The sequence below is a fragment of the Pantoea sp. GW821-FHT03E06 genome, assembly GCF_059420725.1.
Window position 1 is genome coordinate 4,015,681 of the sequence record NZ_JBWKUG010000001.1, and the last position, 57,671, is coordinate 4,073,351.

Sequence of the window (57,671 nt, forward strand, 5' to 3'; positions counted from 1 at the left end):
AAACCACATGCTCCACCGCTTGTGCGGGCCCCCGTCAATTCATTTGAGTTTTAACCTTGCGGCCGTACTCCCCAGGCGGTCGACTTAACGCGTTAGCTCCGGAAGCCACTCCTCAAGGGAACAACCTCCAAGTCGACATCGTTTACGGCGTGGACTACCAGGGTATCTAATCCTGTTTGCTCCCCACGCTTTCGCACCTGAGCGTCAGTCTTTGTCCAGGGGGCCGCCTTCGCCACCGGTATTCCTCCAGATCTCTACGCATTTCACCGCTACACCTGGAATTCTACCCCCCTCTACAAGACTCTAGCCTGCCAGTTTCGAATGCAGTTCCCAGGTTAAGCCCGGGGATTTCACATCCGACTTGACAGACCGCCTGCGTGCGCTTTACGCCCAGTAATTCCGATTAACGCTTGCACCCTCCGTATTACCGCGGCTGCTGGCACGGAGTTAGCCGGTGCTTCTTCTGCGGGTAACGTCAATCGGTGAGGTTATTAACCTCACCGCCTTCCTCCCCGCTGAAAGTACTTTACAACCCGAAGGCCTTCTTCATACACGCGGCATGGCTGCATCAGGCTTGCGCCCATTGTGCAATATTCCCCACTGCTGCCTCCCGTAGGAGTCTGGACCGTGTCTCAGTTCCAGTGTGGCTGGTCATCCTCTCAGACCAGCTAGGGATCGTCGCCTAGGTGAGCCATTACCCCACCTACTAGCTAATCCCATCTGGGCACATCCGATGGTGTGAGGCCCGAAGGTCCCCCACTTTGGTCTTGCGACGTTATGCGGTATTAGCTACCGTTTCCAGTAGTTATCCCCCTCCATCGGGCAGTTTCCCAGACATTACTCACCCGTCCGCCACTCGTCACCCGAGAGCAAGCTCTCTGTGCTACCGTCCGACTTGCATGTGTTAGGCCTGCCGCCAGCGTTCAATCTGAGCCATGATCAAACTCTTCAATTTAAGTTTGATTTGCTGCAACAAGTGCAGCGATGCTCATCTGTAAAACGTCATAATGAATTTCATTATGTGTTCACTCGTGAGACTTGATATTTTGTTGCGTCCGGAGACGCTGATATCAATCCTGCGAGTGCCCACACAGATTGTCTGATAAATTGTTAAAGAGCAGTGCCGCTATTTCTCTAGCGGCGCGGGATGCGTATATTACGCTTTCCGCATTTTCAGTCAAGCATTTATTTTTGCTTTTCTGAAGGTTGCCTTGAAGACCACCTCCTGAACACTTCGCTTCGTAAGCCGTTGTTCCGTGTCAGTGGAGGCGCAGTATAGGGATTTCTTCAGAGCTGACAAGCGCTAATTTCAAATTAATTTCCGAGTGCTGATTTTTTCGGCGAAACGCGATTAAACTGCTAATTTTTCCAGCAACGGGAAGCCATAACGCTGCAGAATTGGTGATAATTTCGTCACTTCCGCATCCATACGCGTGCAGAACGCTAAATTCTGCCCGGATGAAACGGCATGCGGCGCTTCATGCTCTAATAACCAGACGGTACGACGCGCAATGGCGGCCCCCGAATCCACTAGCCGCGTTCCTTCTGGAAGCACCAATTGCAGCTCATCACGCAATAAAGGGAAATGCGTACATCCCAACACCACGGTATCCGGCGGCTCTTTCATACGTAGCCAGGGTTGCACAGCGCGGCGTACATCAGCGAGCTCAACATCTTCGCCATGCAGCTTCGCTTCTGCTAATTCCACCAGCTCAGCAGAACCGAGCATTTCAATTTTGCAATCGCGGGCAAACTGCGTCACTAACTCATGCGTATAAGGACGCTTTACCGTGCCACGCGTGGCCAGCAATCCCACCACGCCGTTACGCGTCAGACGTGCTGCCGGTTTGATCGCAGGCACCACGCCCACAACCGGAAATTCGAAGCGTTCACGCAGAGCCGGCAAAGAAATGGTGCTGGCAGAGTTACAGGCAATGATCACCAGCGCTAACGGAAAACGCTGCGTAATAGCCGTCACCACAGCCACCACACGCTCGACAATAAAGTCTTCGGATTTTTCGCCGTACGGAAAACCTTCATTATCGAAGGCGTAGAGATAGTGAAGATCCGGCAGTAGATGCCGGACCTCATCATAAACGGAAAGCCCACCCACGCCGGAGTCAAACACCAGCACAGTGGGGCGGAGATCAGAAGCTGTAGCTGGCGCTGAGGTAGTACTCCGTTCCTGGAGTTGGATAGCCATACACTGTCTCGTAGTTTTTATCGAACAGGTTGGCAATTCTACCACGAACGGTGAGCTGTGATGTGACCGGATACGAAACTGCCAGATCCCATAAACTTACACCGCCCAATTTAACGCGCTGCGCAGTATAGGAGTGGTTGTAGTCGGTATCGTAACGATCGCCGAGATAGTGATAAGTCACAGACCAGTCAAAATTATAGAGCGTCCAGTCGAGCTGATATTTAACCTGCTGCTTAGCACGGCGCGCCAGCTGCTGGTTGGTTTCGGCATCACGCGCATCAACATAATCATATGAAAGCTGATGACTCAGCGGACCCGTATCAAATGAAGCCGTTGCCTCAACACCTTTAATACGCGCTTTATTAATATTGTAATAAACGTAGGTACTGGGATCGCTATCAATCAGATTATCGATATCGTTGCGGTAACCCGATACGCGCCAGTTCACTGGGCCGGTTAGACCTTCAAAGCCACCTTCCCACTGTTTGCTCTCTTCCGGCTTAAGATCGCTGTTGCCATAAGATCCATACAACTGGCCAAGACGCGGTGCTTTGTAGGCTGTGGCATAGTTAGCAAAGACACTGTAGCCCTCAACAAACTCCCAGGAAGCGCCACTCTGCCAGGTGCTGTGCCAGCCAAACTGACTATTATCATCACCACGTACCGCGCCTTCTACAGTGACGCTGCCAAACTGCTGCTGAGCCGTCGCATAAATGCCCGTATCGCGCTGTTCAGTGCTGTTGGTGACATACGCCGTTCCCGGCTCAGTCGTCTGTTTCTGCCAATCCACCCCACCGCTGACCGTACCTGTGCCAACCTGGAAGGTGTTGCCCCATTGCAGGTTGTACTGCTTGCTGTCATCAAGTGTGGTCGCCGGGCCATAGCGGCCGGAACGCGGGTCGTAGTTAAAATCTTTAGTTCGGCTATAGCTGGCAATCAGCTGAGTTGAATAGATGTCATGGTTGTAACGCAGGCCGGTGTCCCAGGTCTGGCTATAGAGCTGGCGGGTATCATCCAGTCCCAGGATATTGAAGCTGCTGTCATAGCTATAAGTACCGTCGTAAGCCGTGCGATTATCAAAACCGTAGCCGCGCACGAAACCGCTCAACTCATCGCTAAACTGGTGCTCCAGTGAGCCATAGAGCGATTTACTCATAAAGCCATCGCGATCTTTCTGCGCGGGATCGCCATACACGTCAGGCAGGTTAGCCACCACATCGTAGCCTCTGGTATAGGTATAATTACCCGCCATTGTCAGCTTAGTGGCATCACCGATCTGCTGCTGCGTCGAACCTTCATAACTCTGATAGCCTTTAGAGCCTACGCCCGCGGTCAGGGTGGTACCGGGTTTTGCGCGGCCGGTAATAATGTTAACCACTCCGCCAATCGCATCCGAGCCATATACCGCCGAGCGCGCACCGCGCACATACTCAATGCGCTGCACCAGCGAAAGAGGAATTTGACTGAGATCGGATGAACCCGAAACACCAGCCTGATTAAGACGAATACCGTCAATCAGCACCAGCACATGGCTTGAGTTAGTTCCGCGAATAAACAGAGAGCTGGATTGGCCCAGCCCACCGTTCTGCGCAATATCCACGCCCGGCAAACGGCGCATCACATCGGTGAGACTTTTTGACTGCCAGCGATCGATATCTTCGCGGGTAACAACGGTGGTGGGCGCCAGCACCGAAGAGACCGGCTGCGCGAAGCGGTTGGCGGTAACGATTTGCGTATCATCATTCTGCTGGGCGTAGCCAAATTGGGCCCAGAGAGACAACGCCGTTGCACTAAAGGCAAACAGCGAAGCGGGTGTTTTTTTCATTGTTATAGCATCCAAAAGACGAAGCAGGATGCCGCATGACTACAACCAATAGCACGCGATGGTCGTATGTATTGCGACGTCACACCGGCAGGTCTTCGGGCTGAGAATCATAAATGGTGAAAAACTTCCCATCCGGCAGGACAGTGTTTGTAAGTGCCATCACCACGACATTCTTTACCGCTGCGCGTCAGCTCCAGATTCACACTGGATTCCCTTTTAACTCAAGGAGGCCGGCAGGCGCAGTCTAAGGCCAGGAAGGCCGGAAATCCAGACTTCCAGCCATCGTGTGTTGCGCAGGGCTGGACATCATCAGTTGAATGCCTACAATCGCCCGGCAAGCCAGCTTATTACCAGGATTAAAGATGACACCCGAACAGCTTCCGATTGAACAATACGACGCGCAACTGGCGGAAAAAGTCAGCCGCTTACAGGCGATGATGGTGCCCTTTGCCGCGCCCGACGTGGAGGTGTTCCGCTCACCGGTCAGCCACTATCGTATGCGCGCCGAATTCCGCATCTGGCATGACGGGGACGATCTCTACCACATCATCTTTGATCAGGAGACCAAACAACGTATCCGCGTCGATCGCTTCCCGGCCGCCAGTGAATTGATCAACCAGCTAATGCCGAGATTGATGGATGCGATCCGCGATAACCGCGCGCTGCGTTTTAAGCTGTTCCAGATCGATTACCTCTCGACCATGAGCAACCAAATCGTTATCTCACTGCTCTATCACCGCAAGCTGGAAGAAGAGTGGACGCTCGCCGCCAGCGCCCTGCGCGATAGCCTGCGTGCCGAAGGTTTTGATGTGCAGCTGATTGGCCGCGCCACCAAAACTAAAATCTGTCTCGATCGCGATTTCGTCGATGAACGCTTGCCGGTAGCGGGCAAAGAGATGATTTATCGTCAGGTGGAAAACAGCTTCACCCAGCCTAACGCAGCGATGAATATTCAGATGCTGGAGTGGGCGCTGGACGTGACGCAGAATTCGCGCGGCGATCTGCTGGAACTTTATTGCGGTAATGGCAACTTCTCGCTGGCGCTGGCGCGTAACTTCCGCCGCGTACTGGCTACGGAGATTGCCAAGCCGTCAGTAGTGTCCGCGCAATACAACATTGCCGCCAACCAGATTGATAACGTGCAAATTATTCGCATGGCAGCGGAAGAGTTCACTCAGGCGATGAACGGCGTGCGCAGTTTCAATCGTTTAGAAGGCATCGATCTGAAGAGTTATCAGTGTGAAACCATCTTCGTCGATCCACCACGCAGCGGGCTGGATGCGGAAACCGTGAAGATGGTGCAGGCGTATCCGCGCATCCTTTATATCTCCTGCAATCCACAAACGCTATGCGATAACCTTGCGGTGCTGGCAGAAACCCATGATGTCACGCGCCTCGCGCTGTTCGATCAGTTCCCGTATACCCATCACATGGAGTGCGGCGTGCTGCTGACGCTGAAAGCCTGATTGGCAAATAAAGAGTGGGTCGCCATGAACGGCGCCCCTACAAAACCGGTGCGCCATGCGTCAGTTTTGTAGGGTGCGCATTCATGCGTACCGAAAGGCTTAGTTTCTGTTTTTGCGGCGAAAACGCATGGCAATCCAGAACACCAGCGCCACCATCAGAATGGTCGGGATAAAGTTGGAGCCGATATCCGGATATTCAGCCCGCACCAGCGCGCTATACACCAGAATACCTAACAGGAAGAATGCCGCCGCCAGCGAAGGCATGCCTTCTGGCATATTGCGGTTGAGATAACGTTGATGCAGACACCAGGCGGCAAGGCCAAGCGCGATCAACGGAAAAATCGAAAAGGGAACAAACGTACTGAACAGCACCGAAAAGGAGCCGTTGATAGCTAAACCGGTGATAAAAGCCAACAAAAGCGTCCCTTTATCGCGAGGGTTTTGCTCAATCATTTCTTTATCCTTATCACATTACTCTTCGGGTTTTTCCAGGGTAACCGACAGGCGCTCTTGCTCCCGGCGATACCAGTAATACGCACCTTTGGCGATCATACGCAGCTGCAGCACCAGGCGATCTTCAAGCTTGCGTCGCAGCTCAATATCGACATCTAACGCTTCAGCACCCGCACTAAACACAATCGTCACCATGGCTTCAGCCTGCGCCTCGGTGAAACTGCGCGGCATACGATTTTCCAGCTCAAGATAATCGGCCAGTTCGGCGATAAAGTGTTGAATCTCACGCGCCACCGCAGCACGAAACGCCGCCGAGGTTCCGGAGCGCTCGCGTAGTAAGAGCCGAAAAGCGTTGGGATTGTTCCCGATGAACTCCATAAAAGTTGCCACCGACGTTTTAATGATGCTGCCGCCTTTGGCAATGCGCTGGCGCGCCTGCCGCATGAGCTGACGCAGCATCAAGCCGCTTTCGTCCACCATGGTCAAGCCAAGTTCATCCACATCGCGGAAGTGGCGATAAAACGAGGTCGGCGCGATCCCGGCTTCACGTGCAACTTCACGCAAACTCAGGCTGGCAAAACTCCTTTCTGCACTTAACTGACTGAAGGCAGCTTCAATCAGTGAACGTCGTGTACGTTCTTTTTGTTGCGCTCTGACGCCCATTTTCCCGGCCTTGTCGATGATTTGGCAGGCACTATAACAAACTTTTCAGCGTACAGCGGTGCAAACTTTGTGAATGGCTGTGAACCTCACGCTTTGTCAAACTTCAGCAATTTACGCTGTTAGAATTCAGATGTGCGCGGCGAGATGTTAGAATCTCGTTGTAAAAATGTGATAAAAAAATAGGACGTACTGGTATGCAAAAGTCTTACGATTACGATGCCATTGTGATTGGCTCCGGTCCGGGCGGCGAAGGTGCGGCGATGGGGCTGGTGAAGCAGGGAGCGCGTATTGCAGTGATCGAACGCTACCACAACATCGGCGGCGGTTGTACTCACTGGGGAACCATCCCTTCCAAAGCCTTGCGCCACGCTGTTAGCCGTATTATCGAGTTCAATCAAAACCCTCTTTACAGCGATCACACTCGACTCCTGCGCTCCTCATTCGCCGACATTCTGAACCACACCGAGAACGTTATCAGCCAGCAAACCGCAATGCGTCAGGGTTTTTATGAGCGCAACCGCTGTGAACTGTATCAGGGCGATGCGCGTTTTGTTGATGCCAACACCATCGAAGTGGAACAGCCAGACGGCACGCGCGAGCGCCTAACCGCAGAGAAATTTGTGATTGCCTGTGGTTCTCGCCCGTATCATCCAACGGATGTCGATTTTACCCACCCGCGCGTTTACGATTCCGATTCCATCCTCAACCTGCACCATGAACCTGGCCACGTCATCATCTACGGCGCCGGCGTGATTGGTTGTGAATATGCGTCGATTTTCCGCGGCCTGAACGTCAAGGTTGACCTGATCAACACCCGCGATCGCCTGCTGGCGTTCCTCGATCAGGAGATGTCCGATTCGCTCTCCTATCACTTCTGGAACAGCGGCGTGGTGATTCGTCACAACGAAGAGTTCGAGAAAATTGAAGGCGTTGATGATGGCGTGATCATTCACCTGAAATCAGGCAAGAAAGTGAAAGCGGATTGCCTGCTGTATGCCAACGGCCGAACGGGTAACACTGATTCACTGGCGCTGGAAAACGTAGGACTGGAAGCGGATGGTCGTGGCCTGCTGAAAGTAAATAGCATGTACCAAACCGCGCAGCCGCACATCTATGCGGTCGGCGACGTGATTGGCTATCCAAGCCTGGCATCCGCCGCATACGATCAGGGCCGCATTGCCGCACAGGCGATCATCAAAGGTGAAGCCACCGCACATCTGATCGAGGATATTCCAACCGGGATTTATACCATTCCGGAGATCAGCTCAGTGGGTAAAACCGAACAGCAGCTTACTGCGATGAAAGTGCCGTATGAAGTGGGTCGTGCGCAGTTTAAACATCTGGCGCGTGCGCAAATTGTTGGCATGCACGTCGGCAGCCTGAAGATTTTGTTCCACCGCGAAACCAAAGAGATTTTAGGCATTCACTGCTTTGGTGAGCGTGCTGCGGAGATCATCCACATTGGTCAGGCCATCATGGAACAGAAGAACGGTGGCAATACGATTGAGTACTTCGTGAATACCACCTTCAACTATCCCACCATGGCCGAAGCCTATCGCGTGGCGGCGTTAAACGGCTTAAACCGCCTGTTTTAACGTGGCATCCAGGTAACCCTGCATGTGGGTTTTAATTGCTTCTGCCAACTGCTCATAGCGGTTGCGCAGAGGCGATCCCGGACGGTAAACCAACGCGATAGTGCGCTGCGGCACCGGCTTATAACACGGCAGATAGCAAACACCATCACGCACGCGCTCATTCGGCACGGCCAGCGAAGGCAGCAAGGTGATGCCGCTTCCAGCCGCAACCATATTACGCAGCGTTTCCAGACTGGTGGCGCGGAAATGCGTATCTTCATCCGCTCCAGCTTCAAAGCAGAAACCCATCGCCTGGTCGCGCAAGCAGTGGCCATCTTCCAGCATCAGCAATTTTTCACCGGCCAGATCCGACATCGGCACGCGATCGCGATCGCGCCATGGATGATCGGCGTAAACCGCCAGCGTCATAGGCTCATCAAACAGCGGCACCTCAATAAAGGCCTCGCTCTCTTTCACCAGCGCCAGAATGGCACAATCCAGCTTGCCGCTGTCGAGCTGTGCCAGCAGTTGCTGCGTCTGCGCTTCGTGCAGATACATTTCGAGTTTAGGGAAGGTCTGATGCAGCATCGGAATGATGTGCGGCAGCAGATAGGGCCCGGTGGTTGGGATCAAACCAATGTGCAGTGGTCCAGACATCGCTTCGCCCTGCTGGCTCGCCATCTCTTTAAGCACTTTGACTTCACGCAGCACGGTTCGCGCCTGATCCACCAGCAGCAGACCCGCCTGGGTAAATAACACCTTACGACTGGTACGCTCCAGTAGCATCACACCAAGTTCATCTTCAAGCTTACGAATCTGTCCACTTAAGGTGGGTTGGCTGACATGACAAGCATCAGCTGCACGCCGGAAATGGCGATGCTCCGCAAGTGAAACCAGATATTCAAGATCACGAATATTCATGCAAATCCTCCAAACCACGATAGCCCGTGGCGATAGATAGAATAGCAATGAACGATTAGCCCTATCAAGCCGCGAGCGGGAATAATACGCCCCATAGAATTAAGACCATTGAATAGTGAGGAGAAGATATGTTCGCAAGCCAGGAAGGCAAAGCCGTACCGCAGGTTATCTTTCATACGCGTCAGCATGATCGTTGGGTTGATCTCACGACTGACGCGTTGTTCAAAGACAAAACCGTTATCGTGTTCTCGCTGCCGGGGGCGTTTACACCAACCTGTTCATCGAGCCACCTGCCACGCTACAACGAGCTGTTCAGCACCTTTGCGCAGCACGGGGTCGACAGCATTCTGTGCGTGTCCGTTAACGATACCTTTGTCATGAATGCGTGGAAGGCCGATCAGCGCGCTGAACATATCACCTTTATTCCGGACGGCAACGGCGACTTCACCCGCGGTATGAATATGCTGGTAGAAAAAGCCGACGTGGGTTTTGGTCCGCGCTCGTGGCGTTATTCCATGCTGGTGCGCAACGGCATCATTGAGAAGATGTTTGTCGAGCCGAACAAGCCGGGCGATCCGTTTGAAGTGTCGGATGCCGATACGCTGCTGCGCTATCTGGCGCCTGAATATAAGGTGCAGGAATCCGTGTCGGTGTTTACCAAACCCGGCTGTCCATTCTGCACCAAAGCGAAACAGCTGCTGATTGATCGCAGCATTGCGTTTGAAGAAATCGTCCTGGGGCAAGATGCCACAACCGTGAGTCTACGTGCCGTATCAGGCCGCGCCACGGTGCCTCAGGTATTTATCGGTGGTCGTCATATTGGCGGCAGCGACGATCTGGAGCAGTACCTGCTATCTGCTTAAAACCAATCACTGTGCCGGCTGGGAGTGGCCTGCCCTTGATGATGTGCCTATAAAAAAAGATGTAATTCCGAAGCTAGAGGTTGGCGGGCTACCGAAACGGTGCCCGCTTTTTTTTGCTCTGAATTTGCCCGGTCGCCATGAATGGCGCCCCTACAATGTAGGGTGCGCATTTATGCGCACCGATTTACTCACTTAGGCGTTTCTGGGCTTCACCGATGGCAAATGCGACCTGCTGAGGCGACACGCCACCCTGCGCATTACGCTTATCAAGGCAAGATTGCAGCGACAGAATCGGATAGACATCATCCTCAATTACCGCGCTGAACTGCTTGAGTTGCGCCAAACTGAGCGCTTCCAGCGCCACGCCTTGCCTGATTGCTTCGACCACCGTTTCACCGACAATATGGTGCGCTTCACGGAACGGTACGCCTTTTGCCACCAGATAATCGGCCAGCTCGGTGGAGTTAGCGTAGCCCTGTTCAGCGGCTTCCTGGCAACGTGGACGTTTCACCTGAATGCCGTCCAGCACCAGCACCGACATATGCAGGCAATCGAGCCAGGTGTCGAGTGCATCGAACAGCCCTTCTTTGTCTTCTTGCATATCTTTGTTATACGCCAGCGGTAAGCCTTTCAGCGTCATCATCATGCCGGTTAGCGCACCTTGTACACGGCCACATTTGCCACGGATCAGCTCCAGCGCATCCGGGTTTTTCTTCTGCGGCATCAGCGACGAACCGGAAGTCACTTTATCCGACAGCTCCAGGAATCCCGCTTCGCCGGTGTTGAAGAAGATCAGGTCTTCCGCAAAGCGCGACAGATGCACCATGCCAATTGAGGCATCTGACAGCAACTCCAGCACATGGTCGCGATCGGAAACGGTATCAAGGCTGTTACGCGTGGCAGACGCAAACCCTAACCAGCCCGCCAGCTGCTGACGATCGATCTCATACGCGGTACCGGCCAGCGCGCCGCAACCCAGCGGGCTGACGTCCATACGCTTCAGCGCATCCTGTAAACGGCTCTCATCACGCGCCAGCATCTCAACGTACGCCAGGCACCAGTGCGCGAAGGTCACTGGCTGCGCACGTTGCAGGTGCGTGTAACCCGGCATCACCGCATCCTGATTGGCTGCTGCGGTGGTAACCAGCGCGGATTGCAGTTCACGCGTCGCCTCCAGCAGCACGGCAACCTGCTCTTTGCACCACAGTTTCAGATCGGTCGCGACCTGATCGTTACGGCTACGGCCGGTGTGCAATTTCTTGCCCAGCGCGCCGACTTTATCGATCAGCTTGCCTTCCACCCAACTGTGAATATCTTCGGCATCGCTTTGCAGAATCTGTTCAGGATTGGCGCGTACCTCGGCCAGCAGTTCCTGCAGCGCGCTTTCCAGCTGTTGCTGCTCGTCATGGGTCAGCACGTTGACCGTGACCAGCGCTTTTGACCAGGCAATCGAGCCGGTAATGTCCTGCTCGGCCAGGCGATAATCAAAACGCAGCGAATCATTGAACTGTTTGAACCGTTGGTCTGCTGCCTGCGAAAAACGTCCGCCCCAAAGTGCCATCTGAATTACTCCTGAATCCGTTATAGAAAAGGCGGCCCGAAGCCGCCCTTGCAAAATGTGTCGCTTGCCGCGGTATTACTTCTTCTGCTCGTTCAGCGCGCGAATGCGTGAAGAGAGCGAGAACAGACGGATAAAGCCGCCCGCGTGACGGTGATCGTAAACTTCGTCTTCGCCAAAGGTGGCAAACTCTTCTGAGTACAAGCTGTTAGCAGAGGTTTTCTGAATCGCCGTGGCCTGGCCTTTGTACAGCTGCAGCACCACTTCACCGTTCACCTCTTCTGCCAGTGATTCGGCAGCGGCCTGGATAGATTTACGCAGCGGCGCGAACCAGCGGCCATCGTAAACCACGTAAGACATTTCGTGGCCCAGCTGCTCACGCCATTTGAAGCTATCGCGATCCAGCACCAGCTGTTCAACCGCACGCAGCGCGTTCACCATGATGGTGCCGCCCGGAGTTTCATAGCAGCCACGCGACTTAATGCCCACCAGACGGTTTTCCACGATGTCGATACGACCCACGCCGTGTTTCGCGCCCAGCACGTTAAGTTTTTCCAGGCACTGGAACGGGCTCAGCTTCTCGCCGTTCACTGCAACGACGCGGCCTTTCTCGACGGTAACCGTGACGTTTTCTGGCTGATCGGGCGCTTCCAGCGGATCAACGGTCCACACCCAGCAATCTTTATTCGGTGCATTAGCCGGGCTTTCCAGCACGCCACCTTCCGTGGAGATGTGCCATGCGTTCTCATCACGGCTGTAGATTTTTTCCAGCGACGCGGTGGTCGGGATGTTGCGCTCTTTCAGATAATCCAGCAGCGCTTCACGTGAACGCAGGTTCCACTCACGCCATGGCGCAACCACTTTCAGCTGTGGCGCCAGCGCGGTGTAGGTGGTTTCGAAACGCACTTGGTCGTTACCTTTGCCGGTTGCGCCGTGGCACAGCGCATCAGCGCCCACTTTCAATGCCAGCTCAACCTGTGCTTTAGCGATGATGGGACGCGCCATCGACGTTCCCAGCAGGTAAGTGCCTTCGTACAGTGCGCCGGTCTGCAGCACTGGATAAACATATTCGCTGATGAACTCTTCGCGCAGATCCACCACGTGGCACTCAGAAGCGCCGGACTGCAGCGCTTTCTTCTCAACGCCTTCCAGATCGCTACGTTCCTGACCGATATCCGCCACAAACGCCACCACTTCACAGCCGCCATAGTTCTCTTTCAACCACGGAATGATGGCTGAAGTATCGAGGCCGCCTGAATAAGCCAGTACGATTTTTTTGATGTTTTGCGTGCTCATGTCTTAATCCTTGATTATGCGAGAATCCGGGTGCCAATCGACACGCCGTTGAAAAGGGTTGGCAGTTGTTCAGCATGACGCCAGCTGGCGATATCCACCGGGCGACCGAGCGTGCGCGCCGCATCGAGCGCTGCGTTCACTTTCACGATCATGCCATCGGTGATGATGCCCTGGGCGATCAGCTGTTCCGCTTTCGCTGCAGTCATCTCTTCGATGCGCTGACCTTTGCCGTCGAGAATACCGCTGACATCGGATAACAGCACTAAATCGGCACCGAGCGTTGCGGCCAGCGCGGTCGCGGCCTGGTCGGCATTGACGTTCATCAACTCGCCGCCGTCGGTGATACCAATCGAGCTGATCACCGGCATGTAGCCTGCCGCCAGCAAGGTGTTCACCAGCGCCGGATTACCCGGCGTGGCGTTACCAACATGGCCGAGCTCTTCATCGAACTGCGCCACATTGACCAAACCGGCATCGCCTAGGCACAAACCCACGGCGCCGATGCCATATTTCTTCGCCCACGCCAGCAGCGTTTTGTTGGCGGTACCGGCTAACGCACCGGTAATAATGTCAATCTGATCGGCTGGCGTCACGCGCAAACCGTTCTTCTTTTTCACCGGCAGCGCGAGCTTCTTCATCAGCTCGTCCACCACGCAACCGCCGCCGTGCACAATGATCAGCGGACGCTGATGTTCATTGCGATACGCCAGCAGGGCATCAAACAGACGGGCCAGCGCTTCTTCGCTATCCAGCAGCACGCCACCCAGTTTAATGATTAAAGGATTCATTGCGTTATCCGTTGGTTAAATCAGAGACAGCGTTTCGGGGAAGCCGAAACGAATGTTCAAACACTGAACCGCCTGCGATGAGGCGCCTTTCAGCAGGTTATCTTCAGCGGCGACCACAATCAGGTGCTCGCCTTGCATGGCGAAGCCGATATCGCAGAACGGCAAACCGACCACCGCTTTCAGCGCCGGAACGCCTTTGTCATACACGCGCACCAGCGGTTTGTCGTGGTAAGCATGATGGAAGGCCTCGGCCACATCCTGCTGCGTCACGCCCGCTTTCAGGCGGCAGGTGGTGGTCGACAAGATTCCGCGCGGGAAACTGCCCAGATGTGGCGTGAAGATCACTGGCGTGCCGAGATGCGCGACGATTTCCGGATGATGACGATGATTAAACAGGCCGTACGGCTGCAAACTCACTTCACAGAAGCTGGTGGCAACATTAGCTTTGCGCCCTGCACCGCTCACGCCGCTGGTAGCATTAATCACCGGCCACTGTGCATCGTTAAGCAGACCCGCCTCGATGAGTGGTTTCAGCGAAAGCTGTGCTGCGGTTGGGTAGCAACCCGGCACCGCAACCAGCTGCGCGTCTTTGATTTGGTCGTGCTGCCATTCGGCAAGACCGTAAACCGCTTTATCCAGCCAATCCTGATGCTGATGGCTGAAACCGTAATATTGCGTATAGAAAGCGTCGTCGTTGACGCGGAACGCGCCGGAGAGATCGAAGACCACGCAACCTGCTTTGAGGAATTCGGGTGCCAGATCGTGGCTGACTTCGTGGGCAGTCGCGAGGAACACCACATCCACTTTATCGGCCCATTCTGCGGCGTCGCTCAGCGGGTGCAGCGGCAAATCGACAATGCCTTTGAGCTGCGGATGCAAATCCGACAATAACTTTCCAGCATCCGGGCTTTGCGCTGAAACCGCCAAAGCGGTTATGTTCATATGCGGATGGCGATTCAGGTAGGTGGCAAGCTCTACGCCAGCGTAACCACTGGCACCAACGATCAGCGTATTCAACATCAGGCTGTATACCTTATTACAGTCACACGTATCGGGTCGCGGCCTTGCCCCGTTGCCCAGGATGCCGTTTGCAGAAGATTTGATGCTTCACATGCAAGCGACGTTATTGTATTTTTATTCACTATTAATGCATGAATATTGATACATCCTAACCCAAGGACCGTCAACAGTGAAGACAAAATTACCACCTTTTATCGAACTCTACCGCCAGTTGATTGCCACGCCATCAATCAGCGCAACCGACAGCGCACTGGATCAGAGTAATGAAACTTTAATCAATTTGCTGGCCGGCTGGTTCCGCGATATTGGCTTCAGCGTCGAAGTGCAGCCGGTGCCTGGCACGCGGCATAAATTTAATATGTTGGCGCGCAGCGGATTGGGCGCGGGCGGCCTGTTGCTGGCCGGTCATACCGATACTGTACCGTACGATGATGGCCGCTGGACGCGCGATCCCTTCACGCTGACCGAACATGACAACAAGCTTTATGGCTTGGGCACCGCCGATATGAAAGGCTTCTTCGCGTTTATTCTGGATGCGCTGCGTGACGTTGACGTGACCAAACTCAGCAAGCCGCTCTACATCCTCGCAACCGCCGATGAAGAGACCACCATGGCGGGTGCGAAGTATTTCTCTGAATCGACCCAGCTGCGTCCGGATTGCGCCATTATCGGCGAGCCAACGTCGCTCAAACCGGTGCGCGCGCACAAAGGTCATCTATCGAATGTGATCCGTATTCAGGGGCAATCGGGCCACTCCAGCGATCCGTCGCGCGGCGTGAACGCCATCGAACTGATGCATGAATCCATCACTCAACTGATGCAGCTGCGTAACACCTTGAAAGAACGCTACAACCACGACGGCTTTGCTATTCCATATCCAACCATGAACTTTGGCCATATTCATGGCGGCGACGCGGCTAACCGCATCTGCGCCTGCTGTGAATTGCACATGGATATTCGTCCGCTGCCAGGCTTAACTCTGAGCGATTTGGATGGTCTGCTGAACGACGCGTTGGCGCCGGTCAGCGCGCGCTGGCCGGGACGTTTAACCGTGGGCGAGCTGCATCCGCCTATTCCAGGCTACGAATGCCCTGCCGATCATGAGCTGGTGCAAGTGGTGGAGAAACTATTGGGTGTGCCGACTGAAGTGGTGAACTATTGCACTGAAGCGCCATTTATCCAGCAATTGTGCCCAACGCTGGTGTTAGGCCCGGGATCTATCAATCAAGCCCATCAGCCGGATGAGTTTATTGATACCGCATTTATCAAGCCGACTCATGCGCTTATCACCCAGGTTGTGCAGCATTTTTGTCATTGATGAACAACAGATGGGGCATTTCACTGTTAAATCAGCAAATTGCCCCGTCATTGTTCGGGATTTGATAATAAGAATAACTTATCTCGCTTCGCTGCAAGCAAATTCTTTGAATTTCCGCTATTTAGCCGCACATTCATGCGGATTTAAGTCAATTGACGTACAAGAAGATACGTGGCTAGATAAAAGACGATGTTATGCCCGTGGATAATTCCCGTGGGGATATTTAAAAAGATGATGAGGGTGTCAGGGTCCAATGAACGAACAATATTCCGCAATGCGAAGTAATGTCAGTATGCTCGGCAAACTGCTCGGGGATACGATTAAGGATGCACTAGGAGAGAACATCCTCGACCAGGTGGAGACCATCCGTAAACTCTCTAAGTCATCCCGCGCGGGAAATGACACCCATCGTCAGGAACTACTGAACACGCTGCAAAATCTGTCAAATGACGAGCTGCTGCCGGTTGCGCGTGCGTTTAGCCAGTTCCTTAATCTCACCAACGTCGCTGAGCAGTATCAAACCATTTCCCGCAGCGGCGATGGCGCGAATCATCCTGAGCTGCTGAAGAAGACCTTCGAGCGTCTGAAACAGCAAGGTGATATCAGCGAAGCCGCTATCCGCCAGTCGATTGAAGAGCTGTCGCTGGAGCTGGTGCTGACGGCACACCCCACCGAAATTACCCGCCGCACGCTGATCCATATGCTCGGCGAAGTGAACAGCTGTTTACAGCAACTCGATCACAGCGATATCTCTGACTACGAGCGTACGCAGGTGATGCGCCGTCTGCGTCAGCTGGTGGCACAAGCGTGGCATACCGATGAGATCCGCAAATATCGTCCAACGCCCATCGATGAAGCCAAATGGGGCTTTGCCGTGGTGGAAAACAGCCTGTGGCAAGGCGTGCCTGCCTTCCTGCGCGAGCTGAATGAACAGGTGGAAGAGACCTTTGGCATTAAGCTGCCAGTCGATTTCGTGCCGATCAAATTTACCTCGTGGATGGGCGGCGACCGTGACGGCAACCCAAACGTTACCGCACCGATTACCCGCCACGCGATGCAGCTGAGCCGCTGGAAAGCCGCGGACCTGTTCCTGCGTGATATCGGCGTGCTGGTTTCTGAGCTGTCGATGTCCGAATGCAGCGACGAAGTGCGCGAGCTGTGCGGCGATCCGGAAGCGCTGGAGCCGTATCGTATGGTGCTGAAACGCCTGCGCAGCCAGCTGATGACGACACAAGCTTATTTGGAACGTCGTCTGAAAGGCGAGCGCCTGCCGCGTCCGACCGATCTGCTGGTTTCTAACGATCAGCTGTGGGAACCGCTGTTCGCTATCTATCAGTCTTTACAACAGTGCGGCATGGGCATCATCGCCAATGGCCAGCTGCTGGATACGCTGCGCCGCGTGAAGTGCTTCGGCGTGCCGCTGGTGCGTATCGATATCCGTCAGGAGAGCACCCGCCATACCCAGGCGATTGCTGAAGTGACGCGCTATCTCGGCCTCGGTGATTACGAAAGCTGGTCAGAAGCGGACAAACAGGCCTTCCTGATCCGTGAACTGAATTCTAAGCGTCCGCTGTTGCCGCATCAGTGGGAACCTGGCGATGAAACGCGTGAAGTGCTCGATACCTGCAAAGTGGTGGCCGAAGCGCCGCAGGGCTCAATTGCCTCTTACGTGATTTCGATGGCGAAAACGCCGTCAGACGTGTTGGCGGTACATCTGCTGCTGAAAGAAGCCGGTATTCCTTACGCCATGCCGGTGGCGCCGCTGTTCGAAACCCTTGATGACCTCAACAACGCCAATGACGTGATGACGCAGCTGCTGAGCATCGACTGGTATCGCGGCTTTATCAACGGCAAGCAGATGGTGATGATTGGCTATTCCGACTCGGCGAAAGATGCCGGCGTGATGGCCGCCAGCTGGGCGCAATATCAGGCACAGGACGCGCTAATCAAAACCTGTGAGAGCGCCGGCATCACGCTGACGCTGTTCCACGGACGCGGTGGCTCAATTGGCCGTGGCGGCGCACCGGCACACGCCGCGCTGTTGTCACAACCGCCGGGCAGCCTAAAAGGCGGTCTGCGCGTGACCGAACAAGGCGAGATGATTCGCTTCAAATACGGTTTGCCTGAAGTCACTATCGCCAGCCTATCGCTGTATACCGGTGCGATTCTGGAAGCTAACCTGCTGCCACCACCGGAACCGAAGCGCGAATGGCAGGAGATCATGAACGGCCTTTCGGCGCACTCCTGTGCCATGTATCGCGGCTATGTGCGTGAGAATCCCGACTTCGTACCGTACTTCCGTTCGGCAACGCCGGAGCAAGAGCTGGGTAAATTGCCGCTGGGCTCACGTCCGGCAAAACGTCGCCCAACCGGCGGTGTGGAATCGCTGCGCGCCATTCCGTGGATCTTTGCCTGGACGCAAAACCGCCTGATGTTGCCGGCCTGGCTGGGTGCAGGCGCCGCGCTGCAGAAAGCGATGGATGAAGGTCATCAGGATGAGCTGGAAACCATGTGCCGCGATTGGCCGTTCTTCTCGACGCGTCTTGGCATGCTGGAGATGGTGTTCTCGAAAGCCGATCTGTGGCTGGCGGAATACTACGATCAGCGTCTGGTGGATAAGTCGCTGTGGCCGCTCGGCAAGCAGCTACGCGATCAGCTGGATGCGGATATTAAAGCGGTGCTGACCATCGCCAATGATGCGCACCTGATGGCTGACCAACCGTGGATTGCCGAATCCATCGCGCTGCGTAACGTGTATACCGATCCGCTGAACGTATTGCAGGCTGAACTGCTGCATCGTTCACGTGCGCAGGAAGAGCGCGGTGATGCGCCGGATGCGCGCGTTGAGCAAGCGCTAATGGTGACGATTGCCGGTGTTGCAGCGGGTATGCGAAATACCGGTTAACAAAGAGGCATGATGTGAAAAAGGAGCCAGCTGGCTCCTTTTTTTATGGGTTCTGCACCCTGGTGTCAGGTGCGCATGAATGCACCCCCTACAGCATCAGCACTGGCAAATTGTAGGGGCGCCATTCATGGCGACCACCGCATCACCTTAGGCGCTAATCCCCGGGCGCACGCCCAGCGTGTGGCAAATGGCGTAACTCATCTCGGCGCGGTTCAGCGTATAGAAGTGGAAATCCTTCACCCCTTCGCGCGACAGGATTTTCACCATGTCCATGGCAACGTTAGCGCCGACCATTTTGCGCGTTTCCGGATCGTTATCGAGGCCTTCAAACATCGCGCTCATCCAGCCTGGCACGCGGACATTGGTCATGGTGGCGAAGCGCTGCAGCTGCTTAAAGTTGGATACCGGCAGAATGCCCGGCACGATTTCAACGTCGATGCTGGCCGCGACGCAGCGATCGCGGAAACGCAGGTAACTTTCAACGTCAAAGAAAAATTGGGTAATGGCGCGGTTCGCACCGGCATCAATTTTGCGCTTTAAGTTGATGAGATCGGCCTGCGCGCTTTTCGCTTCCGGATGTACTTCCGGATAAGCCGCCACAGAAATATCAAAATCGCCAACGTCTTTCAGCAACGCTACCAGGTCCGAACCGTACATTTCTGGTTTGCCGCCGCCCGGTGGTAAATCACCGCGCAGTGCCACGATATGACGAATGCCGCTGTCCCAGTAATCACGGGCGATGCCACGCAGTTCATCACGCGTGGCGTCGATACAGGTCAGATGCGGCGCCGCTTCTAAACCGGTGCGATCTTTGATGCCTTTAATAATGCTGTGCGTGCGATCGCGCTCGCCCGAGTTGGCGCCGTAGGTCACGGAGACGAATTTCGGTTTCAGGCTGCTCAGCCGATCGATTGAGCTCCACAGGGTTTCTTCCATTTCGCTGGTACGTGGCGGGAAAAACTCAAAAGAGACATTAATTTGCCCATTCAGCTCAGCCAGGCTCTGGTTCAACGCTTCGCGTTGATTGGCGTGAAAGAAACTCATCCTAATTACCTCATCATCACACAGCGATTATTTTTCGGCCCGCGAACATCCATACGTTTAGACGTCCAGATGCACAAAATGAACCATTACCGCGTTAGCGTCAACTTAAAATTAATCAGCAGGCGTGACAAATCTTCAAACAACGTGAAAGCGTTTCATGATGGGAGGGATAAAGTGAAAAAGGCAGACGGGCGGAGCCGTCTGCCTATTGTGGAAGGTTACAGCAGCTGTGCGAGGCGATTGATGTCAGATTGCAGTGCACCCGCCGTCACATCACGACCTGCGCCAGGACCGCGAATCACCAGCGGATTATCACGATACCAGCGGCTTTCGATGGCAAACACGTTATCACACGGCAGCAGCGCGGCCAGCGGATGCTCAGGGCGTACCGCTTCCACGCCGACGCGCGCTTTGCCATTGGCATCGAAACGCGCCACGTAACGCAGCACCAGACCCAGTTCCTGCGCCGCTTCCAGACGCTGTAGCATCTGCTCATTGAGCTCATCAGCATTTTCGAAGAAATGATCAATCGACTCACCGTCGCAAATCGACGGCACCAGCGATTCCACCCGCACCTGATCCGGCTCGATGTCGTAGCCCGCTTCGCGCGCCAGAATCACCAGCTTGCGCATCACATCCTGCCCAGACAGATCAACGCGTGGATCGGGTTCAGTCAGGCCTTGCTGCCAGGCCTGGTCGACCAGCTCGCTGAATGGAACCGTGCCGTCAAACTGCAGGAACAACCAGGAAAGTGTGCCAGAGAAAATGCCGCTGATCGCCAGAATGCTATCACCGCTTTCTCGCAAATCACGCACCGTGTGATTGACCGGCAAACCGGCGCCCACGGTCGCGTTATAGAGCCAGTGACGCCCGGTTTTGGCGAAGGCATCACGCACCTGACGCCAGCTCTGGCCGCTGGATGCACCGGCGACCTTATTGGCGCTGATCACGTGGAAACCGTGGCTGGCGAAATCATGATACTGCTGCGCCAGCTGCTCGCTCGCCGTGACGTCCAGCACCACCAAATCATCGAACGGGTGCGCGCGCATCCACAGGAACAGCGACTCTTCATCGCGCTCAACCGCTTCGTCATCGAAAAACGCCAGCGCGCGGCTGGCTTCCAGACCGTCGTAGCTCAGCAAACTGCGGCTGCTGTCCGCCACGCCCGCCAGCACATATTCAAATCCGGTACGCGCCGACAGCGTTTCCTGCTCGCGCGCAAACAGCTCCAGCCAGCGGGATCCAATATTGCCTTTGCCGAAAAGTATCAGGCCAATGCGCTTTTCCGCGCGGAACAGCGACTGATGCAAGCCCTGAATCAGGTGCTGCGTTGGCCCAACGCGCAGTACAGCAACAATGCTGATGTGATCTTCAGACTGCCAGACAAATTCCACCGGCTGATCTTTGATCTGCTGCCAGAAGCGATGGCTATGCAGCGGATTACGCGTTACGCCTGCTCCCACTAGCGCCACCAGCGCTAAGCCGTCGCGCAGCTGCAGATGACCCGGCAACGCGGCATCCTGCAGCAGATTAAAGGCGCTGTTCACCACTTCAGAGGTGTAACACAGCTGCAGCAGGCGGCGATCGGGATGAATCCCCATCGCCAGCGGCCGTAGCTGCGCGCGCTTCAGCAGCAGATCGATCTCTTTCTGCTGCGTTTTGAAATCGTGATTAGCCGGGATCTCAATCTCAACCAGACACACATCATCGTGGCTGGTGACAATCCGCGCACCGGTACCAGAAGCCAGCACGCGCTCGATGCGCGTCGAGCCCTGCTCCGGTTGGTAGCTGCAACGCAGCTGCAAATCGATATCGCTATTAGAAACCGGCTGCAAGGTGCGAGTGTGCAATACCGGCGCCGCCAGACGCGCCAGCTCGCTGGCTTCATCCAGACGCAGCAGCGGCAGCAGGCAGGCATCAGAGACTTTGCGTGGATCGGCGCTATACACGCCCGCCACATCGCTCCAGATGGTCACGCGACCCACACCCGCCAGCGCACCAATCTGCGTGGCCGAGTAGTCCGAGCCGTTACGGCCTAGCAAGACCGTTTCACCGGCATCGCTGCGGCTGATAAATCCGGTTACCACCAAACGCTTATGCGGATGCTGGGTCAACAGCTCCTGCAGCAGCGGCCAGGATTTTCCTTCATCCACCTGCGGCTGTGCGGCACGTTCGGCACGCAGGAAGTCACGCGCATCAAGCCAGGCCGCTTCAATTTCGCGCTGGCTTAATACTGCAGCCATTAAGCGCGCCGACCAGATTTCGCCGTGGCCGACCACTTCGGCATAAACCGCGTCGGTGATGGTGCCGTCGAGCAGTGCCGCCAACCGTTCCAGATCGCGTATAAAGGTAGAGGTCAGGGTTTCGGCATATTCAGCAGGCAGCAGCGCAGCAATAAGCTCGCTGTGAAAGCGGCGTAAAGCCTGTTGCACCTGATGGGCAGATAAGCGATCGCTCTGGCTTAATTTCAGCCAGCTAATCAACTGGTTGGTGGTGCTGCCTGCGGCAGAGACCACCATTAAGTCGCCTGGCTGGCTGTAATCCGCCATGATGCTGGCTACGCGTTGATAGCAACGTGCGTCGGCCAGGCTACTGCCACCAAATTTATGCAACTGCTTGATCGGCGTTCCCGCGCCTGCTGAAATCGTCATGGTTACCCCTCGGCTGCGATCCTGAATGCATTATCCAGATCGGCGATTAAATCTTCGTGATCTTCAATTCCCACTGAAATACGCAGCAGTGTTTCAGAAATTCCCGCTGCCGCGCGCGCTTCTGCAGACATGCCCGCATGCGTCATGGTCGCGGTATGCGAAATCAAACTCTCTACACCGCCCAGTGATTCAGCCAGCGTAAACAGCTGCAGTGCTTTCAGGAAGCGGCGCAGGCGCGCTTCATCAGCATCAATTTCGAAACTCAACATGGCGCCAAAGCCACGCTGCTGACGTACCGCAAACTCATGACCGGCGTTTTCCGGCAGAGACGGATGATACAGTTTTTTCACCAGCGGTTGTTGCTTCAGGTAATCAACAATTGCCAATGCGTTGCGTTGTGCAGCGGCGATACGCGGCGACAGCGTGCGTAAACCGCGTAGCAGCAGGTAGCTATCAAACGCAGCGCCAGTGACACCAATATTATTCGCCCACCAGGCAAGATCGGTCGCCATCGCCGGATCTTTAGAGATGACTGCGCCTGCAACCACATCGGAGTGGCCGTTCAGGTATTTGGTACAGGAGTGAACCACCAGATCGGCACCCAGCGCCAGCGGGTTTTGCAGCGCCGGGCTAAGGAAGGTGTTATCCACCACGCTAATCGCGCCGGCTTCGCGCGCGGCGGCACAAATGCTGGCAATATCAACCACGCGCAATAGCGGATTGCTTGGGCTCTCGACCAGCACCAGCTTTGGCTTCTCAGCTAATGCAGCAGCCAGCGCGGCTTTATCGCCCTGATCAACAAACTTCACGCGATAGGCACCGCGCTTACTCAGGCTATCGAACAGACGATAGCTGCCGCCGTAGCAGTCATGAGGCGCGACCAGTAAATCGCCCGGCTTCAGGAACACGGTGGTCACCAGATGAATCGCTGACATGCCGGTATTGGTTAAGACCGCACCTGCGCCCCCCTCCAGCTCCGCCAGCGCACGCTGAACCACATCGCGCGTCGGATTACCGCGGCGTGAATAGTCATGCGCGCGCGGCTCATTGAAGTCGAGGAAGTTATAAGTACTGGAGAGATGAATCGGTGGGACAACGCAGCCATATTGCTCGTCATCATTCAAACCGCTGCGTACTGCGATGGTTGCCTGTTTGCGCGTCATGGTGCCTACTGTTCCTGAAGAAAAAGAAGAGCAACAGAATAACATTCAGCGCATAGACGTCAATACATCTGGACATCTAAATGTCTTTGCGTATAGATTGAGCAAATCATCAATAACCGCTAAAATTGTCCGTCATCGCCTGGTGTTCAGCGCGCTTTCCTTTTCAAAAGCGATGCTCAAGCATAAAACCTGCGGTTTAAGGGGTCAGGTATCGAAAAATCGGGCATAATCAACGGATTTCCCCATATTCAACTTTTATTGATTAAGGTAACCCATGGCTGAATGGAACGGCGAATATATCAGCCCTTACGCTGAACATGGTAAGAAGAGCGAGCAGGTTAAGAAAATCACAGTTTCTATCCCGCTGAAAGTGCTGAAGATTTTAACGGATGAGCGTACACGCCGTCAGGTGAATAACCTGCGTCACGCTACCAACAGCGAACTGCTGTGTGAAGCCTTTTTGCATGCTTTCACCGGGCAGCCTCTGCCGAACGATGTCGATCTGCGCAAAGAACGCAGTGATGAAATTCCGGAAGAAGCAAAACAGATTATGCGTGAGATGGGCATCGATCCCGATAGTTGGGAATACTGACGCCAGAAATAAAAAAACCCAGCCGAAGCTGGGTTTTTTCTTGCTTCCGAATCGTGATGATTCGACGGCAAATAATCTTATTTCTTGCTTGCTGGCACGCTGAAACGCTTGTTGAAGCGATCTACACGGCCACCGGTGTCAGCAACACGCTGCTTACCAGTATAGAACGGGTGGCATTTGCCGCACACGTCCAGGTTCAGACCAGAAGCCATGGTTGAACGGGTGTTGATCACGTTACCGCAAGAGCAAGTCATGGTTACTGCTTCGTACTTAGGGTGAATACCTTGTTTCATGGGAGAACCTCATAAAAGGCCGTGTCGCTCTCCGCGCCAGGCTCTCAGCCTGCACAGCACCACACGCGATTGAACATTAAGTGTATGCTCCGACGAGCAATCTCATCGAAGGCGGCATAGTATACAGAAATTAACCAGTTTTAGCAAATCACTACTCTAGATACCCGCTCAGTGTATCAGCGTGTACACTACTTCTCCTTAATTCAGAACCGGATAGAGATTCACATGCCCGTTGTTCAGGTTGCCCTGCCCGTTCCGCTACCTCGTCTGTTTGATTACTTGCTGCCTGCCGATGCGCCGCAGCCGGTGGCAGGCGCACGCGTGAATGTGCCGTTCGGCAATCGCAAAATGATCGGCATTGTGGTTGGTACGCGCGAAACCAGCGATCTCCCGTTAACGCAGCTCAAGCAGATTGAGAGCGTGCTCGACGATGAAAGTCTGTTCTCGCCCGCGCTGTGGCGCATCCTGCATTGGGCGGCTCATTATTATCACTCACCGCTCGGTGAAGTGCTGAGCCATGCGCTGCCGGTGCTGCTGCGCCAGGGCAAACCGGCTCAGGAAGCACCGCTGTGGCAATGGGTGATCAATGATGCTGGACGAGAAGTGGCGATGGAGAGCCTGAAGCGCGCGCCGAAACAGCAGCAGGCGCTGGCGATGCTGCGTCAGCAGCCGTTGTATCGTCATCAGGTCAGCGAACACGATTTTACCGATGCCGCCCTGCAAGCGTTGCGCGCGAAAGGCTTGTGCGATCTGCGTGAACACGCGCCGCAAATGCACGACTGGCGCAGCAGCTTCGCCGTAAAAGGCGAACGCCTGCGCCTGAATACCGATCAGGCGATGGCGGTGGGCGCGATGCGCAGCGAAGACGACCACTACGCACCCTGGCTACTGGCGGGAATTACCGGTTCGGGTAAAACCGAAGTGTATCTTAGCGTGCTGGAGAATGTGCTGGCACGCGGCAAACAGGCGCTGGTGCTGGTGCCGGAGATCGGCCTGACGCCACAAACAATCGCCCGCTTCCGCGAACGTTTTGATGCGCCGATTGATGTGTTGCACTCGGCGCTCAACGATAGTGAACGCCTTGCGGTTTGGCTGCGCGCGCGCAGCGGCGAAACCGCGATTGTTATCGGAACGCGTTCAGCACTGTTCACGCCGCTGGCGCGTCCGGGTGTGATCATTATTGATGAAGAGCACGATAGCTCGTACAAACAGCAGGAAGGCTGGCGCTATCAGGCGCGCGATCTGGCAGTATTTCGCGCCCATGAAGAAGACATCCCGATTGTGATGGGATCGGCCACGCCCGCGCTGGAAACCTTGCACAACGTACGCGTTGGCAAATATCGCCAGCTCAATCTCACCAAACGCGCGGGCAATGCCAAACCGGCGTTACAGCAGTTGATTGATCTGAAAGGTCAGCAGCTGAAAGGAGGATTGGCACCCGCGCTGCTCGGCAAAATGCGCCAGCATCTGCAGGCTGATAATCAGGTGCTGCTGTTTCTCAACCGCCGCGGTTTCTCACCGGCGCTGATGTGTCATGATTGCGGCTGGCTGGCAGAGTGCCAGCGCTGCGACAGCTACTACACGCTGCATCAGAATCATCGCCAGTTGCGCTGCCATCATTGCGATAGCCAGCGCCCGCTACCTAATCAGTGTCCGGGCTGCGGCTCAACGCATTTGATGCCGGTCGGCGTAGGCACCGAACAGCTGGAACAGCAGCTCGGTACGTTATTCCCTGGCGTACCGGTGTCGCGCATCGATCGCGATACCACCAGCCGCAAAGGTGCGCTGGAGCAGCATCTGGCCGATGTGCATCGCGGCGGTGCGCGCATTCTGGTCGGCACACAAATGCTGGCGAAAGGTCACCATTTCCCGGATGTCACGCTGGTGTCGCTGCTGGATGTTGATGGCGCGCTGTTTTCCGCCGATTTCCGCGCCGCCGAGCGTTTCGCTCAGCTCTATACCCAGGTTGCTGGCCGCGCTGGTCGCGCTGGGAAACAGGGCGAAGTGTTGCTGCAAACCCACCATCCAGAACATCCACTGCTGCAAACCCTGTTGCATCGCGGCTATTTTGCCTTTGCCGATCAAACGCTGCTAGAGCGTCAATCAGTTCAGCTGCCGCCGTGGACCAGCCACGCCCTGTTCCGCGCCGAAGATATGGATAACCAGCAGGCAGCGGAATTTCTTACGCAACTGCGCAATTTACTGGAAGCCAGTCCAATGAAAGATGAGTCGATGTGGCTGATGGGGCCCGTTCCTGCACTGGCGCCTAAACGCAGCGGGCGCTGGCGCTGGCAGTTACTGGTGCAACATCCGTCACGTAAACGTTTGCAACAGTTGCTGAGCGGATCGCTGCCATTGATCGCTACTTTGCCCGCCGCGCGCAAAGTGAAATGGACGTTAGATATCGATCCCACCGAGAGTTAAGCCACGCTACAACTGCGAGCCAGATCGAAAAAAGTCGCACAAGTCACAATTTTTATGCAAATTAAGTAACAACCCGGCGCGACCTTGGGTTAACAATAGTGCCGACCCGGTTGAAGCCCGGCATTCTCTGTAAATCAATGCGCTGTACCGCGTCAGGAGTTATACGTTGGACCAGAAGCAATCCTCAACCGCCGCCACCATGAAAGATGTGGCTGAGAAAGCCGGTGTTTCTACCGCCACGGTTTCACGTGCGTTGATGAATCCAGAAAAAGTCTCTGCCGCTACCCGGCTCAAAGTCGAAAAAGCGGTGCTTGCCGTGGGCTACGCGCCGCACGGTTTGGCGCGCAACGCCAAACGCGGTGAAACGCAAACTATTCTGGTGATTGTGCCGGACATCTGCGATCCCTTTTTCAGTGAGATTATCCGCGGCGTAGAAGTGACCGCCGCGCAGGAAGGTTATCTGGTCCTGATTGGAGATTGTGCCCATCAAAATCAGCAGGAAAAAACCTTCCTGAATTTAATGCTGACGCGGCAAATTGACGGCATGGTGCTGCTGGGTTCACAGCTGCCGTTTGATGCAGGCATTGAAGATCAGCGCAATCTGCCGCCGATGGTGATGGGAAATGAATTTGCCCCAGAAATGGCGCTGCCAACGGTGCACATTGATAACCTGACGGCGGCATTTGAAGCCGTTAATCATCTCTTGCAGCTTGGTCATCGTCAAATCGCCTGCATCACCGGACCAGAACACGTTCCGCTCAGCCAGTATCGTTTGCAGGGCTACATTCAGGCGCTGCGCCGCAGCAGCATCGCCATCGATCCCACCATGATTGTGCACGGTGATTTCACCTTTGAAGCAGGCGCCAGCGCGCTGAAGCAGTTAATGAGCTTGCCGCAACCGCCAAAAGCCATCTTCTGCCATAGCGATTTGATGGCGCTGGGTGCCATGAACCAGGCGCGCAAACTTGGCATGCGCATTCCACAGGATTTGTCTGTGGTGGGTTTCGATGATATCGAGCTCGCACAATATTACGATCCACCCTTGACCACCGTCGCGCAGCCGCGCTTTGCTATTGGCCGCGAAGCGATGCTGCTATTACTCGATGAGCTGCAAGGGAAACGCGTGAATAACGGATCACGTCTGCTGGATGCGGAGCTGCGCGTACGCGGTAGTACCGCACCGGCGGCAAAACGCGAAAAATAGCGTAACGACCCCAGAATTTTCAGCCGATTCTGAAGGCAGACTGTGCTGGTCAAAGTTCCAGCCCTTGCGTAACATGGCGCATTCGTTGCCGGGCGATTAATCGCAATTTTTCACGCCCATTGGCATTTTTTTGAAGGGTATCAGAACGAAAGTGGCACAGAAAGATTATGTAGGCCGCGGGCGTTCAACAGGGACGCGTCGCAAAAAACCCGCCAGCCGCAGCAAGAAAAGCAAAGGCGGCTCCGGCACTTCAAAAATCATGATGATACTGGCTGTGGCCGTGCTGGTCACCTTTGCCGGTGGTTTATGGTTCATCTCGCACCATAAGAAAGAAGAGATTGAGGTTATTCCGAATCATAAAGCCAATGGTAACGGCCTGCCGCCGAAGCCGGAAGAGCGCTGGAAGTACATCAAAGAGCTGGAAAATCGTCAGATTACCGTTCCATCACCGACTGAGCCTTCGGCGGGTGGCGTACAATCACAAACTCAGCTAACCGATGAACAGCGCCAGCTACTGGATCAAATGCAGGCCGATATGCGCCAGCAGCCTACGCAGCTGAATGAAGTACCGTGGAATGAACAAACCCCGGCGCAGCGCCAGCAAACGCTGCAGCGTCAACAGGTACAGCAACAACAGCAGCAGGTGCAACAACGCCAGCAGCAACAGTTACAGCAGCAGCAGCGCCAACAGCAGTTGCAGCAGCAACAGGCCGCGCGTCAGCAGCAGCAACCTGCGCCGATCACGCGCGAGCCAACGCAGCAGAGCAAGCCGCAGGAAACCGCCAGGGCGAAACCTGAAGAGAAAACCTCTTCGCAACGCTGGATGGTGCAGTGTGGTTCGTTCAAAGGCACCGATCAGGCGGAATCCGTGCGCGCCGGTCTGGCATTTGAAGGATTTGAGAGCCGTATTACGACCGGCGGTGGCTGGAATCGCGTGGTGATCGGACCGTTTAAAGATCGCAGCAGCGCGGACAGCACGGTCAAACGCTTACACAGCTCCGGCCACAGCAGTTGTATTCCCCTCGCTTTACCTTAAATTCTTTAGGGGTTGAAACTCCCCAATCCTGCCCCATATCTGGTTGCATGATACTCCGCGCCGAGTGCGCGGAGTTCCTTTTCTACTGCAACAAGGGGTCTGCCCGTGACAACAATAGTAAGTGTACGACGCAACGGCCAGGTAGTGATTGGCGGTGATGGCCAGGCTACGCTCGGCAATACCGTAATGAAAGGCAATGTTAAAAAAGTCCGTCGTCTTTACAACGATAAAGTGATCGCTGGCTTTGCTGGCGGTACCGCAGATGCCTTCACCCTGTTTGAACTGTTTGAGCGCAAGCTGGAGATGCACCAGGGTCATTTGGTGAAAGCGGCGGTCGAACTGGCGAAAGATTGGCGTACCGATCGCATGCTGCGCCGCCTTGAAGCGCTGCTGGCGGTCGCTGACGAAAACGCCTCACTGATCATCAGCGGCAACGGCGACGTTATTCAGCCGGAAAATGACCTGATTGCGATTGGTTCTGGCGGGCCTTACGCTCAGGCAGCAGCACGCGCACTGCTGGAGAACACGGACATTGGTGCACAAGATATTGTGGAGAAGGCGCTGAACATCGCCGGCGATATCTGTATCTACACCAACCACAACATCAACATCGAAGCATTGCCGTCTAAGGCGTAAGGATCAAAATCATGTCCGAGATGACTCCACGCGAGATTGTCAGCGAGCTTAACCGCTTTATTATCGGCCAGGACGGCGCAAAAAAGGCGGTCGCCATCGCCCTGCGTAACCGCTGGCGCCGCATGCAGCTCGACGAAGAGCTGCGCCACGAAGTCACGCCGAAAAATATTCTGATGATTGGTCCTACTGGTGTGGGTAAAACCGAGATAGCGCGTCGCCTGGCTAAACTGGCTAACGCACCGTTTATTAAAGTAGAAGCGACCAAATTCACTGAAGTCGGTTATGTCGGTAAAGAAGTCGACTCTATTATTCGCGATCTGACCGACTCTGCCATCAAAATGGTGCGCAGCCAGGCGATTGAGAAGAACAAATACCGCGCCGAAGAGATGGCAGAAGAGCGCATCCTTGATGTGCTGATCCCACCGGCGAAAAATAACTGGGGCCAGGCTGAGCAAGCGGCTGAGCCCTCGGCAGCGCGTCAGTCTTTCCGCAAGAAATTGCGCGAAGGCCAGCTGGACGACAAAGAGATTGAAATCGATCTGGCCGCTTCCTCAGCCGGCGTTGAAATCATGGCGCCTCCTGGCATGGAAGAGATGACCAGCCAGCTGCAATCGATGTTCCAGAATCTCGGTGGCCAGAAGCAGAAACCGCGTAAGCTGAAAATCAAAGAAGCTATGAAGCTGTTGATTGAAGAAGAAGCGGCCAAGCTGGTGAATCCGGAAGAGCTGAAGCAGGATGCCATTGATGCGGTTGAGCAGCACGGCATCGTGTTTATCGACGAAATCGATAAAATCTGTAAGCGCGGCGGTCAGAATGCCGGTGGTCCAGACGTTTCACGTGAAGGTGTGCAGCGCGATCTGCTGCCGCTGGTTGAAGGCTGCACCGTATCCACCAAGCACGGCATGGTGAAAACCGACCACATTCTGTTTATCGCATCCGGTGCGTTCCAGGTTGCCAGCCCTTCCGATCTGATTCCAGAGCTGCAGGGCCGTCTGCCGATCCGCGTTGAGCTGCAGGCGCTGACCGTCAACGACTTCGAACGTATCCTGACCGAACCGAACGCCTCGGTGACCGTACAGTACAAAGCGCTGATGGGTACTGAAGGGGTTAACATCGACTTTACCGATGATGCGGTGCGTCGTATTGCCGAAGCAGCGTGGCAGGTGAACGAAACCACTGAGAACATCGGTGCGCGTCGTCTGCATACCGTGCTGGAGCGTTTGATGGAAGATATCTCCTATGACGCCAGCGATCGTAACGGCGAGTCGATTACCATCGATGCCGAGTACGTTGGTAAGCATCTGGATGAGCTGGTAGCCGACGAAGATCTCAGCCGCTTCATTCTGTAAGCGTCGTCCCCGCTATTCCCGCCCGGCCACTGCGCCGGGCTTTTTATTACGCAGGATATTGATGCAGCGCTTTTTTTGGCGGTTGATGATTTTGCCAACAATCGCCAGATAGCGATATACTTAGCGCTCCTGTGGCAAACAGACGAAAACCCTCATGAAATACGATACATCTGAACTCTGTGACATCTACCACGAAGCTGTGAACGTTGTTGAACCGCTTTTTTCTAACTTTGGTGGGCGCAGCTCATTCGGTGGTCAAATCACCACAGTGAAATGTTTCGAAGACAACGGCTTACTCTACGATTTGCTGGAAGAGAATGGTCGGGGTCGCGTATTGCTGGTGGATGGCGGCGGCTCGGTACGTCGCGCACTGGTCGATGCTCAGCTGGCGACTTTGGCAGCGCAAAATGAGTGGGAAGGCATTGTGATTTACGGTTCGGTGCGTCAGGTTGATGACCTGGAAGAGCTGGAAATCGGCATTCAGGCGATTGCGGCAATTCCGGTGGGAGCCGCGGGTGAAGGCATTGGCGAGAGTGACGTACGCGTTAACTTTGGCGGCGTAACCTTCTTCTCTGGCGATCATCTGTATGCCGACAATACCGGCATTATCCTGTCTGAAGACGCGCTCGACATCGAGTAAGCCGCAACAAAAACGGGTGCCGCGGCACCCGTTGGTTTAAGCGATAACGCTTAAACTTCTTCCATTTTTCCCAGCAGTGCTCGCAGACGATCCTGCCAGACGTGCTGCTCTTCTTTTAGATGCTGGTTTTCACGTACCAGCGCATCCTGGTTGCCTGAAGCCTGGCTGACTTCGTTTTTCAGGTTATTGTTTTGCTCTTTCAGCTCTTCAATTTCCATCTGCAGCAGAGTGATGGTATCAATCGCCTGCTGTACTTTCGCTTCCAGTTTCTCGAATACTTCAAATGACATCTTTCTGACCTCTCCTAAATCTTGCAAGGCGTTGATGGGGCTGGTGCATGCCTTATTATGGTGCGCTCAGCCACGATGACTCGATTGTATGTAGCCAAACCCAGCAAGTCCAGCGGCACAAGGCCTGCGAGGGCAGTCTGTAACACTTTTCAGTCAATGCCTAAAAAAATGCGCATCTTCGCGCATTTGTGTGGGCGATCACCTAAAGATCTTCCCGCCAGATAGGGTGAATGGGCCTTAAAGAAACGCAAAAGACGCGAAAACGCGCATTTTTATGACGCAGTACACAATTTTCAATTTCGCTATTTCTCGTTTATGCTCGTTAACGATAAATTCACATCAACCCTACATTAAAAGCTGGGCGACTCATGGATGAGAACAAAAACTGATAAAATTTAACCTCGCTTCAGGAATGCCATTATGAGTCAAACAACTAACACACTAACAGGTCAGTGCATCGCCGAATTTATTGGCACCGGTTTGATCATCTTTTTTGGTGCAGGCTGCGTTGCCGCACTGAAATTGGCCGGTGCTGCGTTCGGTCAGTGGGAAATTTGTATTATCTGGGGCTTAGCAGTATCCATGGCGGTCTATCTGAGCGCCGGTGTCTCAGGCGGGCATCTTAACCCAGCCGTCACCATCGCGCTGTGCCTGTTCGCAAACTTTGAAGGTCGTAAAGTTGTCCCGTACATCCTGGCGCAGGTTGCCGGCGCCTTCTGCGCTGCCGCGTTGGTTTACGGTCTTTACTACAATTTGTTCGTGGATTTTGAAACCAGCCACCAGATGGTACGCGGTAGCGTCGAAAGCCTCGATTTGGCCGGTATCTTCTCTACCTATCCGAACCCGCACATCAGTGTTGGTCAGGCGTTCCTGGTTGAGATGGTGATTACTGCAGTACTGATGGGCGTGATTATGGCGCTCACCGATGACGGCAACGGTGTTCCACGTGGTCCGCTGGCCCCACTGTTGATTGGTCTGCTGGTGGCCATTATCGGTGGTGCTATGGGTCCACTGACCGGCTTCGCACTGAATCCAGCGCGTGACTTCGGTCCGAAACTGTTCGCCTTCTTCGCCGGCTGGGGCAACGTCGCGTTCACCGGTGGCAAAGATATTCCTTACTTCCTGGTTCCGATTTTTGGCCCGCTGATCGGTGCCTGCCTCGGAGCCTTCGGTTATCGCTCACTGATTGGTCGTCACCTGCCAGTTAACGTTGCGGAAGCCAGCACAGCAGAAAAACCGGTTGCACGCGCTCAGCAGCGTAAAGCCTAAGTTTCATTGATACATCATCAGGAAAGCACAATGACTACTGATAAAAAATATATCGTTGCACTCGATCAGGGCACAACCAGCTCACGCGCCGTGGTGCTCGATCATGATGCCAACATCGTTGCGGTTTCCCAGCGCGAATTTACTCAGATCTACCCGAAGGCGGGTTGGGTTGAACATGATCCAATGGATATCTGGGCGTCACAAAGTTCAACGCTGGTGGAAGTGCTGGCCCATGCGGACATTAACTCTGACCAGATCGCGGCAATCGGTATCACCAACCAGCGTGAAACCGCCATCGTGTGGGATAAAGAGAGCGGCAAACCTGTCTACAACGCCATCGTTTGGCAGGATCCACGCACCGCCGATTACTGTAACAAGCTGAAGAAAGAGGGCCTGGAAGAGTACATCCAGCACACCACCGGTTTGGTGATCAACCCTTACTTCTCTGGCACCAAAGTGAAGTGGATTCTCGATAACGTTGAAGGCGCACGTGAGCGTGCTAAACGCGGCGAGCTACTGTTTGGTACCGTTGATACCTGGCTTATCTGGAAAATGACGCAAGGACGCGTGCACGTTACCGATCACACTAACGCCTCGCGTACCATGATGTACAACATCCACAAGCTGGAGTGGGATGAGCGCATGCTGGAGATCCTCGATATCCCGCGTGAAATGCTGCCAGAAGTGAAAGGTTCTTCAGAAGTGTACGGCCAGACCAACATTGGTGGTAAGGGTGGTACGCGTATTCCTATCGCCGGTATCGCCGGTGACCAGCAGGCGGCGCTGTATGGCCAGCTGTGTGTACAACCGGGTATGGCGAAAAATACCTACGGCACCGGTTGCTTCATGTTGATGAACACCGGTACTGAAGCGGTAACGTCAACACACGGTCTGCTGACCACCATCGCCTGCGGTCCGCGCGGTGAAGTGAACTATGCGCTGGAAGGTGCGGTGTTTATTGGTGGTGCGTCAATTCAGTGGCTGCGTGATGAAATGAAGCTGATCAGCGATTCGACGGACTCTGAATACTTTGCGCTGAAAGTGAAGGACACCAACGGTGTTTACATGGTGCCCGCCTTCACCGGTTTGGGTGCGCCTTATTGGGACCCGTATGCACGCGGTGCAATCTTCGGTCTGACGCGCGGTGCCAACGCCAACCACATCATTCGCGCCACGCTGGAATCGATTGCTTACCAGACGCGTGACGTGCTGGAAGCGATGCAAAACGATGCCGGCACCCGCCTGCAATCGTTGCGCGTGGATGGCGGTGCGGTTGCCAACAACTTCCTGATGCAGTTCCAGTCAGACATTCTCGGCACGCGCGTTGAGCGTCCGGAAGTGCGTGAAGTGACTGCGCTGGGTGCGGCTTATCTTGCTGGTCTGGCGGTCGGCTTCTGGGGCGATCTGGAAGAAGTGCGTGCTAAAGCGGTAATTGAACGCGAGTTCCGTCCAAGCATCGAAACCACCGAACGTAACGTGCGTTACGCCGGTTGGAAGAAAGCCGTTGCCCGTGCGAAAGCATGGGAAGACGAAGAGTAAAATCCTGCTGACCCGCGGCGCCCTGCCGCGGGTTTTTCCCCCGTCACTCTTCCCCGCTGTGGTAAACTGCCCGCCTGTTTTTTGTCAGGTGCAACCATGAAACGAGAACTCGCGATTGAATTTTCCCGCGTGACCGAAGCCGCCGCTCTGGCGGGCTATCACTGGTTAGGACGCGGCGATAAAAATGCGGCCGACGGCGCAGCCGTTCATGCCATGCGCATTATGCTCAACACTATTGATATCGACGGCCAGATTGTGATTGGCGAAGGCGAAATCGACGAAGCGCCAATGCTGTATATCGGTGAGAAAGTCGGCACCGGTCGCGGCGACGCGGTGGATATCGCCGTTGATCCCATTGAAGGCACGCGCATGACGGCAATGGGCCAGGCCAACGCGCTGGCGGTGCTGGCGGTGGGCGATAAAGGCAGCTTCCTGCACGCACCTGATATGTACATGGAGAAACTGATTGTCGGGCCAGGCGCACGCGGCGCCATCGACCTCAATCTGCCGCTCGATATCAATCTGAAAAATATCGCGCTGGCGCTCGGCAAACCACTTAGCCAATTAACCGTTTCGATTCTGGCTAAACCGCGCCACGATGCGGTGATTGCTCAGCTGCAGCAGCTCGGCGTGCGCGTGTTCACCTTCCCGGATGGGGATGTTGCAGCCTCGATCCTCACCTGTATGCCGGATAGCGAAGTGGATGTGATGTACGGCATCGGCGGCGCGCCAGAAGGCGTGGTATCAGCGGCGGTCATTCGTGCAATGGACGGCGATATGCAGGCGCGCCTGCTGGCGCGGCACGTGGTAAAAGGCGACAGCGAAGAGAATCGCCGCCTGGGTGAAAATGAACTGCAACGCTGCGCCGAAATGGGCATTGAAGCGGATCAGGTGCTGAAGCTGGATCAGATGGCGCGTAACGATAACGTGATCTTCGCCGCCACCGGCATCACCACCGGCGATTTGCTGAAAGGCATCACGCGTAACGGTAACATCGCCACCAGCGAAACCCTGCTGGTACGCGGCAAATCGCGCACCATTCGCCGCATCCAGTCAATCCACTATCTGGACCGCAAAGACGCGGCGCTGCATCAATTTATCCTGTAATCGCCTGCTTGCCGCTCTCCGGATGACGCGAGAGCGGCCACCAGCACAGCAGCATCACCAGCGATGTCACAAACATCAGCATGCCGAGACTGGATTGATCGTGCTGTGGCAGCAGAGCTGACAGCCACGCAACCACGCCAGAACCGAGGTTCTGCAAGCCACCAATTAATGCACCGGCACTGCCCGCCAGCCACGCGTACGGCTCCATCGCCCCCGACGTTGCCAACGGGAACAGCATGCCCGCGCCAAAGAAGAACAGCGCAGCCGGCACCAGCAGCGTCCAGATATTCATCACGCCAAACCAGGCGGGAACCCACATCAATAAACCCGCCAGCAGGCAGCTGTTCACGCCGTACCACATCAGCGTGTGCCAGGATTTCTGCTCGCGTCCGGCAAACCACGCCCCAAAGAATGCCGCCGGAATCGGCAGGATAAACAGGACGCTGACGGTCAAACCATCCAGCCCCAATACGCCACCCATCAGCACGCCGCAGCTGGCTTCGAATACCGCGATGCCCGCCAGCGCGCCAATCAGCAGCAGCAGATAACGCACGAAATTGCCGTCGCTGAGCAACGTGGCATAACGCTTCAGGAACGGCGTCGCAGGCGTATCAACTGGACGGGTTTCCGGCAGCCAGCGCGCCATCGACGCGGTAACGCCGAGGCATAGCAGCAGCAGGAAGGCGAAACAGGCGTGCCAGCCAAACAGATGCGTCAGCAGCGCGCCAATCACCGGCGCCAGCAGCGGGCTGACCAGAATGCCCATATTGAGTAAGCTGTTCGCCTGGCGCAGTGCGATGCCAGAGTAAAGGTCACGCGGCATGGTACGCGCCATCACGCCCGCCACGCCGGTACCTAAACCTTGCACTGCGCTGCCCACGACCAGAATATCCAGCGAGGGCGCGAACATGGCGATCAACGCACCGCTAGCAAAGATCGTCATGCCGATAAGGATCACCGGACGTCGGCCAACGCTGTCCGAAAGTGGACCATAGATCAGCTGCGATCCGCCGTAGGTCATCAGATAGGCGGCCATCACCTGCTGAATGGCGCCGCTGTGCACATTGAGCGTCTCAGCCATATTGGCCATCGCCGGAACATAGATGGTTTGCGCCATCTGCCCCACCGCCACCAGCACGATCAGCATGAATAATAGAAAGCGATTTTGCGTTTTACTTATCAACATGGAACAAAATGTCTGCCTGAGAAACAAAGAATAAGCAGCACAAAACAGGCCGCTTCGGATTGATGGCGGCAAAAATATCAGGATTCAGTGACAAATCGAAAGGCGCCGGCAAAGCTGTAGTGCCTTAAGCCGTCAAGGTTGACGTCCAGATTGTAAACCGGCCGCTACAGTTGCTGATCTGTGCGATACGTTTGTCGCTAAGAGCCCTTTGCTGGACGCGAGGGTGGTAATCCGTGAGGTCAATAGCGATCATATAGCCTAAATAATTCGAGTTGCAGGAAGGCGGCAAGTGTGTGAATCCCCGGGAGCTTACATGAGTAAGTGACTGGGGTGAGCACACGTAGCCAACGCAGCTGCAGCTTGAGGTATGACGGGTAATCAACACTAAGGAGCCAACATGGCAGAGTGGATCAATGCTGAAGTGAAAGAAGTAAAAAACTGGACCGATGCACTATTCAGTCTGCGCGTCGAAGCGCCCATTGATACCTTTACCGCAGGTCAGTTTGCCAAGCTGGCACTGGAAATTGACGGCGAGCGTGTGCAGCGCGCCTACTCTTACGTCAACGCACCGCAGGATCCGCTGCTGGAGTTTTATCTGGTCACCGTGCCGGAAGGCAAACTGAGTCCACGTTTGCAGGCATTGCAGCCCGGCGAACAGGTGATGATTACCAAAGAAGCCGCTGGGTTCTTTGTGCTCGACGAAATTCCTGACTGCCAAACGCTGTGGATGCTGGCGACCGGCACGGCGATCGGTCCCTATTTATCGATTCTGCAACAGGGCGAAGATCTGGAACGCTTTGAGAACATTGTGCTGGTACACGCCGCGCGCTTCGCCGATGACCTGAGCTTTCTGCCCTTAATGCAGCAGCTGCAGCAGCGTTATCAGGGCAAACTGCATATCCAAACGGTGGTGAGCCGCGAAGAGATCGCCGGTTCGCTGCACGGTCGTGTACCGCAACTGATTGAGAGCGGCGAACTGGAGCGTGCGGTCGGCCTGCCGCTCACCGCAGAAACCAGCCATGTGATGCTGTGCGGAAATCCGCAAATGGTGCGCGATACCCAACAGTTGCTGAAAGATACCCGTGAGATGCGTAAGCATTTCAAACGCAAACCCGGCCATATGACCAGCGAGCATTACTGGTGATACGTGCGAGGCGAAGAATGTCAGATTTTTCCCAATGTGGGTTTTGACTTTCCCCGGTAAAAACCGTTCTAATCGTGGGCTAAGTGAATGATTTAGGGCCGAAGCAATGAACAACCTGCCAGTCGCGCTGCTGCTTGGCCTCGCACTGACATTTCCCGCCTGGGCGGAGGATGCACCTGCACTGGATCGTAGCGATCATCTGCCTGCTGCGCCCTATCTGCTGGCGGGTGCGCCGACGTTCGATATGACCGTTGCGCAGTTTCGTGAAAAGTACAATGCCGCCAATCCCAATGAACCGCTGCAGGAATATCGCGCCATTGATAATCGCGGCGATAAAAGCAATCTGACGCGTGCTGCCAGCAAAATCAGCGAAACGCTGTACGCGTCTACGGCTTTGGAACAAGGCACCGGCAAGATCAAAACCTTGCAAATCACCTGGCTGCCCGTTCCTGGCCCCGATATGAAAGCCGCTCAGGCGCGCGCCATGGATTATATGACCGCCCTACTGCGCTTCTTCATCCCTGGCTTGTCGGCCGAGGATGGGCGCAAAAAGCTCGATTCTCTGCTGAGCGCGGGTAAAGGCGCACGTTATTTTTCCCGCACCGAAGGCGCACTGCGTTTCGTGGTCGCGGACAACGGCGACAAGGGTTTAACCTTCGCCGTTGAGCCGATAAAACTGGCGCTCGCGACACCCTGATCACACCGGCAAAAATGACGAAAAGCAAAGCCAGCAACCCATTTGATCTCTATACTGTCTCGCAGACATCGCTGCCCGATGGCAGCGCTATTTCATGAATCGCGTTATGCGGAGGAAAGAATGCGACATCCACTGGTTATGGGTAACTGGAAACTGAACGGTAGCAAGCAGATCACTAAAGAGCTGATTGAAGGCCTGCGCAAAGAGCTGTCTGGTGTTGATGGTTGTGGCGTAGCGATTGCCCCGCCGGCTATCTATCTGGACCTGGCGAAACACGCCATTTCCGGTAGCCACATCGCTCTGGGTGCTCAGAACGTCGACGTGAATCTGTCTGGCGCATTCACTGGCGAAACGTCTGCAGACATGCTGAAAGACGTCGGCGCGAAATACATCATCATCGGCCACTCTGAGCGCCGCACCTACCATAAAGAAAGCGACGAGTTCATCGCGAAGAAATTTGCCGTGGTGAAAGAAGCTGGCCTGGTGCCGGTTCTATGCATCGGTGAAACCGACGCAGAAAACGAAGCAGGCAAAACTGAAGAAGTGTGCGCACGTCAGATCGACGCCGTGCTGGAAACGCAGGGCGCAGCAGCGTTCGAAGGCGCAGTCATCGCTTACGAGCCAGTTTGGGCCATCGGTACCGGTAAATCCGCTACCCCAGCGCAGGCTCAGGCCGTGCACAAATTCATTCGTGACCACATCGCGAAGAAAGATGCCGCTATCGCACAGCAAGTGATCATTCAGTACGGCGGCTCAGTGAACGACAAAAATGCCGCTGAGCTGTTCACCCAGCCCGATATCGATGGCGCGCTGGTTGGCGGTGCATCCCTGAAAGCGGATGCTTTCGCCGTGATCGTGAAAGCCGCAGCAGCAGCGAAAAACGCATAATCTTTCGTTGTTGATGCAGAAAAGGCGGCTGATTAGCCGCCTTTTTTATGGGTCGCCATCAATGCCGCCCCTACAAGATCCTGCATTGATGATCCTGCAACTCTTCCGCTGAACCGCGGTTCAACTTCAACCAGTTACGTTCCAGTGCCAGCAGCGCTAAGCGCCCATCCGGCAGTTGCGCCAGCGCCATGCCATATTTGCCCATTTCCCTACGTGCGTTAGGCACTTCATCCGCCAGACGAATAAAAGCACTTTGCTGCGCCAACTCCGCCGTAGAAAGCGTTCGCACCCAATAGCGATGTTTCAGCAGCGTTTCGTTCTGCCACTGCGCATTAAGTCTTGGTGCCAGTTTATCCAGCTGCTGACGGACATCCGGTCGCAGGCAGGAAATATGAATATGCAGCTGATTCTGCGTGCGCCCATATTGCGCATTGATCGCCAGCGACAGCGCGCTGTCAGCAATGGGTGCGCCGCGCTTCTGCGCGAGCAAAACACGCTGTTGCCAGGCATCGGCAAACAGATTCGGCGTTGCGGGATTGAGAATGATGGGGCTTTCCATGCCGGTGATTTTTTCTATCGGCATCAGCAGATACTGCAATGGACCATTGAGATCTTTCAGCGTGACGTAACCCTGGGCGGTATCCACCTGTTGGCAAGGCGCAGGTTTGCCGCTGGCTGCCATATTTGGCACGCATTTCTCGCTAATGATCTGCCATAAGGCATCGCTGTTTTTCTGTAGGTGAAGGGCACCGCCGATCATTCCAACAATCAACAGCACCAATAATGCGGTAAGCAACTTCAGGGTACGATGACTGCCCTGCATAGCCCGATTCCTCTGTTCATCATCTGCCAGCATCCTCGCCTGGCAGATGATGAAAGTCACGGACTAATCCTCAGCGCCTGTCTTCAAACATAAAAAAACGGCCAGCATTATCGCTGGCCGTTTTTGGATTTGTTAAGGCTTCATCACCTGGTCGTAACTGCCGCCATCGGCGAAATGGGTTTTCTGGGCTTGCGTCCAGCCACCAAACTTGCTGTCGATCGTGAACAGTTTCACCGGCGCGAATTTATCAGCAAACTTCTTTGCCACCGCTTCATCACGTGGACGGTAGAAATTCTCGGCGGCAATGGTCTGGCCTTCTGGTGAATAGAGATACTTGAGATAGTCTTCAGCCACTTTACGCGTGCCTTGCTCATCTACCACTTTATCCACCACGGAAACCGTCGGTTCAGCCAGGATCGATTCGCTTGGCGTGACGATTTCAAACTTGTCTTTGCCCAGTTTATTGACCGCCAGATACGCTTCGTTCTCCCACGCAATCAGCACGTCGCCGATACCGCGCTCAACGAAGGTATTGGTCGCACCACGTGCGCCAGAATCCTGTACTTCAACGTTCTTAAACAGCGACTTCACGTAAGCCTGCGCTTTGGCCTGATCGCCATGGTTCTGATCCAGCGCCCAACCCCATGCAGCCAGATAGTTCCAGCGTGCCCCACCCGAGGTTTTCGGGTTTGGTGTGATAACGGAAACGCCCGGTTTGATCAGATCTGGCCAATCATGAATGCCCTTCGGGTTGCCTTTGCGGACCAGGAACACGATGGTTGAGGTGTAAGGGGCGGAGTTATCCGGCAGGCGTTTGATCCAATCTTTATTAATACGACCACGGTCAGCAATAGCATCCACATCGGATTGCAGCGCCAGCGTAACCACATCAGCACGAATGCCATTGATCACGGAAGTCGCTTGTTTACCTGAACCACCGTGCGACTGGCGAATCACCACGTTGTCGCCGGTTTCCTGCTTGTAGTGTGCGCTAAACGCTTTGTTGTACTGTTCGTACAGCTCACGGGTAGGATCGTATGAGACGTTTAACAGCTGAATATCCTTTGCCAGAACACTGGTTGAGGCCAGTAACAAGGTGACACCAATACTCCACTTATTCATTGCTTGCTCTCCCGAGGTCGTTATAGAACAAGACTGACACAAAGTTATCCACGGATTAAAGAATTAAAAATAAGCTGTTATAACCGGACGGTATATGAGCAGGCATAAAAAAGGCGCGATTTACGTCGCGCCTTAATGCTGAAGAATCAGTAGAGTTTTTTCGCGGTATCCAGCCAGTCGCGTTTGAATGGACGTTTCATGTTTTCAATTGCGTCGATGATATCGTGATGCACCATCTTTTCGTTCTGAATACCCACGCAACGACCGCCATAACCCTGCAACAGCAGTTCAATAGAGTATGAACCCATGCGGGACGCGAGGATGCGGTCGTACGCGCAAGGCGCACCGCCACGCTGGATGTGGCCAAGCACAGTAGCGCGGGTTTCGCGTTTGGTTTCTGCTTCGATGAAGTGCGCAAGATCGTCGATGTCACAGATGTGCTCGGTGATCGCGACGATGGCGTGCTTTTTACCTTTGGCAATGCCAGCCTTGATCTCGGCAACCAGCTCTTCACGGGTATACGGAATTTCCGGCAGAACAATGAACTCACAGCCACCCGCGATGGCCGCCGCCAGCGTCAAATCGCCGCAATAACGACCCATCACTTCCACGATAGAGATACGCTGGTGGGAAGAAGAGGTATCACGCAGACGGTCAATCGCTTCCACCACGGTTTCCAGCGCAGTGAAGTAGCCGATGGTGTAATCAGTGCCCGCTACATCATTATCAATGGTGCCCGGTAAGCCGATGCATGGGAAACCCATTTCGGTCAGGCGCTTAGCCCCCATGTAGGAACCATCACCGCCGATAACCACCAGCGCATCAATGCCGCGCTTTTTCATGTTATCGATCGCGGTCTGACGTACTTCGTCATTACGGAATTCTGGGAAACGTGCGGAGCCAAGGAAGGTGCCGCCGCGGTTGATCATGTCAGACACGCTGTAGCGGTCGAGATTGATCATGCGATCTTCATACAAGCCCAGATAGCCGTCGTAAACACCAAAAACTTCCAGTCCTTCACTCAGCGCGGAACGTACAACTCCGCGAATGGCTGCGTTCATGCCTGGGGCGTCACCGCCGCTGGTCAGTACTCCGATTTTTTTGATCATGACAACCTCTGGATTGTTCAAAACTAAGGATTATTCCTGTCATGTGCCCGGCGTAGACCAGCTCGCGATCGCATGACTTAATAGTTGCAGAATAGTATATCAAAGGCCTGAAGCTGAATTGATTCAGGTCAGACAACTTTTCGCTAATTTTTTACAGAGTTGTTAGCGCTACGTCACTTTTTTTGTGTAATCGCATGATTTTAAAACGCTAACCTTGAAAAAATCCGTGTTGGTTTCCTGGCACAACAGAACAGGGATCTTGATGGATAATCACGTCCGAGCCGGGAAACTTCTTCAGTAATGCTTGCTCAATTTCATCGGCTACCTGATGCGCTTGCACCAGAGGTAGCTGATCTTCCATCTCCAGATGCAATTGAATAAAACGCGTGGGGCCAGATTGCCGCGTGCGTAGAGCATGGGCACCACGAACCCCAGGCCAGCCGGTCACTACGTGAATAATCTCCAGCGTTTCATGCTCTGGCAAGGCACGATCTAATAGCGCCTGTACCGCATCATACCCCATCCGCAACGCGTTATAGAGAATGTAAATGCCGATGCCGAGCGCAAACAAAGCATCCGCCCGCACAAAACCATAGCTGCTTAAGCCGAGAGCCACCAGGATTGCGCCGTTCATTACGACATCCGATTGATAGTGCAGCATGTCTGCACGAATCGCCTGACTCCGCGTGCGCCGCACCACCCACCGTTGAAAGGCCACCAGAACCAGGGTTGAAAACAGTGCCACCACCGTCACCACAATACCTACCAGCGGCGCGTTTAAGGTCGCTGGGGATGCTAAATGCTGAATGCCCGTCAGGAAAAGAAATAGCGCTGAGCCAGAAATAAACATGCTCTGCGCCAGTGCTGCCAGCGACTCTGCTTTACCGTGACCAAAGGTATGATCGTCATCGGCCGGCTGGAGCGAATAGCGCACCACCAGCAAGTTAGTCAGGGATGCCGCAATATCCACCAAAGAATCCACCAATGCCGCCAACATACTGACCGAACCGGTATGCCACCAGGCAAAAATTTTAACAATCAGCAGCAACGTTGCCAGCGTAGTTGCCGCCACAGCGGCCCGGTTAACTAATTTTGCATAGGAAGAATCCATGCTTTGCCTCGCCAGATGGCCCACACCCAAAATGCAGCCTGATGGTCTCAAGATGGCTAAAGTTTATCACTGGAAGGAATATGCTGTGAAAAATCAATATTAAGATAAGAGCGTGAGGAGAAAATAACAGGCAAAAAAAACCCCCGCATCATGCGGGGGAAGACAGGGATGGTGTCTATGGCAAGGAAAACAGGGATACTATGTTACTGGTTACTGCTGGTACTACTCACTGCTTGCAGCGGTGATGATGGCTGCAATCCTGAGAGCCGACGCATTTCTGCAAGTCGTCGCTCATAATTCTTCTGCAATTTCGCTTGCTGTGCAGGCGTTAGCAGGTGATACATCTGATTGCGAACCCGGGCCATCTCAACTTGCTGTTCTATTGCTGCGCGGGCCTGTTTTTCAGCCTGCTCTCGGATAGCCGGTTCGTTAAATTTGTCAGCAATGACAAGGTCATGCATAGTTTCGATATCTTGAACGCTGAGTGTTGGGCGTTCGTGGCGCGCTTGCTGCATTAGGTCTCGCATCTGTTGCCGCTGTTGTTCAGTCAGCTCAATGCCATCGAACATGTAGCTTTGCGGATTTTGCGTCATACTGCCTGTCGCTAATACGCCGTTCGGATGCATCTCGTCAATCGTCGTCGTGTCTGCTGCTTCTGCGCTGGCGTGACTGAGAACCATCGCTGAGGCAATGACGACGGCGGTTAAGTAGCGCATCGTTAACTCCCAGTTCGTTCCGTTTTGCGATTCAACGAGAGCCAGTGTACGGCGGTGGCTGCAAACATCCGTCAGGGGGTGTAAAACTACGTAAAGCGTTGGATTGCAAGTCAAGGAACACGGTATTTTGCCTGCGGAGGGCAATAAAAAATGAATAAAATCCTGTTGGTTGATGACGACCGCGAATTAACTTCGCTGCTTAAAGAACTGCTTGAGATGGAAGGTTTTGAAGTCATTGTGGCAAGTGATGGTGAGCAGGCACTAAACCTGTTAGACAACACCGTGGACTTGCTTTTGCTGGATGTGATGATGCCGAAAAAGAACGGTATCGACACATTGAAAGAACTACGCCAACAGCACCAAACGCCGGTCATCATGCTGACCGCGCGTGGCAGTGAACTGGACCGTGTTTTGGGCCTTGAGTTAGGTGCAGACGATTATCTGCCTAAACCCTTTAACGATCGCGAACTGGTGGCGCGTATCCGTGCCATTTTGCGCCGTTCAAACTGGAGCGAGCAGCAACAACAGCACGATAACAGCTCACCAACGCTGGAAGTGGATTGCCTGCGCCTGAACCCTGGTCGCCAGGAAGCGAGCTTTGATAACGAAACCCTGGATCTTACCGGCACCGAATTCACCCTGCTCTATTTGCTGGCGCAGCATCTGGGCCAGGTGGTTTCACGTGAGCATTTGAGTCAGGAAGTGTTGGGTAAACGTCTGACACCGTTTGACCGTGCTATCGATATGCACATTTCTAACCTGCGCCGTAAATTACCGGAACGTCGCGATGGCCACCCGTGGTTTAAAACGCTACGTGGACGCGGCTATCTGATGGTTTCGGCATCATGATCGGAAGTTTAACTACCCGCATCTTCGCTATCTTCTGGCTCACGCTGGCGCTGGTGTTGATGCTGGTTTTAATGGTGCCCAAACTCGATTCGCGCCAAATGACGTCGTTGCTGGAAAGTGAACAACGACAGGGCACGATGATTGAACAGCACGTCGAGGCTGAATTATCTCAGGACCCGCCAAACGATCTGATGTGGTGGCGCCGTTTGTTCCGTTCTATCGACAAATGGGCGCCCCCAGGCCAGCGCTTACTGCTGGTCACCAGCGAAGGCCGTGTGATTGGCGCGCAGCATAACGAAATGCAGATCATCCGCAACTTTATCGGTCAATCCGACAATGCCGACCATCCGCAAAAGAAGAAGTATGGCCGCGTTGAAATGGTCGGGCCGTTCGCCGTGCGCGATGGTGAAGATAACTACCAGCTTTATATGATTCGCCCTGCTACCAGCTCGCAGCTCGATTTCATCAATCTGATGTTCGACCGCCCGCTTCTGCTGCTGATCGTCACCATGTTGATTAGCTCACCGCTGCTGTTGTGGTTGGCATGGAGCCTGGCGCGTCCCGCTCGTAAGCTTAAGTACGCCGCAGATGAAGTAGCGAGTGGCAATTTACGTCAACATCCGGAACTGGAATCAGGCCCGCAGGAGTTCCTTGCAGCCGGCTCAAGTTTCAACCAGATGGTGAGTGCGCTCGAACGTATGATGACGGCACAGCAGCGCCTGCTGTCCGATATCAGCCATGAATTGCGCACCCCGCTGACCCGTTTACAGCTGGCAACGGCATTGCTGCGTCGGCGCAACGGTGAAGGTAAAGAGTTACAGCGCATCGAAACCGAAGCGCAGCGTCTTGATGGCATGATCAACGATTTGCTGGTGCTGTCACGCACTCAGCATAATAACGCCCTGGTCAGCGAAGCGATGAAGGCCAATCAGCTGTGGAACGGCGTGCTGGAAGATGCCAAATTTGAAGCCGAGCAGATGGGCAAGGTTATGGATGTACCCTATCCGCCGGGTCCCTGGCCCTTATATGGTAATCCTCACGCCCTGGAAAGCGCGCTGGAGAATATCGTACGTAACGCATTGCGCTATTCAAACTCGCATATCAGCGTCAGCTTCTCGGTCGATATTGAGGGCATTACCATCCATGTCGATGATGATGGTCCAGGCGTGAGTCCAGAGGATCGCGAGCAGATTTTCCGTCCGTTTTACCGTACTGATGAAGCACGCGATCGCGAGTCGGGTGGCACCGGTCTGGGTTTAGCGATTGTCGAAACCGCAGTGCAGCAGCATCGCGGCTGGGTTAAAGCCGATGATAGTCCGTTAGGCGGCTTACGCTTAACGCTGTGGTTGCCGCTGTACTCCGCCCGTCAATAATTTGTTATGCTTCGGCCCTCGTTTCCGGGGGCCTTATGCTAAACATTGTCTTATTTGAACCTGAAATTCCGCCAAATACCGGCAACATCATCCGCCTGTGCGCTAATACCGGTTTTCAGTTACACCTGATTGAACCTCTGGGTTTTGCCTGGGATGATAAGCGCCTGCGTCGCGCGGGTCTGGATTACCACGAGTACACCGCGTTAAAAAAGCATGCTAACTACGCGGCATTTTTGACGTCCGAAGCACCGCAACGCCTGTTCGCACTCACGACCAAAGGCACGCCTGCGCACAGCGCGGTGAGCTATCAAAAAGGTGATTATTTGATGTTCGGTCCGGAGAGTCGGGGTTTACCGGCAGAGATTCTCAACGCGTTACCGGCTGAGCAAAAAATCCGTATACCCATGATGGCGGAAAGCCGCAGCATGAACTTATCGAACGCGGTATCGGTGGTGGTATATGAAGCGTGGCGCCAACTCGACTATGCTGGCGCCCTGATTAAAGGCTAGATGCCGTCGCCATACTCAAAGCCAGCGCCGTTAAAGTGCTGATCCATATCCATCGACGGTTTATCACTGGTCGGCTTGCCAACAATACGCGCTGGCACGCCGGCCGCCGTAGTGTGCGGTGGTACGGGCTGCAGGACAACAGAACCGGCTCCGATTTTCGCGCCGCGCCCCACTTCAATGTTGCCCAGAATTTTGGCACCCGCACCAATCATCACGCCTTCACGGATCTTCGGATGACGATCGCCGCTGGTTTTCCCGGTACCGCCCAGCGTTACCGATTGCAGAATTGAAACATCATTTTCGATGATGGCCGTTTCGCCGATGACGATGCCGGTGGCGTGATCCAGCATAATACCGCGGCCAATGCGTGCCGCCGGATGAATATCGACGGCAAAGGAGACGGAGATTTCATTTTGCAGATAGACCGCCAACGCACGGCGCCCCTCTTTCCACAGCCAATGCCCAATACGATAAGCCTGCAATGCATGGAAGCCTTTCAGATAGAGCAGCGGCGTGGAGTATTTGTCGACCGCCGGATCGCGCTGGCGCACCGCTTGAATATCATAGGCCGCAGAGACGATCATCTCCGGGTCTTCACGATAGGCCTCTTCCACGATTTCGCGGATGGCAATCGCGGGCATAATCGGGTTCGCCAGCTTGTTGGCAAGCATATAGCTGAGGGCGCTGCCAAGGTTTTCGTGTTTTAGCAATGTCGCATGGTAAAAGCTGGCCAGCATCGGTTCACAGTCGGCCAGGGCTCTGGCTTCGGCTTTGATATGGTTCCAGACCAGTTCTAACTCTTCAGACGACATTGCTGTTTGCTCCCGATAAAAAAAGCGCCTGATGGGGCGCTACAGGTGATGACGCTGGCGCATCCTGCTTCAGCTTTGGCTGTTTTCGTCCTTCCTTGCACGGCCAAGTAACGTCAATGCTGCCTCTCGCGCCGATTTTCCGCAATAGAGCACCTGATAAATCTGCTCGGTAATGGGCATTTCGATGCCAACTCGAGCGGCCAATGCTTTGACTTCTTTAGTATTTCTGTAGCCTTCTACAACTTGTCCGATAATGCGTTGCGCATCATCCACGCTCTCACCTTGTCCCAGCATCATGCCGAAACGCCGGTTACGTGACTGATTGTCGGTGCAGGTCAGCACCAGATCGCCTAAGCCCGCCATGCCCATAAAGGTGGTGGGATCGGCCCCCAGCGCGGCGCCAAGACGGCTCATTTCAGTGAGGCCACGTGTGATCAGTGCGGTCCTGGCATTAGCCCCAAAACCAATTCCGTCAGAAATTCCTGCGCCAATCGCAATGACGTTTTTCACCGCGCCGCCTAACTGCACACCGATGAAATCCTGATTGTTATAGACGCGAAAACTTTTACCGCAGTGTAATTTCTGCTGCAGATCTTCAGCAAACTGTCCATCTGTCGAGGCCAGCGCGATGGCGGTTGGCATCCCAGCCGCCAACTCTTTGGCGAAGGTTGGCCCAGAAATAACGGCTAAAGGAATCGCATCGCCAAGGATCTCGCGCGCCACATCCTGCAGTAAACGGCCCGTCTCTTTCTCCAGCCCTTTGGTCGCCCAAACAATCCGCGAATCCGCCCGCAAATGCGGTTTGAGCTGCGTAAGCACATCGCCAAACACATGGCTCGGTACCACGATCAGTAAATCGCGGCTCGCGCTCACTACCGTAGCTAAGTCGGCTTCAGGAACAAGATTATCGGGGAAAGGAACATCGGGCAGGAAAGCAACATTGCAGCGGTCAGCTTGCAGCTGCGCCACACTTTGGGGATTATGCCCCCACAGCAGAACCGGATGGCCATTACGGGCCAGCGTGATGGCCAAGGCGGTGCCGTACGAACCGGCACCGATGACGCTAATTGAAGCGTTGAGGGTAGTCATCAGGCATCCTGATGTGGCGCTTCGCCTTCACCTTGCTGCTGCAGATAGTTCATGAACAGCGCATCAAAGTTAACGGGTGCCAGGTTGAGCTGCGGGAAGGTACCGCGAGACACGAGGCTAGTGACGCACTCGCGTGCATACGGGAACAGAATGTTCGGACAGTATGCGCCCAGGCAATGTGCCATTTGCGTGCCTTCAATGCCGCTAATGGTGAAAATACCGGCCTGCTGTACTTCGCACAGGAATGCCGTTTCTTCGGCAACGGTTGCCGTTACGGTAACACGCAACACAACTTCAAAAACGCCATCAGCCAACTGAGAAGATGCCGTGTCGAGATCCAGCTTCACTTCCGGTTCCCACTCTTTCTGGAAAACCTGCGGCGCGTTCGGCGCTTCATAAGAGACGTCTTTGGTGTAAACACGTTGAATCTGGAACTGCATTTCGTTGGTGCTATGTTCTGACATGAGACTAAATCCTTTGAGTTAAAATTGTCTGATCGAAAAGTTATGCCTGGAGTAGAGGATCAAGTCCCTGACGTCCATCCAGCGCGTAAAGATCGTCACAGCCGCCAATGTGCTGCGCGTCTATAAAAATCTGAGGCACCGTAGTACGGCCACTTCGTTGGATCATCTCTTCGCGTTTCGCTGCGTTCCCGTCAATGGGAATCTCCTGGTACGACACGCCTTTTTGATCCAGCAACGCCTTTGCCCGGTGGCAATAAGGACAAGTGACTTTGGTGTAAATCTCAACATTCGCCATACGGTTACCCCTGAGAAGTTATTTACCGCGTACCAGTGGCAGATTTTCACCACTCCAGCCGCTCACGCCGTCTTTCAACACGGATACTTTTTCAAAACCAGCAGCGCTCAATTTAGCCGCTGACTCACCTGCGCTCTGGCCGGTGGCACAAACTACAATTATGGGTTGTGCCTTGTGCTTTTCCAGCTCGCCAAAACTCTCTTTTTTAATGTCTGCGGCCGCTACATTAATTGCCCCTGAAATGTGTCCTTTGCGGTAATCGTCGCGTGAACGAACGTCTACCACCACCGCGTCCTCTTTATTAATCATGTGGGTTGCTTCACCACGACTGATGGTTTTTACTTTAGAGAACATACCTTTAACGGTGGTCACAATCACGAGAACGAGTAAAGCAACCCATGCCAGACTGAGGATGGGGTGATTGCTTGCAAACTGCATAATTTCTTGCATGAGGGGTAACGACTCCAAACCGGGCTGATAAGCTAAAACAAGGGTTCTGAGTATACCTGCGCCACTTCGCATGTACAGTCGCGAAGGGGCCAGAGTTACGATTTGTGCGTCATTTTCCAAAAAAAGTGTTCTAATCGCAAAATTAAGACAAAGTTTATGCCAGTAAGCTCGGTACAGACATTTTTAGCAAAGTAAAACCCGGCCGGGCTAACTGGTAAGCGGCTGTTCATCGTGGAATAATTATCGACTATGAAGGGAAAAGCGACCGTTACACACACAAGGACCCGTTACAGCGGCACCACACTTCCGTTGTCATTCCGCTGGTCCGAAATCTCCCTGAGTCTGCTCGTCGCGGGCGCGCTGTTAATGCCCGCAGCCGCGCGCAGCGCAGATGATAATAAAACGCAGCTAAAATCTATTCAGCAGAACATTGCCGAGAAAGAAAAAAGCGTAAAGGCGCAGAAACTGCAGCGCAGTAAGCTGCTGGATCAATTACAGAGTCAGGAAAAAGTCATTGCGCAAGCCAGCCGACAACTGCGTGAAACGCGCAATAGCCTGCGCGCGCTTGAGGGCGAAATTGCGCAGGTTACCGCTTCAATTTCTCGTCTGGAAAAGCAGCAAGCACAGCAAGAAAAACTGCTCGCGCAACAGTTAGATGCCGCCTTCCGTCAGGGTCAGCATAACGGTTTACAACTGCTGCTAGGCGGTGAAGAAGCACAACGCAGTGAACGCATCCTTGCCTATTTCGGCTATCTCAATGCCGCCCGACAGAAAAATATCGACGATCTCAAACAAACGCAGCAGCAATTGGCGGAACAGCGTCAATCCCTGCAGGGTAAACAAGAGCAGCAAAAATCCTTGTTAGCGCAACAACAGACACAGCAAAGCAAATTGGAAGTGGCCAGCGCGGCACGGAAGAAGACGCTTACCGTGCTGGAGAGTTCGCTGGAAAAAGATCAGGCCGATCTGGTTGAGATGCGTGAGAACGAAAGCCGCCTGCAGAGCAAGATTGCCAAAGCAGAACGTGAAGCACGTGAACGTGCCGAACGCGAAGCTCGCGAGGCGGAAAAAGTGCGTCAACGTCAGGCGCAGGCGAAAGCCAAAGGATCCAGCTATCAGCCAACGCAGAGTGAACGCGAGCTGATGGCGCGTACTGGAGGATTGGGCAAGCCGGGTGGCCAAGCGGTTTGGCCGGTACGAGGACGTATTGAACACCGCTTCGGTGAATCGATGCAGGGCGAACTGCGCTGGAAAGGTCTGGTGGTTGATGCGCCTGAAGGCACTGAAGTCAAAGCCATTGCCGATGGACGCGTGCTGATGGCCGACTGGCTGCAAGGCTACGGTCTGGTGGTGGTACTCGAGCACGGCAAAGGCGACATGAGCCTTTATGGCTACAATCAAAGCGCATTGGTGAGCGTTGGTGCTCAGGTGAAGGCAGGACAGCCTATCGCCCTTGTGGGCACCAGCGGCGGCCGCGGCACGCCTTCGCTCTACTTTGAAATCCGACGCCAGGGACAGGCCGTCAATCCACTACCGTGGTTAGGAAGATAAGTTTTGTTTCAACCCTCTAAAGTTTCGGCCGCACTCTGCGGCCTGTTTTTGTCACTTTCCGCCCATGCGGGAAAACTCTCCATCGTCATTGACGACTTCGGTTATCGTCCCGCCGAAGAGAATAAAGTGCTGCAAATGCCCACGGCAATCTCCGTTGCGGTCCTGCCGAATGCGCCACATGCGCGTGAAATGGCGACAAAAGCGCATCAGGGCGGCCGCGAAGTATTGATCCACCTGCCAATGGCTCCGCTCAGTAAACAACCGCTGGAAAAAGACACGCTAACGCCGGAGATGAGCAGCGCGGAGATTGAACGGATCATTCGTGAAGCCACCAGCAAAGTGCCCTACGCGGTGGGCCTGAATAATCACATGGGCAGCAAAATGACCTCCAGCCTGCCCGGCATGCAGAAAGTGATGCAGGCGCTCAATCACTACAATTATTACTTTCTCGATAGCATGACCATTGGCAACAGCCAATCGATCCCGGCGTCTCAGGGCACGCACGTCAAAGTGCTTAAGCGCCGCGTGTTCCTCGATGATAGCCAGAATGAAGCCGCCATCCGTACGCAGTTTACTCGCGCGGTTAAGCTGGCACAGCGTGACGGTTATGCCATCGCCATCGGTCATCCGCATCCCACCACGGTACGCGTGTTGCAACAAATGCTGCCAACTTTACCAGCCGATATCACGTTGGTGCGCCCCAGTCAGTTGCTGAATGAACCGCTGCATCAGGGCACCACGCTACCGCCATCCAAGCCGGATAAACCTGAGAATCCGCGCTTCCGCGCACCGGGTCTGTGTAAGCCGAGCAAGCCCGTTCCGCCGGTGCCGCAGAGCCGAGCCGTTGAATTAGTCACGGAAAGTATTGAGCAAAGCCAATTGGTTAAATCCATTAAACAGCTCTTCTGATAGCGGGATGAATGAACTCAATGAGAAGAAAGATTTTGCTGTTGGATACCGGACGTGAATGGGGCGGCGGCACTAACAGTATGTTAGAACTGCTTAAACGCATTGATCGGCAGAAGTTTGCTGTCACCTGTTGTTTTTATAACAACTATTCTCGTGGCAACAGCGAAACCATTGAGTCCATCTTAAATTCAATCGGCATTCCCGTTATTTTTATCCCGCAACGTCGCCAGCCAATGTGGGCAAAACTGAGTAAAGAGCTGTTACGTACGCTGTTTTTTTTCAACCGTTCGCTGAAAAAAGAGATGATCGCTCGGGTGGACGAAAAATGGCGTGTCTTACCCAATGCCAAAGCAATTTCATCAATTATGCGGGCTGGGCAATACAACGCGCTTTATATGAATAACCAGCCCAGCACCAACGTTGAAGGCTATTGCGCCGTCAACGATTTAGATGTGGCGCTCATCCAGCACTGCCGAATTGAACCGCAACTGAACGCCGCGCTGGTGAAGAGGGTTAATGAACGTGTTGATGCCGTTATCGCGGTCTCGCACGGCGTCAACCAGTCATTACGTCAGAGCGGCGTTGATGCGCAGCGCTGCTTCACCGTTTCAAACGCGATCGATATTCACCAGACATTGCCTGACCGCGCAGAAGTACGTGAGCGCCTGGGCTACGCCCCAGAAACATTCATTTTTGGTTCAATAGGCTCACTTATCACGCGTAAAGCGAACCATCACATTTTTCAGGCGTTAGGCCAGTTCAAACGCGCTCATCCTGAGGCCAAATGGAAAATGGTGGTGGTGGGTAGCGGACCCGAACAGGAAAAACTGGCTCAGCTCGCTGGTACAGAAATGATTGAATCACATATCGTTTTTACCGGTTTTCAAAACAACCCGCTGGATTATCTTGCCGCGTTTGATGTCTTTATTCTTGCCTCGCGCAGTGAAGGCTTACCGCGTGTGGTGCTGGAAGCCATGCTGGTGAAAACGGCGGTAATAGGTTCGAATGTGGTAGGAACGGCGGAGTTAATTAATCACAATGAGACCGGCGTGATTTTTGAATATGGCGATATTGATCAGTTAAGCGGCTATCTGATGACATTATGGCAAGATGCCGCACTGCGCCAGCGCCTCATTGAGGCGGCTGAATTACGCGTGCGTGAGCAATACGCCATTGAGAACTATGTTTCTGGTGTCGAAATGATATTAGAAAAATGTATTGAAAGGAGAACGCATGTTTGAATTTTTAAATAAAAACTATCGACACATCCGCGCTCGCCACAATATTTCATACACGCAGAGCGATACGCAAGGTAATACACCATTAACTTCAGTGATCATTCCTTGCACAGGTTCCGACTATATCGAAGAAGCGTTATTGAGTGCAGAATTTGCCAGTCGCTTTGCATCCGGTATTGAGGAGATAGTGATTGTCAGCGATCAGCCTGAGCAGGCTTTCGGTAAACTGCCGAAAAATACCCGCGTAACGACATTGGATATTCCTTTTCGTGAGGAAAGCTATCGTTATAAACAGATTTATCGCAGTCGATTAATCAAAATTCAAGCCCCTTTACAGGCTAAAGGCGAAGGGATTTTGATGATTGACTCGGACCTCAATCTGCTTAGATCACCCACAATAAATATGCATGAAGGGCATCTTTATTCCAGTTTCCGCAAAGGAAAAATGATCGCTAAGCTGGAGGGAGCCGATGAGCATGCCATCCCTGCATATTACAAACCATCAATAAGACCGTATTTAGAAGATCACGTAAATGGTGCCTATTTAGCCGCCACGCGAAAAACCTGGAAACGCATTTGCCCACTCTGGTTAACGCTCTTTCAAGACACGTGGGAACTCATGAACGACAATCAGCCGCCAACAGATCAGCTGCCACTCTCAGTATTACTGGATATGCTAGATCTTCGTACGATCAATCTGGGAGAGTGGGCAAACTGGCCCGTTTCCAAAAAGATTGGCGGCCACGCGGCGCCCATTCCCTCTGAAGTCATTGGCGCACACGGGGGTTTTCCTTTAAGTGAATGGCAGAAATACCTTCAGGATCCCACTCAGCCGCTCACCTTCAAGGGGCAGGACTACACACGCAAAGTGCGCTACCTGACGGACGCAGAAAAAATACAGCAATGAAACTCTCCGGCCGTCTGGCCGGAGAATCGTTTAATCCCAGCTCAACACCACTTTGCCAGATCGACCCGAACGCATCTCATCAAAGCCCTGCTGGAACTCATCAATGTGATAACGATGGGTGATGATAGGCGTAAGATCGAGGCCAGATTGAATCAACGCTGCCATCTTGTACCAGGTTTCAAACATCTCACGCCCATAGATGCCTTTGATGAACAGTCCTTTGAAGATCACCTGATTCCAGTCAATCGACATTTCACCCGGCGGAATACCCAATAGAGCAATGCGGCCGCCGTGGTTCATCACCTCCAGCAAGGTGCGGAATGCCGGCGGCGCGCCTGACATTTCCAACCCGACATCAAACCCTTCGGTCATGCCGAGTTCAGCCATCACGTCACGCAGATTCTCCTGCGCTACGTTCACCGCACGCGTTACGCCCATCTTGCGCGCCAGATCGAGGCGATATTCATTGATATCGGTAATCACCACATGACGCGCGCCGACGTGCTTACACACCGCTGCCGCCATAATGCCAATCGGACCGGCACCAGAAATCAGCACGTCTTCGCCGACTAAATCAAACGACAGCGCCGTATGTACCGCGTTGCCAAAGGGATCAAAAATGGCCGCCAGTTCATCAGAGATGTTGTCAGGAATTTTGAAAGCGTTGAACGCCGGAATGACCAGGTATTCGGCGAAGCAGCCCTGACGATTAACGCCCACGCCAACGGTGTTGCGACAGAGATGAGTGCGTCCCGCACGGCAGTTACGGCAATGACCACAGGTGATGTGGCCTTCACCAGAAACGCGATCGCCAATGGCAAAGCCTTTTACTTCCTGCCCCATTCCCACCACTTCACCCACGTATTCGTGGCCGGTGATCATCGGAACCGGAATGGTTTTGCGCGACCAGTCGTCCCAGTTATAAATGTGCACGTCGGTACCGCAAATAGCGGTTTTACGTATTTTAATCAGCAGATCGTTATGGCCCGGCTCCGGAATCGGCGCGTCCTTGACCATCCAAATACCTTCTTCGGCTTTTAATTTGGCGAGTGCTTTCATTTACCTGCTCCTGAAATAACGCCCAGCTGCTGACCAATGCGGGTAAAGGCGGCAACAGCGTGTTCCAGCTGAGCCTGGGTATGGCCGGCAGAAATCTGCGTACGAATACGCGCCTGACCTTGCGGCACCACCGGGTAGAAGAAACCGGTGACGTAGATGCCTTCCTGCTGCAGCAGGCTCGCGAATTGCTGTGCCACTTTGGCATCGCCCAGCATCACCGGAATAATGGCGTGATCGGCTCCAGCCAGGGTGAAGCCTGCCGCGGTCATTTGTTCGCGGAAGAAGCGGGCGTTTTCCCACAGGCGCTGACGTAACCCATCGCCTTCACTCAGCAGTTCCAGCACGCGCAACGAGGCGGCAACAATTGCCGGTGCCAGCGAATTGGAGAACAGATACGGGCGCGAGCGCTGGCGCAGCCATTCCACCACCTCTTTTTTCGCCGCCACGTAACCGCCAGACGCGCCACCCAGCGCTTTACCCAGCGTGCCGGTAAGGATGTCAACGCGATCCATCACACCACAATATTCGTGCGTGCCGCGTCCGGCCGAACCGACAAAGCCCACCGCATGCGAATCATCCACCATCACCAGTGCATCAAACTCATCGGCCAGGTCGCAAATCCCCTGCAGATTGGCGATCACGCCATCCATAGAAAAGACGCCGTCGGTGGCGATCAGAATGTGGCGCGCGCCCTTGTCGCGAGCTTCCTGCAAGCGCGCGCGCAGCTCGCTCATATCATTATTGGCGTAACGATAGCGCTGCGCTTTGCACAGGCGTACGCCGTCAATGATCGATGCGTGATTAAGCGCGTCCGAAATAATCGCGTCTTCCGCGCTGAGCAGCGTTTCAAACAGGCCGCCGTTGGCATCAAAGCAGGACGAGAACAAAATCGCGTCTTCCATGCCGAGGAATGCGGCCAGCTTGTGTTCCAGCTGCTGGTGAATATCCTGCGTGCCGCAAATAAAGCGCACCGAGGCCATACCAAAGCCGTGCGAATCCATGCCGTCTTTCGCCGCCTGGATCAATGCCGGATGATTGGCTAAACCCAAATAGTTATTGGCGCAAAAGTTAATGACGGCTGGGCTGTGAGCGACATTGATTTCCGCCTGCTGTGGCGAGGTAATAGTGCGTTCTTGTTTGAACAATCCGTCCTGACGTGTTGTCTCAAGCTGTTGGCGGATTTGCGAATAAAACTGACTGGACATGATTCTGCTCCTTAGATAGCAAAATTTTGGCACATATTACTGATCGAAAAGCAAAGACACGATATTTCAGCCAGC

General features: G+C 54.3%; 52 protein-coding genes, 1 rRNA gene and 1 riboswitch (1 of these 54 running past the window's edge). Of the genes, 25 read left to right on the forward strand and 28 right to left on the reverse strand.

Annotated elements, in window-relative coordinates:
• The 3 genes from AC07WB_RS18765 to btuB all read right to left on the reverse strand — a co-directional run.
• Positions 1-955 (reverse strand): 16S ribosomal RNA (locus tag AC07WB_RS18765) (it extends 586 nt beyond the left edge of the window).
• 396 nt (positions 956-1,351) lie between these two features.
• Positions 1,352-2,203: a glutamate racemase gene (gene murI, locus AC07WB_RS18770; protein ID WP_097095669.1), complete on the reverse strand. Its 852-nt coding sequence runs from the start codon at positions 2,201-2,203 to the stop codon at positions 1,352-1,354.
• Entirely contained in the window at positions 2,148-4,028 is a 1,881-nt protein-coding gene (gene btuB, locus AC07WB_RS18775) for a TonB-dependent vitamin B12 receptor BtuB (protein WP_494940996.1), read from the reverse strand. The genes murI and btuB overlap by 56 nt, the downstream gene beginning before the upstream one ends.
• 68 nt (positions 4,029-4,096) lie before the next feature.
• A riboswitch (cobalamin riboswitch) is annotated at positions 4,097-4,278 on the reverse strand.
• 112 nt (positions 4,279-4,390) lie between these two features.
• Here btuB and trmA point away from each other — a divergent pair.
• Positions 4,391-5,494: a tRNA (uridine(54)-C5)-methyltransferase TrmA gene (trmA, locus tag AC07WB_RS18780; RefSeq protein ID WP_494940997.1), complete on the forward strand. Its 1,104-nt coding sequence runs from the start codon at positions 4,391-4,393 to the stop codon at positions 5,492-5,494.
• A 99-nt stretch (positions 5,495-5,593) separates the two neighbouring features.
• On the opposite strand, the gene AC07WB_RS18785 is transcribed toward trmA, so the two are convergent.
• Together AC07WB_RS18785 and fabR are read right to left on the reverse strand one after the other, a co-directional pair.
• The gene (locus AC07WB_RS18785; RefSeq protein ID WP_097095666.1) at positions 5,594-5,947 is read right to left on the reverse strand and encodes a YijD family membrane protein; all 354 of its coding nucleotides are present in this window, start codon (positions 5,945-5,947) and stop codon (positions 5,594-5,596) included.
• Positions 5,948-5,965: 18 nt separating this feature from the next.
• Complete coding sequence (fabR, locus tag AC07WB_RS18790; protein WP_097095665.1) at positions 5,966-6,610, reverse strand: HTH-type transcriptional repressor FabR; 645 nt, start codon at positions 6,608-6,610, stop codon at positions 5,966-5,968.
• A 194-nt stretch (positions 6,611-6,804) separates the two neighbouring features.
• Here fabR and sthA point away from each other — a divergent pair, with 194 nt between their 5' ends.
• Positions 6,805-8,205, forward strand: a complete 1,401-nt coding sequence (sthA, locus tag AC07WB_RS18795) for a Si-specific NAD(P)(+) transhydrogenase (RefSeq protein ID WP_007885417.1) — start codon at positions 6,805-6,807, stop codon at positions 8,203-8,205.
• Here sthA and oxyR read toward each other — a convergent pair.
• On the reverse strand, positions 8,188-9,105 hold the full coding sequence (gene oxyR / locus AC07WB_RS18800; protein ID WP_494940998.1) for a DNA-binding transcriptional regulator OxyR: 918 nt from the start codon (positions 9,103-9,105) through the stop codon (positions 8,188-8,190). The genes sthA and oxyR overlap by 18 nt on opposite strands.
• A 128-nt stretch (positions 9,106-9,233) precedes the next feature.
• Here oxyR and AC07WB_RS18805 point away from each other — a divergent pair, with 128 nt between their 5' ends.
• Positions 9,234-9,968, forward strand: a complete 735-nt coding sequence (locus AC07WB_RS18805; protein WP_494940999.1) for a glutathione peroxidase — start codon at positions 9,234-9,236, stop codon at positions 9,966-9,968.
• Positions 9,969-10,152: 184 nt separating this feature from the next.
• On the opposite strand, the gene argH is transcribed toward AC07WB_RS18805, so the two are convergent.
• The 4 genes from argH to argC all read right to left on the reverse strand — a co-directional run bounded on the left by argH (position 10,153) and on the right by argC (position 14,630).
• Positions 10,153-11,529: an argininosuccinate lyase gene (gene argH, locus AC07WB_RS18810; protein ID WP_097095662.1), complete on the reverse strand. Its 1,377-nt coding sequence runs from the start codon at positions 11,527-11,529 to the stop codon at positions 10,153-10,155.
• A gap of 75 nt (positions 11,530-11,604) precedes the next feature.
• The gene (locus AC07WB_RS18815; RefSeq protein WP_097095661.1) at positions 11,605-12,822 is read right to left on the reverse strand and encodes an argininosuccinate synthase; all 1,218 of its coding nucleotides are present in this window, start codon (positions 12,820-12,822) and stop codon (positions 11,605-11,607) included.
• 14 nt (positions 12,823-12,836) lie between these two features.
• Entirely contained in the window at positions 12,837-13,610 is a 774-nt protein-coding gene (gene argB, locus AC07WB_RS18820) for an acetylglutamate kinase (protein WP_256697808.1), read from the reverse strand.
• A gap of 15 nt (positions 13,611-13,625) precedes the next feature.
• Entirely contained in the window at positions 13,626-14,630 is a 1,005-nt protein-coding gene (gene argC / locus AC07WB_RS18825; protein WP_494941000.1) for an N-acetyl-gamma-glutamyl-phosphate reductase, read from the reverse strand.
• 169 nt (positions 14,631-14,799) lie between these two features.
• On the opposite strand from argC, the gene argE reads away from it, so the two are divergent.
• Together argE and ppc are read left to right on the forward strand one after the other, a co-directional pair.
• Positions 14,800-15,948, forward strand: coding sequence for an acetylornithine deacetylase (gene argE, locus AC07WB_RS18830; protein ID WP_007885409.1), 1,149 nt, complete (start codon positions 14,800-14,802; stop codon positions 15,946-15,948).
• A 253-nt stretch (positions 15,949-16,201) separates the two neighbouring features.
• The gene (gene ppc, locus AC07WB_RS18835) at positions 16,202-18,853 is read left to right on the forward strand and encodes a phosphoenolpyruvate carboxylase (RefSeq protein ID WP_345827778.1); all 2,652 of its coding nucleotides are present in this window, start codon (positions 16,202-16,204) and stop codon (positions 18,851-18,853) included.
• Between the two features lie 147 nt (positions 18,854-19,000).
• Here the strand turns inward: ppc and metF are convergent, their stop codons facing one another.
• The 3 genes from metF to metB all read right to left on the reverse strand — a co-directional run bounded on the left by metF (position 19,001) and on the right by metB (position 23,711).
• Positions 19,001-19,897 carry a methylenetetrahydrofolate reductase gene (gene metF, locus AC07WB_RS18840; protein WP_097095657.1) on the reverse strand — a complete coding sequence of 299 codons (897 nt, stop codon included), beginning with the start codon at positions 19,895-19,897 and terminating at the stop codon, positions 19,001-19,003.
• Between the two features lie 218 nt (positions 19,898-20,115).
• Entirely contained in the window at positions 20,116-22,548 is a 2,433-nt protein-coding gene (locus tag AC07WB_RS18845) for a bifunctional aspartate kinase/homoserine dehydrogenase II (protein ID WP_097095656.1), read from the reverse strand.
• A 2-nt stretch (positions 22,549-22,550) separates the two neighbouring features.
• On the reverse strand, positions 22,551-23,711 hold the full coding sequence (gene metB / locus AC07WB_RS18850) for a cystathionine gamma-synthase (protein ID WP_345827775.1): 1,161 nt from the start codon (positions 23,709-23,711) through the stop codon (positions 22,551-22,553).
• Between the two features lie 274 nt (positions 23,712-23,985).
• Here metB and metJ point away from each other — a divergent pair, with 274 nt between their 5' ends.
• Positions 23,986-24,303: a met regulon transcriptional regulator MetJ gene (metJ, locus tag AC07WB_RS18855; protein ID WP_007885403.1), complete on the forward strand. Its 318-nt coding sequence runs from the start codon at positions 23,986-23,988 to the stop codon at positions 24,301-24,303.
• A 77-nt stretch (positions 24,304-24,380) separates the two neighbouring features.
• On the opposite strand, the gene rpmE is transcribed toward metJ, so the two are convergent.
• Positions 24,381-24,596 carry a 50S ribosomal protein L31 gene (gene rpmE, locus AC07WB_RS18860; RefSeq protein ID WP_097095654.1) on the reverse strand — a complete coding sequence of 72 codons (216 nt, stop codon included), beginning with the start codon at positions 24,594-24,596 and terminating at the stop codon, positions 24,381-24,383.
• Positions 24,597-24,821: 225 nt separating this feature from the next.
• Here rpmE and priA point away from each other — a divergent pair, with 225 nt between their 5' ends.
• The 6 genes from priA to rraA all read left to right on the forward strand — a co-directional run bounded on the left by priA (position 24,822) and on the right by rraA (position 31,885).
• Positions 24,822-27,020, forward strand: a complete 2,199-nt coding sequence (gene priA, locus AC07WB_RS18865; RefSeq protein ID WP_494941001.1) for a primosomal protein N' — start codon at positions 24,822-24,824, stop codon at positions 27,018-27,020.
• 166 nt (positions 27,021-27,186) lie between these two features.
• Positions 27,187-28,224 carry a DNA-binding transcriptional regulator CytR gene (gene cytR / locus AC07WB_RS18870; protein ID WP_097095652.1) on the forward strand — a complete coding sequence of 346 codons (1,038 nt, stop codon included), beginning with the start codon at positions 27,187-27,189 and terminating at the stop codon, positions 28,222-28,224.
• Between the two features lie 151 nt (positions 28,225-28,375).
• Positions 28,376-29,260: a cell division protein FtsN gene (gene ftsN, locus AC07WB_RS18875; protein WP_494941002.1), complete on the forward strand. Its 885-nt coding sequence runs from the start codon at positions 28,376-28,378 to the stop codon at positions 29,258-29,260.
• A gap of 105 nt (positions 29,261-29,365) precedes the next feature.
• Positions 29,366-29,896, forward strand: a complete 531-nt coding sequence (gene hslV / locus AC07WB_RS18880) for an ATP-dependent protease subunit HslV (RefSeq protein ID WP_007885391.1) — start codon at positions 29,366-29,368, stop codon at positions 29,894-29,896.
• Positions 29,897-29,907: 11 nt separating this feature from the next.
• The gene (hslU, locus tag AC07WB_RS18885; protein ID WP_007885388.1) at positions 29,908-31,245 is read left to right on the forward strand and encodes an ATP-dependent protease ATPase subunit HslU; all 1,338 of its coding nucleotides are present in this window, start codon (positions 29,908-29,910) and stop codon (positions 31,243-31,245) included.
• A 154-nt stretch (positions 31,246-31,399) separates the two neighbouring features.
• Positions 31,400-31,885 carry a ribonuclease E activity regulator RraA gene (gene rraA / locus AC07WB_RS18890; protein ID WP_097095650.1) on the forward strand — a complete coding sequence of 162 codons (486 nt, stop codon included), beginning with the start codon at positions 31,400-31,402 and terminating at the stop codon, positions 31,883-31,885.
• Positions 31,886-31,935: 50 nt separating this feature from the next.
• Here the strand turns inward: rraA and zapB are convergent, their stop codons facing one another.
• The gene (gene zapB, locus AC07WB_RS18895) at positions 31,936-32,175 is read right to left on the reverse strand and encodes a cell division protein ZapB (protein WP_097095649.1); all 240 of its coding nucleotides are present in this window, start codon (positions 32,173-32,175) and stop codon (positions 31,936-31,938) included.
• A gap of 420 nt (positions 32,176-32,595) precedes the next feature.
• Between zapB and AC07WB_RS18900 the strand changes: the two genes are divergently transcribed.
• The 3 genes from AC07WB_RS18900 to glpX all read left to right on the forward strand — a co-directional run bounded on the left by AC07WB_RS18900 (position 32,596) and on the right by glpX (position 36,090).
• A complete protein-coding gene (locus AC07WB_RS18900; RefSeq protein ID WP_097095648.1) occupies positions 32,596-33,444 on the forward strand; it encodes an MIP/aquaporin family protein in 849 nt (282 codons plus the stop codon).
• A gap of 30 nt (positions 33,445-33,474) precedes the next feature.
• Entirely contained in the window at positions 33,475-34,983 is a 1,509-nt protein-coding gene (gene glpK / locus AC07WB_RS18905) for a glycerol kinase GlpK (protein ID WP_345827762.1), read from the forward strand.
• 96 nt (positions 34,984-35,079) lie between these two features.
• Positions 35,080-36,090 carry a class II fructose-bisphosphatase gene (gene glpX, locus AC07WB_RS18910; protein ID WP_400459050.1) on the forward strand — a complete coding sequence of 337 codons (1,011 nt, stop codon included), beginning with the start codon at positions 35,080-35,082 and terminating at the stop codon, positions 36,088-36,090.
• Here glpX and emrD read toward each other — a convergent pair.
• Entirely contained in the window at positions 36,080-37,276 is a 1,197-nt protein-coding gene (gene emrD / locus AC07WB_RS18915) for a multidrug efflux MFS transporter EmrD (protein WP_345827758.1), read from the reverse strand. The genes glpX and emrD overlap by 11 nt on opposite strands.
• A gap of 397 nt (positions 37,277-37,673) precedes the next feature.
• Here emrD and fpr point away from each other — a divergent pair, with 397 nt between their 5' ends.
• The 3 genes from fpr to tpiA all read left to right on the forward strand — a co-directional run bounded on the left by fpr (position 37,674) and on the right by tpiA (position 40,005).
• Positions 37,674-38,420, forward strand: a complete 747-nt coding sequence (fpr, locus tag AC07WB_RS18920) for a ferredoxin--NADP(+) reductase (RefSeq protein ID WP_345827757.1) — start codon at positions 37,674-37,676, stop codon at positions 38,418-38,420.
• Between the two features lie 106 nt (positions 38,421-38,526).
• On the forward strand, positions 38,527-39,117 hold the full coding sequence (locus tag AC07WB_RS18925) for a YiiQ family protein (protein WP_097095644.1): 591 nt from the start codon (positions 38,527-38,529) through the stop codon (positions 39,115-39,117).
• A gap of 120 nt (positions 39,118-39,237) precedes the next feature.
• A complete protein-coding gene (gene tpiA / locus AC07WB_RS18930; protein ID WP_008109693.1) occupies positions 39,238-40,005 on the forward strand; it encodes a triose-phosphate isomerase in 768 nt (255 codons plus the stop codon).
• A 70-nt stretch (positions 40,006-40,075) separates the two neighbouring features.
• On the opposite strand, the gene AC07WB_RS18935 is transcribed toward tpiA, so the two are convergent.
• From AC07WB_RS18935 to cpxP, 5 genes are all read right to left on the reverse strand, one after another.
• Positions 40,076-40,828: a CDP-diacylglycerol diphosphatase gene (locus AC07WB_RS18935; RefSeq protein WP_494941003.1), complete on the reverse strand. Its 753-nt coding sequence runs from the start codon at positions 40,826-40,828 to the stop codon at positions 40,076-40,078.
• A gap of 132 nt (positions 40,829-40,960) precedes the next feature.
• Positions 40,961-41,950 (reverse strand): sulfate ABC transporter substrate-binding protein, encoded by a 990-nt coding sequence (locus tag AC07WB_RS18940; RefSeq protein ID WP_494941004.1) that lies wholly within the window; start codon positions 41,948-41,950, stop codon positions 40,961-40,963.
• 146 nt (positions 41,951-42,096) lie between these two features.
• Entirely contained in the window at positions 42,097-43,059 is a 963-nt protein-coding gene (pfkA, locus tag AC07WB_RS18945; protein ID WP_097095641.1) for a 6-phosphofructokinase, read from the reverse strand.
• Positions 43,060-43,267: 208 nt separating this feature from the next.
• Positions 43,268-44,170, reverse strand: coding sequence for a CDF family cation-efflux transporter FieF (gene fieF, locus AC07WB_RS18950; RefSeq protein WP_345827754.1), 903 nt, complete (start codon positions 44,168-44,170; stop codon positions 43,268-43,270).
• 203 nt (positions 44,171-44,373) lie between these two features.
• A complete protein-coding gene (gene cpxP, locus AC07WB_RS18955) occupies positions 44,374-44,886 on the reverse strand; it encodes a cell-envelope stress modulator CpxP (protein ID WP_097095607.1) in 513 nt (170 codons plus the stop codon).
• Between the two features lie 150 nt (positions 44,887-45,036).
• On the opposite strand from cpxP, the gene cpxR reads away from it, so the two are divergent.
• Genes cpxR through trmL form a run of 3 tightly spaced genes read left to right on the forward strand, consistent with a single transcriptional unit; the run spans position 45,037 to position 47,617 of the window.
• Positions 45,037-45,735 carry an envelope stress response regulator transcription factor CpxR gene (cpxR, locus tag AC07WB_RS18960; RefSeq protein WP_084877909.1) on the forward strand — a complete coding sequence of 233 codons (699 nt, stop codon included), beginning with the start codon at positions 45,037-45,039 and terminating at the stop codon, positions 45,733-45,735.
• Positions 45,732-47,108 carry an envelope stress sensor histidine kinase CpxA gene (gene cpxA / locus AC07WB_RS18965; protein ID WP_097095606.1) on the forward strand — a complete coding sequence of 459 codons (1,377 nt, stop codon included), beginning with the start codon at positions 45,732-45,734 and terminating at the stop codon, positions 47,106-47,108. The genes cpxR and cpxA overlap by 4 nt, the downstream gene beginning before the upstream one ends.
• A 35-nt stretch (positions 47,109-47,143) precedes the next feature.
• The gene (trmL, locus tag AC07WB_RS18970) at positions 47,144-47,617 is read left to right on the forward strand and encodes a tRNA (uridine(34)/cytosine(34)/5-carboxymethylaminomethyluridine(34)-2'-O)-methyltransferase TrmL (protein WP_097095605.1); all 474 of its coding nucleotides are present in this window, start codon (positions 47,144-47,146) and stop codon (positions 47,615-47,617) included.
• Here the strand turns inward: trmL and cysE are convergent.
• The 5 genes from cysE to AC07WB_RS18995 form a co-directional block, all read right to left on the reverse strand.
• Positions 47,614-48,429: a serine O-acetyltransferase gene (cysE, locus tag AC07WB_RS18975; protein ID WP_007885334.1), complete on the reverse strand. Its 816-nt coding sequence runs from the start codon at positions 48,427-48,429 to the stop codon at positions 47,614-47,616. The genes trmL and cysE overlap by 4 nt on opposite strands.
• A gap of 69 nt (positions 48,430-48,498) precedes the next feature.
• Positions 48,499-49,518 carry an NAD(P)H-dependent glycerol-3-phosphate dehydrogenase gene (gene gpsA, locus AC07WB_RS18980; RefSeq protein WP_494941005.1) on the reverse strand — a complete coding sequence of 340 codons (1,020 nt, stop codon included), beginning with the start codon at positions 49,516-49,518 and terminating at the stop codon, positions 48,499-48,501.
• Positions 49,518-49,982: a protein-export chaperone SecB gene (gene secB / locus AC07WB_RS18985; RefSeq protein ID WP_097095603.1), complete on the reverse strand. Its 465-nt coding sequence runs from the start codon at positions 49,980-49,982 to the stop codon at positions 49,518-49,520. The genes gpsA and secB overlap by 1 nt, the downstream gene beginning before the upstream one ends.
• 40 nt (positions 49,983-50,022) lie before the next feature.
• Complete coding sequence (grxC, locus tag AC07WB_RS18990; RefSeq protein ID WP_097095602.1) at positions 50,023-50,277, reverse strand: glutaredoxin 3; 255 nt, start codon at positions 50,275-50,277, stop codon at positions 50,023-50,025.
• An 18-nt stretch (positions 50,278-50,295) separates the two neighbouring features.
• Positions 50,296-50,727, reverse strand: coding sequence for a rhodanese-like domain-containing protein (locus tag AC07WB_RS18995; protein ID WP_097095601.1), 432 nt, complete (start codon positions 50,725-50,727; stop codon positions 50,296-50,298).
• A 249-nt stretch (positions 50,728-50,976) separates the two neighbouring features.
• On the opposite strand from AC07WB_RS18995, the gene envC reads away from it, so the two are divergent.
• Genes envC through AC07WB_RS19015 form a run of 4 tightly spaced genes read left to right on the forward strand, consistent with a single transcriptional unit; the run spans position 50,977 to position 55,332 of the window.
• Positions 50,977-52,278: a murein hydrolase activator EnvC gene (gene envC, locus AC07WB_RS19000; protein WP_345827746.1), complete on the forward strand. Its 1,302-nt coding sequence runs from the start codon at positions 50,977-50,979 to the stop codon at positions 52,276-52,278.
• Between the two features lie 3 nt (positions 52,279-52,281).
• A complete protein-coding gene (locus AC07WB_RS19005; RefSeq protein ID WP_494941006.1) occupies positions 52,282-53,187 on the forward strand; it encodes a divergent polysaccharide deacetylase family protein in 906 nt (301 codons plus the stop codon).
• Positions 53,188-53,198: 11 nt separating this feature from the next.
• On the forward strand, positions 53,199-54,428 hold the full coding sequence (locus tag AC07WB_RS19010) for a glycosyltransferase (protein ID WP_494941007.1): 1,230 nt from the start codon (positions 53,199-53,201) through the stop codon (positions 54,426-54,428).
• A complete protein-coding gene (locus tag AC07WB_RS19015) occupies positions 54,421-55,332 on the forward strand; it encodes a hypothetical protein (protein ID WP_097095597.1) in 912 nt (303 codons plus the stop codon). The genes AC07WB_RS19010 and AC07WB_RS19015 overlap by 8 nt, the downstream gene beginning before the upstream one ends.
• Positions 55,333-55,362: 30 nt before the next feature.
• On the opposite strand, the gene tdh is transcribed toward AC07WB_RS19015, so the two are convergent.
• Positions 55,363-56,391, reverse strand: coding sequence for an L-threonine 3-dehydrogenase (gene tdh, locus AC07WB_RS19020; RefSeq protein WP_097095596.1), 1,029 nt, complete (start codon positions 56,389-56,391; stop codon positions 55,363-55,365).
• Positions 56,388-57,596, reverse strand: a complete 1,209-nt coding sequence (locus tag AC07WB_RS19025) for a glycine C-acetyltransferase (RefSeq protein WP_400459200.1) — start codon at positions 57,594-57,596, stop codon at positions 56,388-56,390. The genes tdh and AC07WB_RS19025 overlap by 4 nt, the downstream gene beginning before the upstream one ends.
• Positions 57,597-57,671: the final 75 nt, after the last annotated feature.

Coding starts and splice junctions, on each gene's coding strand:
- murI (WP_097095669.1), bottom strand. CDS start 2,203: ATGGCTATCCAACTCCAGGAACGGAGTACTACCTCAGCGCCAGCTACA.
- btuB (WP_494940996.1), bottom strand. CDS start 4,028: ATGAAAAAAACACCCGCTTCGCTGTTTGCCTTTAGTGCAACGGCGTTG.
- trmA (WP_494940997.1), top strand. CDS start 4,391: ATGACACCCGAACAGCTTCCGATTGAACAATACGACGCGCAACTGGCG.
- AC07WB_RS18785 (WP_097095666.1), bottom strand. CDS start 5,947: ATGATTGAGCAAAACCCTCGCGATAAAGGGACGCTTTTGTTGGCTTTT.
- fabR (WP_097095665.1), bottom strand. CDS start 6,610: ATGGGCGTCAGAGCGCAACAAAAAGAACGTACACGACGTTCACTGATT.
- sthA (WP_007885417.1), top strand. CDS start 6,805: ATGCAAAAGTCTTACGATTACGATGCCATTGTGATTGGCTCCGGTCCG.
- oxyR (WP_494940998.1), bottom strand. CDS start 9,105: ATGAATATTCGTGATCTTGAATATCTGGTTTCACTTGCGGAGCATCGC.
- AC07WB_RS18805 (WP_494940999.1), top strand. CDS start 9,234: ATGTTCGCAAGCCAGGAAGGCAAAGCCGTACCGCAGGTTATCTTTCAT.
- argH (WP_097095662.1), bottom strand. CDS start 11,529: ATGGCACTTTGGGGCGGACGTTTTTCGCAGGCAGCAGACCAACGGTTC.
- AC07WB_RS18815 (WP_097095661.1), bottom strand. CDS start 12,822: ATGAGCACGCAAAACATCAAAAAAATCGTACTGGCTTATTCAGGCGGC.
- argB (WP_256697808.1), bottom strand. CDS start 13,610: ATGAATCCTTTAATCATTAAACTGGGTGGCGTGCTGCTGGATAGCGAA.
- argC (WP_494941000.1), bottom strand. CDS start 14,630: ATGTTGAATACGCTGATCGTTGGTGCCAGTGGTTACGCTGGCGTAGAG.
- ppc (WP_345827778.1), top strand. CDS start 16,202: ATGAACGAACAATATTCCGCAATGCGAAGTAATGTCAGTATGCTCGGC.
- metF (WP_097095657.1), bottom strand. CDS start 19,897: ATGAGTTTCTTTCACGCCAATCAACGCGAAGCGTTGAACCAGAGCCTG.
- AC07WB_RS18845 (WP_097095656.1), bottom strand. CDS start 22,548: ATGACGATTTCAGCAGGCGCGGGAACGCCGATCAAGCAGTTGCATAAA.
- metB (WP_345827775.1), bottom strand. CDS start 23,711: ATGACGCGCAAACAGGCAACCATCGCAGTACGCAGCGGTTTGAATGAT.
- metJ (WP_007885403.1), top strand. CDS start 23,986: ATGGCTGAATGGAACGGCGAATATATCAGCCCTTACGCTGAACATGGT.
- rpmE (WP_097095654.1), bottom strand. CDS start 24,596: ATGAAACAAGGTATTCACCCTAAGTACGAAGCAGTAACCATGACTTGC.
- priA (WP_494941001.1), top strand. CDS start 24,822: ATGCCCGTTGTTCAGGTTGCCCTGCCCGTTCCGCTACCTCGTCTGTTT.
- hslU (WP_007885388.1), top strand. CDS start 29,908: ATGTCCGAGATGACTCCACGCGAGATTGTCAGCGAGCTTAACCGCTTT.
- rraA (WP_097095650.1), top strand. CDS start 31,400: ATGAAATACGATACATCTGAACTCTGTGACATCTACCACGAAGCTGTG.
- zapB (WP_097095649.1), bottom strand. CDS start 32,175: ATGTCATTTGAAGTATTCGAGAAACTGGAAGCGAAAGTACAGCAGGCG.
- AC07WB_RS18900 (WP_097095648.1), top strand. CDS start 32,596: ATGAGTCAAACAACTAACACACTAACAGGTCAGTGCATCGCCGAATTT.
- glpK (WP_345827762.1), top strand. CDS start 33,475: ATGACTACTGATAAAAAATATATCGTTGCACTCGATCAGGGCACAACC.
- glpX (WP_400459050.1), top strand. CDS start 35,080: ATGAAACGAGAACTCGCGATTGAATTTTCCCGCGTGACCGAAGCCGCC.
- emrD (WP_345827758.1), bottom strand. CDS start 37,276: ATGTTGATAAGTAAAACGCAAAATCGCTTTCTATTATTCATGCTGATC.
- fpr (WP_345827757.1), top strand. CDS start 37,674: ATGGCAGAGTGGATCAATGCTGAAGTGAAAGAAGTAAAAAACTGGACC.
- AC07WB_RS18925 (WP_097095644.1), top strand. CDS start 38,527: ATGAACAACCTGCCAGTCGCGCTGCTGCTTGGCCTCGCACTGACATTT.
- tpiA (WP_008109693.1), top strand. CDS start 39,238: ATGCGACATCCACTGGTTATGGGTAACTGGAAACTGAACGGTAGCAAG.
- AC07WB_RS18935 (WP_494941003.1), bottom strand. CDS start 40,828: ATGCAGGGCAGTCATCGTACCCTGAAGTTGCTTACCGCATTATTGGTG.
- AC07WB_RS18940 (WP_494941004.1), bottom strand. CDS start 41,950: ATGAATAAGTGGAGTATTGGTGTCACCTTGTTACTGGCCTCAACCAGT.
- pfkA (WP_097095641.1), bottom strand. CDS start 43,059: ATGATCAAAAAAATCGGAGTACTGACCAGCGGCGGTGACGCCCCAGGC.
- fieF (WP_345827754.1), bottom strand. CDS start 44,170: ATGGATTCTTCCTATGCAAAATTAGTTAACCGGGCCGCTGTGGCGGCA.
- cpxP (WP_097095607.1), bottom strand. CDS start 44,886: ATGCGCTACTTAACCGCCGTCGTCATTGCCTCAGCGATGGTTCTCAGT.
- cpxR (WP_084877909.1), top strand. CDS start 45,037: ATGAATAAAATCCTGTTGGTTGATGACGACCGCGAATTAACTTCGCTG.
- cpxA (WP_097095606.1), top strand. CDS start 45,732: ATGATCGGAAGTTTAACTACCCGCATCTTCGCTATCTTCTGGCTCACG.
- trmL (WP_097095605.1), top strand. CDS start 47,144: ATGCTAAACATTGTCTTATTTGAACCTGAAATTCCGCCAAATACCGGC.
- cysE (WP_007885334.1), bottom strand. CDS start 48,429: ATGTCGTCTGAAGAGTTAGAACTGGTCTGGAACCATATCAAAGCCGAA.
- gpsA (WP_494941005.1), bottom strand. CDS start 49,518: ATGACTACCCTCAACGCTTCAATTAGCGTCATCGGTGCCGGTTCGTAC.
- secB (WP_097095603.1), bottom strand. CDS start 49,982: ATGTCAGAACATAGCACCAACGAAATGCAGTTCCAGATTCAACGTGTT.
- grxC (WP_097095602.1), bottom strand. CDS start 50,277: ATGGCGAATGTTGAGATTTACACCAAAGTCACTTGTCCTTATTGCCAC.
- AC07WB_RS18995 (WP_097095601.1), bottom strand. CDS start 50,727: ATGCAAGAAATTATGCAGTTTGCAAGCAATCACCCCATCCTCAGTCTG.
- envC (WP_345827746.1), top strand. CDS start 50,977: ATGAAGGGAAAAGCGACCGTTACACACACAAGGACCCGTTACAGCGGC.
- AC07WB_RS19010 (WP_494941007.1), top strand. CDS start 53,199: ATGAACTCAATGAGAAGAAAGATTTTGCTGTTGGATACCGGACGTGAA.
- AC07WB_RS19015 (WP_097095597.1), top strand. CDS start 54,421: ATGTTTGAATTTTTAAATAAAAACTATCGACACATCCGCGCTCGCCAC.
- tdh (WP_097095596.1), bottom strand. CDS start 56,391: ATGAAAGCACTCGCCAAATTAAAAGCCGAAGAAGGTATTTGGATGGTC.
- AC07WB_RS19025 (WP_400459200.1), bottom strand. CDS start 57,596: ATGTCCAGTCAGTTTTATTCGCAAATCCGCCAACAGCTTGAGACAACA.